This window comes from Streptomyces sp. NPDC003284, from assembly GCF_053589675.1.
On record NZ_JBSFSI010000026.1, the window covers coordinates 1 to 57671 of the forward strand.

Annotated in this window: 44 protein-coding genes (1 of these 44 running past the window's edge); 17 read left to right on the plus strand and 27 right to left on the minus strand. The window is 72.7% G+C overall.

All coding sequences use genetic code 11. The features are described 5' to 3' along the window. On the minus strand, positions 1–371 hold a 371-nt coding region (locus ACWDYF_RS33590; protein WP_389473498.1), incomplete at its 3' end, for a TetR family transcriptional regulator. Between the two features lie 178 nt (positions 372–549). Then, entirely contained in the window at positions 550–1386 is an 837-nt protein-coding gene (locus ACWDYF_RS33595; RefSeq protein WP_381742030.1) for an alpha/beta fold hydrolase, read from the minus strand. A gap of 251 nt (positions 1387–1637) precedes the next feature. Here ACWDYF_RS33595 and ACWDYF_RS33600 point away from each other — a divergent pair, with 251 nt between their 5' ends. Then, complete coding sequence (locus ACWDYF_RS33600; protein ID WP_389473495.1) at positions 1638–5723, plus strand: RICIN domain-containing protein; 4086 nt, start codon at positions 1638–1640, stop codon at positions 5721–5723. Between the two features lie 220 nt (positions 5724–5943). After that, entirely contained in the window at positions 5944–7194 is a 1251-nt protein-coding gene (locus ACWDYF_RS33605; protein ID WP_389473493.1) for an alpha-L-fucosidase, read from the plus strand. Positions 7195–7221: 27 nt separating this feature from the next. Here the strand turns inward: ACWDYF_RS33605 and ACWDYF_RS33610 are convergent, their stop codons facing one another. From ACWDYF_RS33610 to ACWDYF_RS33625, 4 genes are all read right to left on the minus strand, one after another. Further along, positions 7222–7677, minus strand: coding sequence for a peptidase inhibitor family I36 protein (locus tag ACWDYF_RS33610; protein WP_389473491.1), 456 nt, complete (start codon positions 7675–7677; stop codon positions 7222–7224). Positions 7678–7747: 70 nt separating this feature from the next. Beyond that, entirely contained in the window at positions 7748–8593 is an 846-nt protein-coding gene (locus tag ACWDYF_RS33615; RefSeq protein ID WP_389473489.1) for an SDR family NAD(P)-dependent oxidoreductase, read from the minus strand. Further along, the gene (locus tag ACWDYF_RS33620; protein ID WP_389473486.1) at positions 8590–10581 is read right to left on the minus strand and encodes an FHA domain-containing protein; all 1992 of its coding nucleotides are present in this window, start codon (positions 10579–10581) and stop codon (positions 8590–8592) included. The genes ACWDYF_RS33615 and ACWDYF_RS33620 overlap by 4 nt, the downstream gene beginning before the upstream one ends. A 98-nt stretch (positions 10582–10679) precedes the next feature. Next, a complete protein-coding gene (locus ACWDYF_RS33625) occupies positions 10680–12398 on the minus strand; it encodes a serine/threonine-protein kinase (RefSeq protein ID WP_389473483.1) in 1719 nt (572 codons plus the stop codon). A 225-nt stretch (positions 12399–12623) separates the two neighbouring features. On the opposite strand from ACWDYF_RS33625, the gene ACWDYF_RS33630 reads away from it, so the two are divergent. Then, positions 12624–13406, plus strand: a complete 783-nt coding sequence (locus tag ACWDYF_RS33630; RefSeq protein WP_389473481.1) for a GNAT family N-acetyltransferase — start codon at positions 12624–12626, stop codon at positions 13404–13406. Positions 13407–13493: 87 nt separating this feature from the next. Here the strand turns inward: ACWDYF_RS33630 and ACWDYF_RS33635 are convergent, their stop codons facing one another. The 6 genes from ACWDYF_RS33635 to ACWDYF_RS33660 form a co-directional block, all read right to left on the minus strand. After that, positions 13494–14534: a hypothetical protein gene (locus tag ACWDYF_RS33635; RefSeq protein WP_389473479.1), complete on the minus strand. Its 1041-nt coding sequence runs from the start codon at positions 14532–14534 to the stop codon at positions 13494–13496. 124 nt (positions 14535–14658) lie between these two features. Further along, complete coding sequence (locus tag ACWDYF_RS33640) at positions 14659–15498, minus strand: carbohydrate ABC transporter permease (protein ID WP_381742021.1); 840 nt, start codon at positions 15496–15498, stop codon at positions 14659–14661. Continuing rightward, positions 15495–16865 carry an ABC transporter permease subunit gene (locus ACWDYF_RS33645; protein WP_389473476.1) on the minus strand — a complete coding sequence of 457 codons (1371 nt, stop codon included), beginning with the start codon at positions 16863–16865 and terminating at the stop codon, positions 15495–15497. The genes ACWDYF_RS33640 and ACWDYF_RS33645 overlap by 4 nt, the downstream gene beginning before the upstream one ends. 6 nt (positions 16866–16871) lie before the next feature. After that, a complete protein-coding gene (locus ACWDYF_RS33650) occupies positions 16872–18212 on the minus strand; it encodes an ABC transporter substrate-binding protein (RefSeq protein WP_381742017.1) in 1341 nt (446 codons plus the stop codon). 38 nt (positions 18213–18250) lie between these two features. Further along, positions 18251–19882, minus strand: coding sequence for a glycoside hydrolase family 13 protein (locus tag ACWDYF_RS33655; RefSeq protein ID WP_381742015.1), 1632 nt, complete (start codon positions 19880–19882; stop codon positions 18251–18253). A gap of 203 nt (positions 19883–20085) precedes the next feature. Then, a complete protein-coding gene (locus tag ACWDYF_RS33660; protein ID WP_381742013.1) occupies positions 20086–21357 on the minus strand; it encodes an ABC transporter substrate-binding protein in 1272 nt (423 codons plus the stop codon). A 128-nt stretch (positions 21358–21485) separates the two neighbouring features. Between ACWDYF_RS33660 and ACWDYF_RS33665 the strand changes: the two genes are divergently transcribed. From ACWDYF_RS33665 to ACWDYF_RS33680, 4 genes are all read left to right on the plus strand, one after another. Next, a complete protein-coding gene (locus ACWDYF_RS33665; protein WP_018565460.1) occupies positions 21486–22001 on the plus strand; it encodes a PadR family transcriptional regulator in 516 nt (171 codons plus the stop codon). A 9-nt stretch (positions 22002–22010) separates the two neighbouring features. After that, positions 22011–22793, plus strand: a complete 783-nt coding sequence (locus tag ACWDYF_RS33670; RefSeq protein ID WP_381742012.1) for an ABC transporter ATP-binding protein — start codon at positions 22011–22013, stop codon at positions 22791–22793. Between the two features lie 42 nt (positions 22794–22835). Continuing rightward, the gene (locus tag ACWDYF_RS33675; protein WP_381742011.1) at positions 22836–25118 is read left to right on the plus strand and encodes an ABC transporter permease; all 2283 of its coding nucleotides are present in this window, start codon (positions 22836–22838) and stop codon (positions 25116–25118) included. 92 nt (positions 25119–25210) lie between these two features. Further along, positions 25211–26251: a M28 family peptidase gene (locus tag ACWDYF_RS33680; RefSeq protein ID WP_389473471.1), complete on the plus strand. Its 1041-nt coding sequence runs from the start codon at positions 25211–25213 to the stop codon at positions 26249–26251. Between the two features lie 44 nt (positions 26252–26295). On the opposite strand, the gene ACWDYF_RS33685 is transcribed toward ACWDYF_RS33680, so the two are convergent. Beyond that, complete coding sequence (locus ACWDYF_RS33685; protein WP_389473469.1) at positions 26296–27213, minus strand: Bax inhibitor-1/YccA family membrane protein; 918 nt, start codon at positions 27211–27213, stop codon at positions 26296–26298. A gap of 278 nt (positions 27214–27491) precedes the next feature. On the opposite strand from ACWDYF_RS33685, the gene ACWDYF_RS33690 reads away from it, so the two are divergent. Further along, positions 27492–28298 (plus strand): S1 family peptidase, encoded by an 807-nt coding sequence (locus ACWDYF_RS33690; protein ID WP_389473467.1) that lies wholly within the window; start codon positions 27492–27494, stop codon positions 28296–28298. A 50-nt stretch (positions 28299–28348) separates the two neighbouring features. Here the strand turns inward: ACWDYF_RS33690 and ACWDYF_RS33695 are convergent, their stop codons facing one another. The 4 genes from ACWDYF_RS33695 to ACWDYF_RS33710 form a co-directional block, all read right to left on the minus strand. Then, a complete protein-coding gene (locus tag ACWDYF_RS33695; RefSeq protein ID WP_389473465.1) occupies positions 28349–29578 on the minus strand; it encodes an epoxide hydrolase family protein in 1230 nt (409 codons plus the stop codon). Between the two features lie 36 nt (positions 29579–29614). Further along, positions 29615–30073 carry a nuclear transport factor 2 family protein gene (locus ACWDYF_RS33700; protein WP_381742003.1) on the minus strand — a complete coding sequence of 153 codons (459 nt, stop codon included), beginning with the start codon at positions 30071–30073 and terminating at the stop codon, positions 29615–29617. Between the two features lie 170 nt (positions 30074–30243). After that, a complete protein-coding gene (locus ACWDYF_RS33705) occupies positions 30244–33456 on the minus strand; it encodes a DUF5010 domain-containing protein (RefSeq protein ID WP_389473462.1) in 3213 nt (1070 codons plus the stop codon). A gap of 41 nt (positions 33457–33497) precedes the next feature. Next, the gene (locus ACWDYF_RS33710) at positions 33498–38357 is read right to left on the minus strand and encodes a ricin-type beta-trefoil lectin domain protein (RefSeq protein WP_389473460.1); all 4860 of its coding nucleotides are present in this window, start codon (positions 38355–38357) and stop codon (positions 33498–33500) included. Between the two features lie 260 nt (positions 38358–38617). On the opposite strand from ACWDYF_RS33710, the gene ACWDYF_RS33715 reads away from it, so the two are divergent. From ACWDYF_RS33715 to ACWDYF_RS33735, 5 genes are all read left to right on the plus strand, one after another. After that, on the plus strand, positions 38618–40111 hold the full coding sequence (locus tag ACWDYF_RS33715) for a S53 family peptidase (RefSeq protein WP_389473458.1): 1494 nt from the start codon (positions 38618–38620) through the stop codon (positions 40109–40111). Between the two features lie 320 nt (positions 40112–40431). Beyond that, positions 40432–41178: a two-component system response regulator CseB gene (gene cseB, locus ACWDYF_RS33720; protein WP_381741997.1), complete on the plus strand. Its 747-nt coding sequence runs from the start codon at positions 40432–40434 to the stop codon at positions 41176–41178. Position 41179: 1 nt separating this feature from the next. Continuing rightward, complete coding sequence (locus ACWDYF_RS33725) at positions 41180–42427, plus strand: ATP-binding protein (RefSeq protein ID WP_389473455.1); 1248 nt, start codon at positions 41180–41182, stop codon at positions 42425–42427. Between the two features lie 167 nt (positions 42428–42594). After that, positions 42595–43617 carry a D-alanyl-D-alanine carboxypeptidase family protein gene (locus ACWDYF_RS33730; protein WP_389473453.1) on the plus strand — a complete coding sequence of 341 codons (1023 nt, stop codon included), beginning with the start codon at positions 42595–42597 and terminating at the stop codon, positions 43615–43617. Between the two features lie 197 nt (positions 43618–43814). Next, positions 43815–44681, plus strand: coding sequence for an endonuclease/exonuclease/phosphatase family protein (locus ACWDYF_RS33735; protein WP_389473500.1), 867 nt, complete (start codon positions 43815–43817; stop codon positions 44679–44681). Here ACWDYF_RS33735 and ACWDYF_RS33740 read toward each other — a convergent pair. The 4 genes from ACWDYF_RS33740 to ACWDYF_RS33755 all read right to left on the minus strand — a co-directional run bounded on the left by ACWDYF_RS33740 (position 44667) and on the right by ACWDYF_RS33755 (position 48697). After that, the gene (locus ACWDYF_RS33740; RefSeq protein WP_389473451.1) at positions 44667–45704 is read right to left on the minus strand and encodes a hypothetical protein; all 1038 of its coding nucleotides are present in this window, start codon (positions 45702–45704) and stop codon (positions 44667–44669) included. The genes ACWDYF_RS33735 and ACWDYF_RS33740 overlap by 15 nt on opposite strands. Positions 45705–45784: 80 nt before the next feature. After that, positions 45785–47227: a dihydrolipoyl dehydrogenase family protein gene (locus ACWDYF_RS33745; RefSeq protein WP_381741992.1), complete on the minus strand. Its 1443-nt coding sequence runs from the start codon at positions 47225–47227 to the stop codon at positions 45785–45787. A 110-nt stretch (positions 47228–47337) separates the two neighbouring features. Then, on the minus strand, positions 47338–47784 hold the full coding sequence (locus ACWDYF_RS33750) for a VOC family protein (RefSeq protein ID WP_018565476.1): 447 nt from the start codon (positions 47782–47784) through the stop codon (positions 47338–47340). 61 nt (positions 47785–47845) lie between these two features. Then, positions 47846–48697, minus strand: coding sequence for an alpha/beta fold hydrolase (locus tag ACWDYF_RS33755; protein WP_389473448.1), 852 nt, complete (start codon positions 48695–48697; stop codon positions 47846–47848). A gap of 354 nt (positions 48698–49051) precedes the next feature. On the opposite strand from ACWDYF_RS33755, the gene ACWDYF_RS33760 reads away from it, so the two are divergent. Beyond that, positions 49052–49969 carry an SGNH/GDSL hydrolase family protein gene (locus ACWDYF_RS33760; RefSeq protein WP_389473446.1) on the plus strand — a complete coding sequence of 306 codons (918 nt, stop codon included), beginning with the start codon at positions 49052–49054 and terminating at the stop codon, positions 49967–49969. Between the two features lie 269 nt (positions 49970–50238). On the opposite strand, the gene ACWDYF_RS33765 is transcribed toward ACWDYF_RS33760, so the two are convergent. The 5 genes from ACWDYF_RS33765 to ACWDYF_RS33785 form a co-directional block, all read right to left on the minus strand. After that, positions 50239–50664 carry an organic hydroperoxide resistance protein gene (locus ACWDYF_RS33765; protein WP_389473442.1) on the minus strand — a complete coding sequence of 142 codons (426 nt, stop codon included), beginning with the start codon at positions 50662–50664 and terminating at the stop codon, positions 50239–50241. A gap of 260 nt (positions 50665–50924) precedes the next feature. Next, positions 50925–51317 (minus strand): hypothetical protein, encoded by a 393-nt coding sequence (locus ACWDYF_RS33770; protein WP_381741984.1) that lies wholly within the window; start codon positions 51315–51317, stop codon positions 50925–50927. A 93-nt stretch (positions 51318–51410) separates the two neighbouring features. Next, positions 51411–52415: an NADP-dependent oxidoreductase gene (locus ACWDYF_RS33775; RefSeq protein ID WP_381741982.1), complete on the minus strand. Its 1005-nt coding sequence runs from the start codon at positions 52413–52415 to the stop codon at positions 51411–51413. A 46-nt stretch (positions 52416–52461) separates the two neighbouring features. Further along, positions 52462–53649 carry an acyl-CoA dehydrogenase family protein gene (locus tag ACWDYF_RS33780; RefSeq protein WP_389473438.1) on the minus strand — a complete coding sequence of 396 codons (1188 nt, stop codon included), beginning with the start codon at positions 53647–53649 and terminating at the stop codon, positions 52462–52464. Between the two features lie 153 nt (positions 53650–53802). Further along, positions 53803–54495 carry a hemerythrin domain-containing protein gene (locus ACWDYF_RS33785; RefSeq protein WP_389473436.1) on the minus strand — a complete coding sequence of 231 codons (693 nt, stop codon included), beginning with the start codon at positions 54493–54495 and terminating at the stop codon, positions 53803–53805. 66 nt (positions 54496–54561) lie between these two features. Between ACWDYF_RS33785 and ACWDYF_RS33790 the strand changes: the two genes are divergently transcribed. The 3 genes from ACWDYF_RS33790 to ACWDYF_RS33800 all read left to right on the plus strand — a co-directional run bounded on the left by ACWDYF_RS33790 (position 54562) and on the right by ACWDYF_RS33800 (position 57003). Next, positions 54562–55167, plus strand: a complete 606-nt coding sequence (locus ACWDYF_RS33790; RefSeq protein ID WP_389473434.1) for a TetR/AcrR family transcriptional regulator — start codon at positions 54562–54564, stop codon at positions 55165–55167. 283 nt (positions 55168–55450) lie between these two features. After that, a complete protein-coding gene (locus ACWDYF_RS33795) occupies positions 55451–56395 on the plus strand; it encodes an NADP-dependent oxidoreductase (protein ID WP_381741977.1) in 945 nt (314 codons plus the stop codon). A 38-nt stretch (positions 56396–56433) separates the two neighbouring features. Continuing rightward, entirely contained in the window at positions 56434–57003 is a 570-nt protein-coding gene (locus tag ACWDYF_RS33800; protein ID WP_389473432.1) for a hypothetical protein, read from the plus strand. A gap of 36 nt (positions 57004–57039) precedes the next feature. On the opposite strand, the gene ACWDYF_RS33805 is transcribed toward ACWDYF_RS33800, so the two are convergent. Next, positions 57040–57671: the 3' portion of a hypothetical protein gene (locus ACWDYF_RS33805; RefSeq protein WP_389473430.1), read on the minus strand. The gene runs 427 nt beyond the window's last position; 632 of the gene's 1059 nt are visible here — the last part of the coding sequence; its start codon lies beyond the right edge, outside the window — the gene reads right to left on this strand; the stop codon is at positions 57040–57042.

Consider the following 57671-nt stretch of genomic DNA (forward strand, 5'->3'; position numbering starts at 1 on the left):
GTGCCCAGGGAGCTGAGGAGTTCGCACAGCAGGCGGCGGCGGGCGAGGGAGCGGGCCAGGGCGTCGGTCACGGACGCGGGCGACGCCGGTCCGGATGGGGCGGCCGCGGCGAGGTCGGCGGGCAGTTCGTCCAGCCACTGGTCGAAGGACTGGTTGAGCAGGGCGAAGAAGACGGCCTCGCGGGTCTCGAAGTACCGTACGACGTTGGTCTTGGACAGGCCCACACGGCGGGCCAGTTCCCGCAGGCTGACGTCCCCGACCGGCATCTCCTCCAGCGACTCCGCTGCGGCCGCCAGGATCGTCCGCCTGCGCGCCTCACGCTGCTCCGCACTGCGCGCCCGCTGGAATCCCGCCGCTCCGCCGTCTGTCACTTCCGCATCCCCACGCACTTCCGCGCGGCCCGGCCGTGCCCGGCACCGCTCGGGCCACTTTACGCCTCGGCCGGCGCGGTCCCGGAGGACGGCGCCGGCGGGGGTCACCTGGCGGAACCTGCGCGCGGGCGGCCCAGCGCCGCGCGGGCGCCGGGCCGCCCGCGGGGCGCCGTCGCGGCTACTTGGCGAGGAAGGCGAGCAGCGCCTCGTTGACCTCCGCCGCGTGCGTCCACAGCAGGCCGTGCGGGCCGCCCTCGACCTCGACGTAGTCGGCGGCGGGCAGCGCCTTGTGGAACGGCCGCGCGGTGGCCTCGACCGGCAGGATCCGGTCGGCGGTGCCGTGCAGGATCAAAGCGGGGACGTCGACCTTCGGGATGTCGGCGCGGAAGTCCGTGCCCCAGGTCAGCGGGGCGGCGGCGGCAGCGTACGCGCCGCCGCCCGCGGCCACGTCCCAGCTGTTGCGCACGGCCTCCTCGCTGATGCGACTGCCGAGGGTGACGTCCAGGTTGTAGAAGTCCTTGTAGAACTCGGTGTAGTAGGCGTACCGGTCGGCCTTCACCGTCCGGGAGACCTCCTCGAAGAACTCGGCGGGCGCCGCGCCCTCCGGGTTCTCGTCGTTCTTGGTCAGCCAGGGCTCCAGCGAGGCCAGGAAGGCGACCTTGGCGAGCCGCGCGGTGCCGTAGGTGCCGACGTAGCGGGCGACCTCGCCGGTGCCCATGGAGAAGCCGACGAGGACGGCGTCGGTCAGGTCCAGGGTCTCCAGGACGGTGTTCAGGTCGGCGGCGAAGGTGTCGTAGTCGTAGCCGGTGGTGGGCTGGCTCGACTGGCCGAAGCCGCGGCGGTCGTAGGTGATGACGCGGTAGCCGGCGTCGAGCAGCGCCGCGGACTGCTTCTCCCAGGAGTGGCCGCTCAGCGGGAATCCGTGGATCAGGACGACCGGCTGGCCGGTGCCGTGGTCCTCGTAGTACAGGTCGATGTCGGTGGTGTTCTCCTGGCCGACCGTGATGAACGGCATGGTGTTCCCTTCGCAGGTGGAGCGCCGCGGTGGCGCCGTCCCGGTTCCGTCCACGCGGTGCCGGGCCGCGCTCCCAGGATGGCTGCGCCCGGTTCCGGCGGTATCCGTCTGATGACTCACGTTCTTCCGGCCGGTTCCGCGCCGTCCGGCGTCCGGCGCGACATGTCCGCAGTCAAATGACGTATCGCGGGCACGTGTGCCCGCGCGTGAACCCCCCGCTGTGGGCACACGTTGCACGAGGTGTGAGAGAAATGACATGTGCCGCCCGTGGGCGGCCCCGTGGAGCGCGCTCGACGGCATGGCTGCCGGGCGCGCTGGGCGCGCTGGTGCTCGCGCTGCTGCCCGCGCCCTTCGCCGCCGCCGCCGCTCCGGTCACGGCCCCGGCCACCGCCGGTCAGGGGGCCGCGGGACGGGCCGCCGCCGCGGCCACGACGGCCTGGCACGACGGCGCCTTCCAGGTGGACCGCGCCAACGCGGTCCGCCGCTCGGACGTGGTGCTGGGCCGGCCCGGTACCGAACCGGCCGAGTCGATGCCGCTGGGCAACGGCGTGCTGGGCGCCGCCGTCTGGGCCGCGGACGGCTTCACGGCCCAGCTCAACCGCGCCGACACCTTCCCGGACCGCAGGTCTCCCGGCCAGGTGACGATCCCCGGTCTGAAGAAGCTCACCGGCGCCGACGACTTCTCCGCGCGGCTCGACCTGTACGACGGTGTGCTGCGGGAGAGCGGCGGCGGGATGACCGCGACCGTCTACACCCGCGCGGACCGCGACGAGCTCGTGGTGGACGTCACCGGCGCCGACCCGGACAGCACCCAGACGGTCGGCGGCGACCTGTGGGAGGGCCGCTCGCCCTCGGCCGCCGCCTCGGGGCCGGTGGGCACGCTCGCCGAGACCTGGCAGGACTCCGGCACCGGCGGCACCGGCGACACGTACGGCACGCTGCTCGCGGTCACCGCGGGCGGCCGCGACGTGACGTCCTCCGTGCGCGACGGCGACTCCGTACAGGTGTCGTTCAAGCCCGCCGCCGACGGCAGTTTCCGGGTCGTCGTCGCCGCGCCGCACTGGAGCGGCGGCGACGCCCCCGCGACGGCCGCCTCCTCTCTGGGCACCGACGCCACCGCGTCCGCTTCCTCCCTGCTCACCCCGCACCTCGCCTGGTGGCACGACTTCTGGTCGCGGGCCGGGACGATGAAGATCGAGTCGGCGGACGGCACCGGCCCGTACCTGGAGAACCTGCGCACGGTCCACCTCTACCAGGCGGCGGCGAGCAGCCGGGCGGCCCTGCCGGGCACCCAGGCGGGCGTGGCCGACCTGTTCTCCTTCTCCCGCGACCAGCACGACTGGTCCCCGGAGAGCTACTGGTGGTGGAACCTGCGCATGCAGGCCGCCGCCAACCTCACCTCGGGTGTGTCCCAGCTCAACACGCCGTACTACCGGCTGTACACCTCGAACCTGGCCGCGATCGAGGCATGGACGAAGGACCACATGTCCGGCCGCCCGGGTGCGTGTGTCCCGGAGACGATGCGGTTCAACGGCAACGGCTACTTCGACGGCGGCACCGCCAACGCCTCCTGCGAGGCGAGCGTCACCTCGTACAACGCGCAGACGGTCAGCACCGGCGCCGAGGTGTCCCTCGCGCTGTGGCAGCAGTACCGCACCACCGGTGACCAGGCGTTCCTCAAGGACGCCTATCCGCTGATGCGCGACAGCGCCCGCTTCCTGCTGTCGTACGCCACCACCGGCGCCGACGGGCTGCTGCACACCCGGGCCAACGCCCACGAGACGCAGTGGGACGTCCAGGACCCGGTCACCGATGTCGCCGCGATGCAGGCGCTGTTCCCGGTGGTGGTCTCGGCGGCGAAGGCACTGGGCACCGACGCGGACCTCGTCACCCAGCTCACCGCCGCGCAGCAGAAACTGCCGCCGCTGCCGCGCACCGACGCGGCCACCCACACCAAGGTCCTCACCCCGGACGCGGACGCCGCCGGGGACGACGTGATCGCCGTCTCCGCCCAGCCGGCCGCCCCGACGCACAACTCCGAGAACCTCGACCTGGAAGCGGTCTGGCCCTACGGACTGATCGGCGACACCGGCCCCCTGCACACCCTGGCCGGCCGGACCTTCGAGCACCGCCAGTACCCGAACGACGCCAACTGGAGCTTCGACGCGCTCCAGGCGGCCCGCCTCGGCACGGCGGACGCGGTCAAGGACGGGCTCCTCTTCAACGCCACCAACCAGCTGTACCCGTCGGGGCTGGCCAGCAACAACAACGTGCAGGTGGGCCACGAGCCGTACAGCGAGAGCGGCGGGGTGATCGCCGCCGCTCTCAACGAGGCCCTGGTGCAGGACTACGACGACGTGCTGCGCATCGCGCCCGCCGTTCCCGCCGACTGGGACGTGGACGGCACGGTGACCGTGCACGACGGCGCGAAGGTGGACGTGCAGACGCGCGGCGGCACACCGGTGACCGTGGTGCTCGAAGCCGGACGGGACGCCTCGTTCGTCACCCGCAACCCGTGGGCCGGCCAGTCGACCGGGGTCGTGGACGCCGCCGACGGCAGCACGGTCGTGCCGTTCTCCACCGCCGGTACGTTCACCCTGCCCGCGCGCGCCGGACACGCCTACCTGATCGAGCGCGGTTCGGCCCCCGTCACCTCGCTCCCCTTCCAGCAGGTCGGCGGCGCACCGGCGGTGCTGCCCCGGCACCTGGGCAGGACGTCGATCGGCCTGGACTTCCCGGTCTCCCCGGCGCCCGCCGGGCCCGTCGGCACCCTCGGCGCGGTCGGCGGCACATGTGTCCGCCACGCGGGCGGCCTGGCCAACGGCACACCCGTGCAGACCGGCGCCTGCGACGGCGGCGCCGACGAGCAGTGGATCGCCGGACGCGACGGCTCCCTGTGGGTGCAGGGCAAGTGCGCGATGCCCGCGGGCCGCAGCGGCGCGGCCGGCACCGCCCTGGTGCTGGCGGCCTGCGACGGCTCCGCCGTCCAGCAGTGGCGGGCGGGTTCCGGACGCACCCTGGTCAACCAGGCGTCCGGGCTGTGCGCCGAGGTGAAGGGCTCGGCGACCGCCGAGGGCACACCGCTGCTCACCCGCGCCTGCGACACCTCGGTGGCCGGGCAGCGCTTCGACCCGCCCGCCGTCCCGGCCGGGCCGCACGGCCACCTCACCGGCATCGGCGGCATGTGCGCCGACTCGGACGGCGGCAGCGCCGCGCCGGGCACCCGGCTCCTGCTGAACACCTGCGGCGGCGCCGAGTCCCAGCAGTGGACGGTGGCCCAGGACGGCACGCTGCGCGTGTTCGACTCGCGGTGCATGACGCCCGAGGGCGGCGGCACGGCGGGCAACGGCACCCCGGTGGTGCTCGCGGTCTGCGACGGCTCGGCCGCGCAGAAGTGGCACGCGGGCCCGGACGGCGGCGTGGTGAACGACCTGTCCGGGCGCTGCCTGGACGTCAAGGACACCTCGTCGGCCGTCGGCGCGGTCCTGTGGCTGTGGAACTGCGGTCCGGTCACCGACGCCAAGGTGTGGCAGCTCCCGGCCGCGCAGGGGCCGACCGGCCGCATCGCCGGGTACGGCGGCAAGTGCGCCGACCTCGCGGGCTCCGGCTCCACCACCGCGCCCGGCACCCAGGTGCAGCTGAACACCTGCGGCACGGGCGCCTCGCAGCAGTGGACGCCCGCCCCGGACGGCACCGTGCGCGTCCTCGGGACGTGCATGGCGCTCAGCGGCGGCGGCACGGCGAACGGCACCCGCGTGGTGCTGGCCGCCTGCGACGGCTCCCCCGCCCAGCAGTGGCAGCAGGCCGTGAACCACGGTCTGGTGTCGAAGAAGTCGGGTACGTGTCTGGACGCCACCGGGCCCAGCTCCGCCAACGGCACCCCGTTGCAGATCTGGGCCTGCGCGGGCTCCGACAACCAGCGCTGGCAGGTGCCCGTCCAGGGCCCGACCGGGCGGGTGACCGGCATCGGCGGCAAGTGCGCCGACCTCGCGGGCTCCGGCTCCACCAACGCGGCCGGAACCCAGGTGCAGTTGAACACCTGCGGCACGGGCGTCTCCCAGCAGTGGACCGCCGCCCAGGACGGCACCGTGCAGACCCTCGGCGACTGCATGGGCGTCTCGGGCAACGGCACCGCCAGCGGTACCGCGGTCGTCCTCCAGGTCTGCGATGCCTCGGCCGGGCAGAAGTGGACGCCGCAGGCGAACGGCACCCTGGTCAACGCGCTGTCCGGGCGGTGCCTGGACGCGACCGGGGCCAGCTCCGCGAACGGCACCAGGCTCCAGATCTGGACGTGCGCGGCCTCCGAGCAGCAGAAGTGGCAGCTCCCGGCGGGCTGAGCGGCCCCGTACGACGACAGGCGCCCGGCGGAACGCTTCCGCCGGGCGCCTGTCCCGTACCGCCCGAGGCCCGCTCGGGCTCCGGTGGCATCATCGGCTGTCGGGGACAGAAGACAGACGCAAGACGCAAGAAGACAGACGCCAGAAGACAGAAGACAGACGACAGACGACAGACGACACCGGACCGGTGAAAGCCGCCGTCCGCGCCAGGAGAGTTGCCGTGCCCACAGCGTCCACCGGATGGTTCGAGACCGCCCGCTTCGGAATGTTCGTCCACTTCGGGCTGTACAGCCTGGCCGCGCGGCACGAGTGGGTGCGCAGCCGGGAGACCATGTCGCAGGAGGCGTACGACCGTTATCTGGACCGGTTCGAACCGGATCTGTTCGACGCGCGCGAGCTGGCCCGCGCGGCACGCGCGGCGGGGATGCGCTACGTGGTGCTGACCGCCAAGCACCACGACGGGTTCTGCCTCTACGACTCGGCGCTGACCTCGTACACCTCCCAGCGGGCGGTCGGACGCGACCTGGTGCGGGAGTTCGTGGAGGCGATGCGCGCCGAGGGACTGCGGGTGGGGCTGTACTACTCGCTGCTGGACTGGCAGCACCCGGACTTCACCGTCGACGAGCACCATCCGCTGCGCGGCACCCCGGCCGCGGACGAGCCGCGCGACATGGCCCGCTACCGCGCCTATCTGCACGGCCAGGTGCGGGAGTTGCTGACCGGGTACGGCCCGATCGACCTGCTCTTCTTCGACTTCACCTACCCCGGAAAGGGGCCCGAGGAGTGGGGTGCGGCCGAACTGCTGTCCATGGTGCGTGCGTTGCAGCCGGACATCCTGGTCAACGACCGGCTGGGCATCCCCGGCGACTACGTGACCCCGGAGCAGTACCAGCCCGACCGGCCGCTGGAGCGGGACGGCGCCCCGGTGACCTGGGAGGCCTGCCACACCCTGAACGGCTCATGGGGCTACGACCGGGACAACCACGCGTACAAGGACCCGGCGCTGCTGGTGCGGATGCTGGTGGAGTCCGTGGCGTGCGGGGGCAACCTGCTGCTCAACGTGGGCCCCACCGGCCGGGGCGCCCTCGACCCCCGGGCGCGCGGGACGCTGGAGGCCATCGGCGCGTGGCTGGCCCTGCACGAGCGGTCGGTGCGCGGCGCCGGTCCGAGCGGCCTGCCGGCCCCGCCGAACACCCTATGCACGCGGGTGGGCCGCCGCCTCTACCTGCATCTGCTCGCCTGGCCGCTCAGCCACCTCCATCTGCCGGGGCTCGCGGGCCGGGTCCGCTACGCCCAACTCCTGCACGACGGCTCGGAGATCCGCTTCCACGAGCTGGACGGCGCCGAGCACGAGCACGTGAACATGGCGCCGCCCGGCCAGCCCGCGGGCACTCTCACCCTCACGCTGCCCATCGCGCGGCCCGATGTCCTGCTTCCTGTCATCGAGCTGGAGCTGGCAGAGGAGGGGTGAGCGGCCCGCGGGCCGGAGGCCGCCGGGTCAGGAACCGGACCCGGCCTCCTTCCAGATGCCGAGGCCACCGGCCTTGTTGTCGTAGCCGAAGTCGGCCAGGTTCGGCAGCTTGTGGAAGGAGGACACCCTGAGGCCGACCTGCGAGTCCCGCGGGTCGGCCGTCAGGGCCCAGACGTAGTTGGTGTTGTTCTTCACCGAGGAGATGCTGCGGTACATCGACGCCCCGATGTCCACCTTGAGGTCGATCCAGGTGTCCCGCTCGCCCCACCGGATGCCGACCGACTTGCCCTGGTAGTTGGCGTCGGTGTAGATGCAGAACTCGTACTTGGCGGCGTCGCAGCCCGAGCCGACGTTCCAGACACCGATCTGGCCGGGGTTGTTCGCCGCCGAGGCGGACGCCGCCGTGGTGGTGCCCAGCGCGGTCACGCCCGCGGCGAGCACGGCCAGGCCGATCCCGGCGAGGCGCTTGTTGCGCAGCTTCACACTGTTCCCCTTGTTCGGTACATCGTTGATCGTTCTCCAAAGGATCAACGGATGCCGTGGGGTCCGGGGTTCACTCGGAGCCGAGGTTCGTCCCCGTGGGGAGGGGTTCCCCGGTCAGTGACTCGGCCAGCGCCCGCAGCCGGGCCCGGGGCGTCGCCTCGTACGCCTGCTCGTGCGCGCGGGCGGGCCGGTCGCCGTCGTAGTAGCGGCCGGTGGCCACGGCCAGCTCCGGGTCGTCGACGAGCCGCAGCGTATGGCGGGCGCCCTCCTCCAGCGTGCTCCGGTGCGGGAAGCCGGGCGGCACCATCTTGGTCGGCATGAGCGAGGCCGGGTGCACGGCGTTGACGGTCACCCCGGTCCCGCGCAGCCGTTCGGCGAGGTCGAAGGTGAAGGCGATCAGCGCCAGTTTCGCGCGCGCGTAGGCGAGCATGCCGTCCCACTCGCCGTGTTCCAGCATCACGTCGTCGAAGTCGACCGGCGCCTGTCCCCGGGAGGCGACGTTGACGACGCGGGCCGGGGCCGACCGCGCCAGCAGGGGCGCGAGCCGGCAGGCGAGCAGGTACGGGGCCAGGTAGTCGACCTGGAGGATCAGTTCGGCACCGTCCCGGCTCTCCTCGCGCACCGGCGGGGAGCCGATCCCGGCGTTGTTCACCAGGACATCGAGCCGCCCGTGCCCGGCCGTGACCCGGTCGGCGAGGTCGCGCACCTGGGCCAGCGAGGAGAAGTCGGCGCGTTCGTAGTGCAGACGGGGGTTGCCGGTGGCCGCGCGCAGCTCCGCCAGCAGGGCGGCGCCCTTCTCCGCGCTGCGGCCGTGCGCGATCAGTGTGTCGCCGCGCGCGGCGAAGGTGTGCGCGAGGACGCGGCCGAGGCCGTCCGTCGCGCCGGTCAACAGGACGGTCCTGCGGGTGGTGTTCACGGGGTGAGCGCCTCCTCGGGGGCGAAGGAGGGACCGGCCACCCGGGGGTCCGCCCGGGGGTCGGCGGGGCGGGCCACGTAGAGGGGCGGGTTCTCCTGGTAGAAGAGGTTGATGTCGGCCTCCTCGCCGCCGACGATCAGGGTGTCCCAGGCGCCGCTGGCCAGGAGGGTGCGCAGGGTCGACGGCCGGAGCCCGCCGAGGTGGTCGCGGAGTTCCTCGTCGGTGGGCATGCCGGGGAGGCGGGGCGCCAGGCGTGCGCGGATGGCGGTCAGCCGGGTGAGCAGCGCGTCCAGGTCCGACGTCTCCCCCGCCCGGTCCGGGTCCGGGCCCCGGGCGGCGCCGGGGGCCGGGTCGGGGGACGGGGCCGGGTCCGGGGACGGCTCCTGGCTGGCCGCGACGATGTCCTTGATGGCCCGGGTGACGCCCTGGTCGTCGGTGGTGACCATGGCGTTCCACGCGCGGCTCTTGTGCCGGTACTGGAGCATCGACATCGCCGCCTCGTGCCGGATGAAGTCCGCGTCGCGCAGCGGCTTGCCCCGCCAGGCGCGGCTGAGCGAGAGGGCGAGCGAAGTGGCGGAGGCCAGGCCGCTGTTGAGGCCGCGGCCGGGCCAGAAGTGGATGGCGTTGGCGGCGTCGCCCAGCAGGAATCCGTAGGTTCCCGGGTCCGTCGCCGTGGCCCGGCCGATCTGCGCGGTGAACCGGGGCCGCTGGACCATGTCCAGCCGGAACGAGGTGACGGCGCTCAGGTCGTCCTCGGCCACCCCGAACAGCCGCAGCCCCTCCTGGATCCGCCGCCACAGCGGCGAACCGCGCAGCAGGGCGGGCAGGAAGAGGGTGCCGTGGGTGGGGCAGACGAACTCGTTGTCGCCGTGGCGGCTCATCACACAGGGGCGCGCGGCGACACACTCCTCGAAGACCTGGCGCACGGGATCGATACCGATCACGTTCCGGGCCTCCTCGCGGGTGAGCCGCATGTTCAGGAAGCCCTCGCCGCGCAGCGAGTTGAGCAGGAACCTGTTCTGCGCGACGGTCAGCAGCACACTCATCCGGTCGGTGAGCGAGGACTTGACCCGCAGTCCCAGGACGACGTCCTGGAGGTGTTCGCCGTCCAGGGAGTAGATGGAGGCGTCGGCCGCGCCGAACCGGTCGGCGTAGTGCTCGCGGGTGCGGGAGCGGCCGCCCTCGCAGATCGCCAGGACATGGTCCCGGACGGGCCGCTTCTCGTACTCGGCGGCGTCGAAGCGCCGGGGCACGAGCCGGATCGCCGGTTTGCGGGCGGCGAGTTCCAGCAGCCGGTCCTCGACGTACGCGATCCGGATGTTGCGGGGCGGGCGGCCCTCGACGGAGTCGGGTCCGACGGGCCACATCTCGGAGAAGTGCTCCGCGTCGCCGAACAGCGCCGTGCGCATCTCCTCGGTCAGCGCCAGGTACTGCCTGCTCTGGACGGTGACGACCTGCTGTCGGCGTACGTTGCCGTGGGTCTCGTCCTTCCAGACCACGGTGGAGCCGTGCTCGGTCCACCGTCCGTCGTGGACGGTGACGGACACCCGTCCCGGCAGCGCGTCCTCCAGCAGCAGGGCGAAGGCGAGTCCGACCGGGCCGCCGCCCGCGACGGTGACCCGGAGTTCCCCGGGGCCGGCGGCCGGTCCGGGGCGGGGCGGGTCCGGCGGGGCCAGGGCCATGACCGTCTCCATGGCCTCCTCCGTGTCGAACAGGAAGGTCTCATCGCCGATGCGGATGATGTCGCCCGCGGTCAACGCGTGCCGTACGACGGGCTGTTCGTTGATGTACGTGCCGTTCTTGCTGGCGCGGTCGTGGAGGACGTGGGTGTCGCCCTCCAGGACGATCTCGGCGTGCAGCCGGGACGCGCTGGCCCTGACGATGACCACGTCGTTGTCGCTCTTGCGCCCGAAGCGCAGCGGAGCGGCGCCCAGCACCAGGCTCTGACCGGTGAAGGGACCGGTGCGTCCCACGATGACCGACGACACTCGTACTCCTGGAGGACACGGGAGAGGTACCGGGCCGGTCCGCCGACGGAACCGGCCCATCACAGGAACGGAATCCGGGACCCGCCGGGTTCATCTCCTCAGGAGGCGCCGTCCGCGGACGGCTCGCAGGTCAGCGTGAACGGGACCGCGCCGGACACCGTCTGCGGCGAGGTGCGGATCTCCACCGCCATCGCGCTCGACAGCCTGCCCTCCTTCGCGTACGCCGTCAGCCGCACGGTCTCCTGGTGGGTGCGGGGGCCGCCCGCCGGGAACGACAGGGTCCGCCAGCTCGGGTCGACCACGGCCCCGCCCACCGACACCCAGCGGTAGGCGAACCGCACGGGCGGCTCCGTCACGGTGAAGGTGGCCGTGAAGGCGGGCGCCTGCTCCGGCGGCGGCGGGCAGGCTCCGGCGTACGTCGTGTGCGTACCGCTGACCGTGACGGCCACGGGCTGCTCGGCCGCGGCGCCGGTGCCGGAGCCGTCCGCGCCGGTACCGGCCGCGCGCCCGGACTGTTCCGTGGCGGTGGTGCCCGCGTCGGCCCGGTGGTCGCCGCCGGTGCTCCGGGTGGCGGCGTAGCCCAGTCCGGCGGCGAGCAGGACGCACAGGGCCGCGGCGACGGTCAGCGCCTGCCGGGTGCGCCGCCGGTTCGTGGGCCGGGCGGGAGGCGTGGCCGGTGGTGCGGGGTGCGGTGCGGCGGCGGCATGGGTGGCCGCGGGGTCCAGCGGGGGCGGCGCGAGGGGTGCAGCGGAGGTGCTCGTCACCGTGTCGTCCGGTGCCGGAGGACGGGGCGCTGTGGGCTCCTGCCCGGGGTGTGCGTCGGATCTCGGCACCGCTGCGGCGCCCGTGACAGTGGCCGCGTTCGGGACAGTGGCCGCGTCCGTGGCGGTGACCGCGAGGTGCGGGACGGTGTCCGGCCCGTCGGCCGGGGTGAGCGCGGGGGCCGTGGGCGCGGTGTCCGTTCCCGGCGCGCTTCCGGCGGCGATGAGCCGCAGGTCCCGTGCGGTCTGTTCGGCCGTGGCCCGTTCGGCGGGGTCCTTGCGCAGGAGGGTCCCGATGACGGGGGTGAGCGGCCCGGCGAGGTGCGGTGGCGGCGGTTCCTCGTCAAGCACGGCGCGCAGGGTCGCCAGGGCGTCGTCCCTGCGGAAGGGCGAGCGGCCCTGGACGGCGGTGTGCAGGAGGACCCCGAGCGACCACAGGTCCGCCTCGGCGCCCAGGGCGCGGCCCAGCGCCTGTTCCGGTGCGATGTACTCGGGGGAGCCGACGACCTCCCCGGCCATGGTGAGCCCCGCGGTCCCCTCCATCCGGGCGATGCCGAAGTCGCTGAGGACCACCCGGCCGTCGTCGGCGAGCAGGACGTTGGCGGGTTTCACGTCGCGGTGCAGCACCCCGGCGCCGTGCACGGCGCGCAGCGCGGCCAGCACCTCGGCGCCGATCCGCGCGGCCTCCCGGGGCTCCAGTCTGCCCCGGGAGCGCAGCAGGTCGGCGAGGGAGCGGCCGCGGACGAATTCCATCACGATCCAGGGGCGGCCGCCGTCGGAGACGACGTCGTGGACGGTGACCACGTTGCCGGCCGGGACCCGGGCGGCGGCCCACGCCTCGCGCTCCAGCCGGGCGTACAGCCGCTCGGCCCGCGCGACGGGCAGTCCGGCGGGCGCGCGCACCTCCTTGACGGCGACCTCGCGGTGCAGCGCCTCGTCGTGGGCGCGCCAGACGACACCCATGCCGCCCTCGCCGAGGACGGACAGCAGCCGGTAGCGGCCGTCGACCAGTCGCTCGGGGCTCCCGCCCGGGGACGTCTCGTCCTGCTGGTGCATCGGAGCGGTTCTCCCTCGCCTTCGGCCTTGCCGTGCCACGGGGACGTTCGCCCATGGCCATCTGGGACACGTGGTGCGGGGGCTCTTCGGTTCATTCTCCTGCGGGTGCGGTACCGAAATCGGTCGCCTCCGGTGCCGCACCCGGGTGCGGCCGGGAGCGGCCGGGAGCGGCCGCGCACCGCGGCACACCCGAGAACACCTGACCGTGCGACTACACTCACACGTATGACTGAGAATCCTATCGCGCTCCGGGCCGCCGAGACTTTCCAGGCGGCGGTCGAGACGCTGGCCGGTATCGTGCCGGGCGGCTTCCACGAGCGCGGCCCCGGCGGCTCCCTGCTGGCGTTCACCGGTTCGCAGATCGCCGCGCTCAACGGCGTCCTGAGCGTGGCTCCCGCATCGGCCGCTCCGGCGGAGATCGAGCTGCTCAGCGCGAGGGCCGAGAAGCGCGGTGGAGGGCTCCCCTGGAGCATCCGGCTGAGGGGCGAGCCGGAGAAGAAGATCGTCCGTATCGCCGCCGACCACGGGCTGACCACCATCACGCGACAGCCTTTCATGCTGCTGCCGCTGGCGGACGGCGGCCTGCCCGTACCGGAAGCGGTCCCGGACTCCGTGCGTGTCCGCCCACTCGGGGGAGACGAGCACGAGACCTTCGCCACGGTCCTGGGCGGCGCTTTCGGAGCGCCTCCCGCGATCATCTCCGGGCTCTACACGCCTGCCGTCCTCGACCAGACGTTCCTCACCGCCTATGTCGCCGAGGTGGAGGGCGTGCCGGCCGCCGCGGGGCTGTCGATCGTCACGGACCAGCACGTCGGGCTGGTCAATATCGGTACGCTGCCCGCATACCGGCGGCGTGGCATCGGCCGGGCGGTCACCGGGACGATCCTGCGCGAAGCGTCTGCTGCCGGAGCACACACCGCATACCTGCACTCCAGTGACGAGGCAGTACCGCTCTTCGCGCACCTGGGCTTCCGTACCGAGGAAACCTGGACCGCCTTCACCGCCTGACGGTGCACTGGCGCCCGTGCACACGCGGTCCCTCACACACACGTGTGGAGCCGACGGGCCGGGCGACCCGTGCGGACCGGAGGTCCCTCAGGTGAGCAGTCCTCTCATCCGGCCGACCGCTGTCTCGGCCTGGCTCCGGTCCCGGCGCCCCAGGCCGCACGCGGTGGCGATGTCCACCTGTGTCCCGGCCGCTCGCTCCACCATGTCCCGGACTTCCCGTTGTGTCCTCACACTCTGGTTCTCGTGCGCGATCCCCGCGACGAGAGGCGTGCCGGGAGGGAGTCCGAGGTGTCGGAGCGGTCTGTAGAAGGCCGGTTCGGTGGAGGGCGGCTGTTCACCGGCGCACAGAGGCAGATGGACGTACTCCAGCGTCCGTCCCTCGGGCCACTTGCTCACGAGGACATTGGCGAGCGTGACGAGGGGGGCGGCGGACCTGAGGCCGACCCGGGCCTTGTGGCCCATGTCACCGAGGCACAGGTGCAGACCGATTCGGGTCCCGCGGGGTGCCCGCCGCACCTGGCGCAGCAACAGCCTGCCGACCGCCTCGGCCACCGGCCGCCGCAGCGGCGGCGGAGCGGAAGCGACGGCGATGGCCGCGGCAGGTGTCTCCAGTTGCAGGACGACTCTCTCGCCGCCGAGGGCGATCACCTGCTCCGCCTGAGCGGTGACGGCGTCCAGGAAGGCCCTTCCCTGGCGTACGGGGCCCGTGGGACCGAAGATGAAGAGGCACAGGTCCAGGAAGGCGGGCAAGCCGACCTGCAACGGGCGTTGCCGCGTGGCCGGTGTGCCGAGGGCTTCCAGCACGGCGAGTTCTTCTTCCGCCCATCGGGCCCACCGCAAAGGGATGTCCTCGGCCGTCAGCGCCTGCCCGCGCCGGACCGCGAGCCGGTCCACGTCGTCGTAGCCGGTCCAGTCGCCCGTCCGCCGAGCACGGACCTTCGGGTTGCGCATGAGTTCCTTCACCAGGGGGACGAACCAGGCGAGCCGCGCACCGGTCTCCCCGCCGCTCAGCCGCTCCACCGCATCGCCCAGTTGCCCGGTCTGCCAGGTGAACGCTTCGGCCGCCGTCGCGAACTGGGGCATGGTGCCGACGAAGTGCATCCGCCGGCCGCGGACTCGTTGCTCCATCGCTCTTCCTGGGGCAGAGGGCTGGGCGACACCGTGGTGACGCAGGACGGAGGCCCGGTACGGTGAGCCCACGGGCCGGGCACGGCAAGGCCGGGCGGTGCACTGTCCGGCCTTCTCCTTGCTCCTACTTGACCGACCCGGCCATCACGCCCTGCACGAAGTGCCGCTGGAAGGCGAAGAAGACCACCAGCGGTACGACTAGCGAGATGAAGGCACCCGGTGCGAGGACGTCGATGTTGCTGCCGAACTGCCGCACCTGCGACTGGAGTTCCACGGTGAGCGGCTGGGAGGAGCTGTCGGCGAACAGCAGGGCGACCAGCAGGTCGTTCCACACCCACAGGAACTGGAAGATGGCAAGGCTGGCGATGGCGGGGCGGCCGACCGGCAGGACCAGCTGTACGAAGATGCGCCACTCGCCGCCGCCGTCCATCCGGGCGGCCTCCAGCATCTCCTTGGGGATCTCGGCGAAGTAGTTGCGCAGCAGGAACACCGCGAACGGCAGGCCGTAGGCCACATGGAAGAGGACGACGCCGGGGATCGTGCCGAACAGGCCGAGCTGTCCGAAGAGTTTGGCGACCGGCAGCAGACCGATCTGCACGGGCACCACCAGCAGGGCCACCACCAGCAGGAACAGCGGCTCGCGGCCGGGGAAGTCCAGCCAGGCGAAGGCGTATCCGGCGAGCGCGGCGAGGAGCACGACGAGCGCGGTCGCCGGCACCGAGATCAGCACGGTGTTCCAGAAGGCCCGGGTGATCCCGGCGTTCTGGAGCAGGGACGAGTAGTTGTCGAAGGACAGCTGTCCCGGGCTGCTCAGGGCCGTCCACCAGCCGCCCTCGGCGGTGTCCTCGGAGGACCGCATCGAGGAGACGAAGAGCCCTGCCAGCGGGGTCAGCCAGATCAGGCCGATCACCACGAGGAAGGCCTGCACCAGGCTGTTGCCCAGGCCCCTCCTGACCGCGTTCATCGCTGACTCTCCTTGAAACGGCGGACGTTGAAGATCATGGCGGGGATGACCAGGACGAGCAGCAGGACGCCGAGGGCGCTGCCGAGGCCCTGGTTGTTGCCGCCGCCGAAGGACACCAGCCACATCTGGGTGGCCAGTACGGTGGCGTCCTCCTGGACCGGTCCCGGCGCGATGATGTAGACGAGGTCGAAGACCTTCAGGACGTTGATGACCAGGGTCACGAAGACCACGGTGAGGACGGGTGCGAGCAGCGGCACGGTGATGCGCCGGAAGACCTGCCACTCGCTGGCGCCGTCCATGCGCGCCGCCTCCAGGGTGTCCCGGGGCAGGGTGGACAGGCCCGCGCCGATCAGGACCATCGCGAAGCCGGTCCAGATCCACAGATAGGCACCGATGATCGCGGGGGTGACGAGCGTCGGGCCGAGCCAGGAGATGCCCTGGTAGGGCGGGGCGAAGTTGGATTTCGGCAGTCGCAGCGTGTACGAGCCGTCGTCCAGGCCGGAGAAGCGGAAGGAGCCGTCGGCGGCGGTCGTGGTGTGTGCGACGGTCCGGCCGCCGCTGACCGCTTCGACCTTCATGCCGGGCAGCCCGTTCTCCTGCCGGTCGACCTTGCCGGTGGTGCCCGCGCCGCCGGGGGTGAAGTCCAGGTAGACCACGCCGCGCAGTTCACCGGCGGCGGCCTTGTGCCCGCTCGCCGGGTAGGCGGGCGCGGCGTTCTTCGGCAGGTCCTTGGGCAGGACCCCGACCATGGGGACGGTGACGGCGGCGCCCGGCCGGACGGCGGCCGTGCTGTACGAGCCGTCGCCGCCCTGGACCAGTCCTTGCGGGCCGGTGCGGGCGCGCGCCGTCGGGTAGGTCGAGGTGCCGCTGAAGGCGTCGTGGACGGAGACGGCGGCGGCGTTCAGCACGCCCTTGTCCGGGTCCTGGTCGTAGGCGAGCCGGAAGATGATCCCGGCGGCGAGGAAGGAGACGGCCATGGGCATGAACAGCAGCAGCTTGAACGCGGTGGCCCAGCGGACCTTCTCCACCAGGACGGCGAGGATCAGTCCGAGGGCGGTCAGCAGGGCCGGGGCGACGACCACCCAGATGACGGTGTTCCGGATCGCCTTGAGCGTCGCCGGGTCACGGAACATCTCGGTGTAGTTGTCGGCGCCGACGAAGCGGTCGCCGGAGGCGTCGAAGAGGCTGCGGCCGACGGAGAACAGGACGGGGTAGACGACGAGCGCGCCGAGCAGGAGCAGCGCGGGGAAGGCGAACAGCACGGCGATGATCCGGCCCCGCCGCCGCAGCCGCCGGGCGTTGCCGGAGGGTGCGGCGGACGGGGGCGGGCCCGCCGCCGCCTTCTCGGTGAGTGTGGTGGCGGCCATGTCAGATCAGCCCTGGCCCTGATACGCCTTGGCCGCGGCGCTCTCCAGCTTGGCCGCGGTGCCCTTGGCGTCGGACGGGTCGCGCAGGAAGTCCTGGAGGAGCTTCCACTCGCCGACGCCCTTGGTGCCGCCGAACGACGCGGGTGCCTGGTCCGACATGTCGAAGCGGACCGAGTCCCCGGCCCCGACGAGGGACTTGGCGGTGGCCCGGGTCACGTCGTCGCCGTAGGCGGCGAGGTCGAGGGCCTTGTTCGGGGACAGGAAGCCGCCCGCCTTGGCCCAGACGCCCGCGGCCTCGGGGGTGGCCAGGTACTCCACGAGCTGCATCCCGGCCTTGCTGTTCTTGCCGTCCTTGAGGACGACGGCCGCGTCACCGCCGCTGACCACCGGCGCCTTGCCGCCGTCGACGGGCGGGAACGGGAAGAAGTTCGCGTCCTTGCCGACGGTCCTGCCGAACTGGTCGTGGGCGACACCGGCGACGAAGTCGCCCTCGTAGACCATGCCGGCCTCGGGCTTGGGACCGAAGACCTTCTCCACCGAGCCGGGGAAGTCGGTGTTCAGGGCCTCCTTCTGGCCGCCCGCGAGGAGCTGCTTGTCCTGGAACAGCTTGCCGAGGGTGTCGAGCGCCTTGACCACGCTGGCGTCGGTCCACTTCAGCTGGTGGGCGGCGAGCGCGTCGTACTTCTCGGGTCCGGCCTGGGAGAGGTAGATGTTCTCGAACCAGTCGGTGAGGGTCCAGCCGTCCTCTCCGGCGACCGAGAAGGCCGCGAGCCCGGAGTCGGAGACGGTGTGTCCGGCCGTGAGCATCTCGGCGTAGGTGGCGGGCGGCTTGACCCCGGCCTGGTCGAGCGCGGCGGGGCTGTACCAGACGGTCGACTTGTGGGCGGCCTTGAAGTACAGGCCGTACAGGGTGTTGCCGACGCTGCCGTACTTCTTCCACACGGGCGCGTAGTTGCTTCCGACGGACTGCTGGGTGGCGGCGGACAGCGGCTTGAGCCAGCCCTTCTTGGCGAACTGCTGGAGCACGCCGACCTGCGGGACCATCACGACGTCGGGGGCGTTGCCGCCCTCGATCTTGCTGCCGATCACGGTGGAGACGTTGTCGCCGGTGGAGACGAACTGGGTCTTGGCGCCGGTCTTCGCGCTGAAGGCGTCCAGCACCTTCTGGAAGTTCTTCTGCTCGCTGCCGGTCCAGACACCGGCCACGGTGACCGTCTGGCCGCTCAGGGTCTTGGCGCCGTCGCCGCCGCCCGCCGAGACGGGGTCGTCGCTGCCGCAGGCGGTGGCACCGAGGGCGAGCACGAGGGCGGTGCAGCCGGTGAGGAGCGCGGTACGTCGTCGCATCATCGTTGATGTCCCTTCACGGGTGGATAACTGACGGAAACTCAGAGGGCGGCGGGGTCGGTGATCCACCAGGCGGCGGTGGACCCGGCGAGCACGCCGGGCGGGCACGGTCCGCTGGTCAGCAGCGGTGTGCCGGGAACCGGGGCGGGGGTGGGCGCCGTGCCGAAGTTGACGGCGCAGACCAGGCCGTCGCCGCGGGCGAAGGCGAGGACGCCGGGCGGGGTGTCGAGCCAGCGCAGCGTTCCTTCGCCCAACTGCGGCAGAGCGGAGCGCAGTTGCAGGCCCTCGCGGTAGAGGTGCCAGAAGGAGCGGGTGTCGGCGAGCGCGCGGTCGGTGGCGTACTCGGCGAAGTAGTCGGGCTGCGGCAGCCAGGGCCGGGCGCTCTCGGCGCCGGAGGTGAAGCCGAACGGCGACGCCTGTCCGGACCAGGGCAGCGGGACCCGGCAGCCGTCGCGGATCCGGGCCCGGCTGCCGGTGCGGTGGAAGATCGGGTCGGTGAGGACGTCGTCGGGCAGGTCGACGACCTCGGGCAGGCCCAGTTCCTCGCCCTGGTAGATGTACGCGGCGCCGGGCAGCGCCAGCATCAGCAGCGCGGCGGCGCGGGCGCGGGCGGTGCCCAGGCCGCTGCCCTCGGGGGTGGGCTCGCCGTAGCGGGTGACGGTGCGCACCTGGTCGTGGTTGTTGAGGACCCAGGTGACGGTGGAGCCGGTGCCCGCGATGTCCTGCATGGCCTCGGAGACCACCTTGCGGAAGGCGTCGGGGTCCCAGGGGGCGCTGAGCAGGTCGAAGAAGAACGCCTGGTGCAGTTCGTCGGGGCGGACGTAGCGCGCGTGCTCGCGTGCGGTGGGGACGGACACCTCGCCGACGAGCAGCCGCTCCCGGCCGTCCTCGGCGGTGTACTCCTCGCACAGGGCGCGCCAGCGGCGCCACACGTCGTGCACCTCGGGCTGGTTCCAGGCGAGCGGGTTGACCGAGTCGCGGGTGCGGGCGTCGGCCTCCGGGTCGGGCGAGTCGGGCAGGTCCGGGTGTTTGAAGAGCCCGGCGGCGACGTCGATGCGGAAGCCGTCCACGCCCCGGTCGAGCCAGAACCGCAGCACCCGGTCGAACTCGGCGGCCACCTCGGGGGTGCGCCAGTTCCAGTCGGGCTGCTCGGGGGTGAACATGTGCAGGTACCACTGGCCGGGCCGGCCGTCGGCCTCGGTGATCCGGGTCCAGGCGGGGCCGCCGAACATGGCGTGCCAGTTGTTGGGCGGTTCGGCGCCGTCGGGGCCGCGGCCGTCGGCGAAGTGGAAGCGGGCGCGGGCGGGGCTGCCGGGCGGGGAGCCGAGCGCCTTCCGGAACCAGGGGTGCTCGCTGGAGCAGTGGTTGGGGACGATGTCGAGGAGCACCTTGACGCCGAGCTGGCGGGCGGCGGTCATCAGCCGGTCGAACTCGCCGAGGTCACCGAAGAGCGGGTCGACGTCGCAGTAGTCGGCCACGTCGTAGCCGTGGTCGTGCTGCGGGGAGCGGTAGAAGGGGCTCAGCCAGATCCCGTCGACCCCGAGTTTGCGCAGGTAGGGCAGTCCCGCACGGACCCCGGCCAGATCGCCGACGCCGTCACCGGTGCTGTCCAGGAAGCTGCGGACGTACACCTGGTAGATCACGGCGTCACGCCACCAACGATGCCTGTTCACACGATCGACCCGTCTCTGAAAGCCACGTGAGCCACGGAAGCAGCCCCGTCGTTATGCATGCATGTTATGTAGGTGTTTCAGGAAGGTGTCAACGAAGTCGGCGAAACTACCGAGCGGTTACTCATGCGGATGCATGACAAAAGGGATGTATCCTGGCGCAGTGTTATGGCCGCGTTACCTAACAAGTAAGTATCTAGGTGTGCCTAGCGGCGGGTGATGTCGTCCAGTTCCCGGGCCAGCCGGCGTACGGCCTGCTCAGGTGTCTGCTGCCCGGTCAGCGCGTCGTGGACGACGGCCTGCACCACCAGGCTGACCTGGTCGTAGTGCGGGCTCTTGGGGCGCGGCGCGGCGGCGAGCACGGCCGCGCGCAGGGTCGGCAGATACGGGAACCGCCGCACCAGCTCCGGGTCCTGGTACAGGTCGGCCCGGACGGGGGGCAGCGCGCCCCGGGTGAGCACCTGCCGCTGGACCTGCTCACCGGTGAGGTACTGGATCAGGCGCTCGGCGGACTCGGGGTGCCGGGCATGGGTGTTGACGGCCAGGTCGGAGCCGCCGAGCACACTCGTGCCCGGTCCGTCCGGGCCGGGCAGCGGCACCGCGCCGATCTTCCCGGCGACCGCGGAGCCCTCGGCGGCGGCGACGGCGTAGGCGTAGGGCCAGTTGCGCAGGAAGAGCAGGTGGCCGTCCTGGAAGGCCTGCTTGGACTCCTCCTCCTTGTAGGACAGCGCCGCCCGGGGGATCCAGCCCTCGCGGAAGCCGCGCGCCAGGAAGCCGATGCCCTCGCGGGCCGCGGCCGAGTCGACGGTGACGCGCCGGCCCTCCTCGCCGAGGATGGTGCCGCCGGCGGAGTACACGGCCTCGGCCGCGTTGACGGTGAGCCCTTCGTAGGACAGGAACTGTCCCGCGTAGCCGTCCAGCCCGTACCGGGGGGCTATGGCCTTGGCGTCCTGCTCCAGCTCGGCCCAGGTGCGCGGCGGCGGCACGCCCGCCGCGGCGAGCACGTCCTTGCGGTACAGCAGGAGCCCGGCGTTGGTGACGTAGGGGACGGCGTACAGCCGGCCGTCGTAGGTCGCCGTGTCGACGACCGGCGGCAGGAACGACTTCAGCGGGAAGCGCTCGGCCGGCAGCGGGCGGATCCAGCCGGCCGCCGCGAACTCCGAGGTCCAGTTGACGTCGATGTTGAGCACGTCGAAGCGGCTGCGGTCGCCGCCGCGCAGGTCGGTGGTCATCTGCGCGTGCGTCTCGTCGGCCGAGTCGGGCAGTTCGACGAGCGTCACCCGCTCCGCCGGATGGGTCCGGTTCCAGCCTTCGAGCAGCGGGCCCAGATAGCCGGTGAGGTCCCCGGCGGTGGCCAGGGTGAGCGGTCCGCGCGTACTGCCGCCGCCCTCGTCGGCCCGCGCCCCCGAGGCGACACATCCGGTCATGACCACGACCAGTGCGAGAAGCCCCCTACCGGTGGCTCGTATCCACCGCATAGGTTCCTCCTTGCACACCCGCCACCGGCACCTTCGCCGAGCGTCAGCCCATGTATACCCGTTAGGTATGGGCGATACTAGGGTCCGGAGCACAACAGGCAGATGACAAGGTCAGGAGGACAGCACGCGTGCGCCTGCACCTCCTGGCCCTGCTCGCCCGAGGCCCCGCACACGGCTACGAGCTGAAGCAGGACCTTGAGCAACTGCTCGGCTCCGCGTACCCTCAGCCGAACGTCGGCCAGATCTATGTGACCCTGGGCCGCCTGGAGAAGACCGGCCTGATCCAGGGGGAACAGGTCGAGCAGTCCAGCCGGCCCAACAAGAAGATCTACCATCTCACCGACGCCGGACGGGACGAGCTGCGCACCTGGTTCGCGGAGCCCGAGGACGAACCGCGGGTGCGGGACGAGTTCTTCATGAAGCTCGCCCTCGCCCCGCGGACCGGCCTCGCCGACCAGATCACGCTCATCAACCAGCAGCGGCGGCAGTACCTCAACACCATGCGCCAGCTGTCCAGGCTGGCCGCGGCCGAGGACCGGGACAACCGGATCGCCCAGCTGCTCATCGAGGGCGCCATGCTGCACCTCCAGGCCGATCTGGACTGGCTGGAGCGGTGTCAGGAGGAACTGGAGGAGCTGGAGTGAACGACCGCCATGGGTGACGGGCGCTCTGTCCGGGATCAGGCCGCCGAACCCCCCGTGCTGCGGGCCGAGCGACTGGTGAAGACCCACCACGGCGAGGGCGCGCCCGCGCATGCCGTGCGCGGGGTCGATCTGTCGGTCCGGCGGGGCGAGTTCGTGGCGGTCACCGGACCCTCCGGGGCCGGCAAGTCGACGCTGCTCCATCTGCTCGGCGGGCTGCAACGCCCCGACGCGGGCAGCATCTGGCTGGACGGCCGGTGCACCGACTCCTACAGCGAGGCCCGTTGGGCACAGGAGCGCAGACGGACCGTCGGGATCGTCTTCCAGTTCTTCAACCTGGTCTCCAACCTGTCCGTCGCCGACAACGTCGAACTGCCCGCCCTGCTGGCCGGCCGCACCCCGCGCCAGGCCCGCGCCGAGCGGGAGGAACTCCTCGCCGGACTGGGCCTGGACGGCAAGGGACGCAGCATGCCCGGCGAGTTGTCCGGCGGCGAGCAGCAGCGGGTGGCCCTCGCCCGCGCCCTGGTCAACCACCCCCCGCTGCTGCTGGCCGACGAACCGGCCGGCAGCCTCGACAGCAAGGGCACCCGCGAGGTGATGCGGCTGCTGTCCCGCTTCCACGCGCGCGGCCAGGCCATCGTGCTCGTCACCCATGACGCCCGGCTGGCCAGCGCCGCCGACCGGGTGATCAGCTTCTTCGACGGCCGGATAGCCGACGACGCCGAACTGGACGGGGCGCCCGTGCCGGGCCGGGGCATCTCCCGGGTGCTGGAGCTGAAGGACCGCACCCGGTGAGCGGCGGTCGGCGCCACCCGGACCGGCCGGGGGGCTGACACCGTGCGAGCCGCGTTGCGCTGGGCGCACTCCGATCTGCGCACCCATCGCGGGGAGGCGCTGTTCCTGGTGCTGGCCACGGCCGGCATCGTCGTCTCGCTGCTGCTGGCCACCGCCCTGTTCGGCTACGCCACCAACCCCTGGCAGCGGGTGTTCACCCAGTCCCGCGGCGCCCACGTGTGGATCCACACCGTGAAGAACGCCGACACCGCGCGCCTTTCGGCCCTGGACGGTGTGGAGTCCGTGGCCGGCCCCTACGCCGACGAGTTCGCCACCGTGTCCTCGCGCGGGGTGCGCGCCTCCGTGGAACTGCGCGCCACACCGGGCGAACCGGCGGTGGACCGGCCGCTGCTGGTCTCGGGCCACTGGCTCGACGCGCGGCAGCCGGACGGCGTGGTCCTGGACAGCCGCCTCGCCCGCGCCCTGCTCGCCGAGCCCGGCGACACCCTCACCCTGCCCGACACCGCGCGCACCCTGACCGTGGTCGGCGTCGCCGAGAGCGCCGAACCCCGCTACCGGCCGGGCGAGCAGCCCGGACTGGTGTGGGCGCCGCCCGCCGCGGTGCACGACAGCGGCGGCCAGGTCGTCGGTCTGCGCCTGGCCGACCCCGACGACACGGACTACGCCGTCCAGCGGGCCGTCACCGTCCTGGGCGCCGGTGTGGTCGGCGAGGTCTCCACCTGGCGGCAGGCGCGGGCCGAGGCACAGGGCGACGACCGGCTGCTCGGCCAGGTGCTCGGGCTGTTCGGCCTGGCCGCGCTGCTGGCGGCGGGCCTCGCCGTGCACGGGGCGATCGGCGCCCGGATCCGCGGACATCTGCGGGACATCTCCGTGCTGAAGGCGATCGGCTTCACCCCCGGCCAGGTGGTCCGGATCTTCCTGCTCCAGCATGTGGCGTACGCCGTGCTCGGCTCCGTGGTGGCCGCGGCCCTGGTCAGGGCGCTGGGCCCGCGGCTGCCCGGCCGGCTCGGGGACGCGGTCGGGGTGTGGCAGGGGCTGCCGGGCCACAGCGCGGCCCTGCTCGCGGTGCCGGTCTGCACGGTGCTGTTCATCGGTGCCGTCACCGGGCTCGCGGCCTGGCGGGCGGGCCGGGTGCCGCCCGTCCCGGTGGCCCGCCGGAGCCAGGTGTCCGGCGGGCGGCTGCCGGGCGCCGCCCGGCGCGCCCTCGGACTGCGGCTGCCGCCCGGGGTGCTGCTGGGCTGGCACCGGACCGTCACCAGCCGCCGCCGCACCGTCGCCACGGTCGGCCGGTTCGCCCTGCCACTGCTGCTCATCGTGGTCGCGACCAGCGCCTGGACCACCATCGACCGCTTCCACGACCGGCCCGAGCGCCTCGGTCTGCCGGCCGCGCTCACCGTCCGCACGGACGGCACCCTGGACGACCGGGAGACCCGGGGCCTGCTCGGGCGCGAGCCGCGGGTCGCCGCCGTCTACCCGGGGGTGCAACTGGCCGCGCTCGTACCGGGGCAGACCTCCACCATCGCCCTGCGCGGCCTGGGCACCCGCCAGGCCCCCTACCCGTACCGCGTCGCCGAGGGCCGCGCGGCGCACGGGCCGGACGAGGCGGTCGCCGGGCAGGGGCTGTTCGACCTGCTGGACGCGCGGGTGGGCGACTGGGTGCGGATGACGGTGGCCGGACAGCCGCAGGTGCTGCACCTGGTGGGCCGCAGCATCGAACCGGAGAACGCCGGACGGGTCGTCTCCACCTCCCTGGACACCCTGCGCGAGAACGACCCCGGACTGAGCGCCACCCTCTACCAGGTGCGGCTGCGCCCGGACACCGATCCGCGGCGGGTCGCCGCCGCGCTGCTCACCGCCGGGCACGGCCACCTCGATGTGCACGCGGTGCCCAACCCCGCCGACGGGCTCTCCGCGCTGCGCGGTCTCGTCGCCGGTCTGGTCTGCGTGCTCGCGCTGATCGGGCTGATCGAACTGCTGGCCGCGATCGGCAGCACGGTCCGCGAGGGCGAACGCGACCTGCCCGCCCTCAGGGCGATCGGCCTGACACCTCGTCAGGTCACCGCCGTCACGGTGACGGCTACCGCCTGCACGGCCCTGGCCGCCGTCGTGCTCGCCACGGCCGTCGGACTGCCCCTCGCCCGCTGGCTGATCGACGCCCAGGGACGCTCCAGCGGCATCGGCGCCGGGATCGCCGCCGGTCCCTCCTGGCTGTTCCTGGTGCTGCTCGCCGTCGCCGCCGTCGGCGGTGCCGCCGTCCTGGCCGCGGTACCGGCCGCGCGTGCCGTCCGGCGGCGGCCCGCCGACACCCTGAACACCGTCGCCTGAGCACCGGCCGTACGCGGGTGTGCGGGGGGGTGTGTCCCGGGGGGTGTTAGGTTTCTCGGCGGACCACACATCCCGCCGAGCCCGGAGTGGCGATGACCGATGACACGTGGGCACCGTTCCCGGACGCCGACGCCGCCCGGCTGCGCCGGGACGTGGAGTTCCTCGCCGCCGGACCGCGCGGGCGGCGCCGCGCGCCCGGCGCGATGGAGCGGGCCGAGGAGTACGTACGCGCCCGGCTGGCCGGTGCGGGCTGGCAGGTGGAGCGGCAGCCGTTCGACCTGCGCTGGCGGATCGGCGCGACCGACCGGCACGGCCACCGCGCGCTCGTGTGGAAGCCGAGGCTGCACCGCCGGCTGCGCGGCGCCAATCTGATCGCCGTCCTGCCCGGCGCGCCCGTGGGGCCCACGGTGCTGGTCGGCGCGCATCTGGACACGGTCGACGGCAGTCCGGGCGCGGACGACAACGCCTCCGGGGTCGCGGTGCTGCTGGAGACCGCACGGCTGCTGGCCGCTCTGCCCGCTCCGCCGCCGGTCGCACTCGCTGTGTTCGACATGGAGGAACTGGGCCTCATCGGCGCCCGGCACGCCGCCCGCGTGCTGAGCCGGGACGGCCTCGGGGGCACGGGCGGGCGCCGGGACATCGCGGGGATGATCTGCCTGGAGTCGGTCGGCTACTTCGACGACGCGCCGGGCAGCCAGCGGCTCCCGGCCGGATTCGCCACGGCGTTCCCCGGGACGGCGGCGGCCACCCGCGCCGACGGCCACCGGGGCGACTTCACGCTTGTGGTGCACCGGCGCTCCTCGGCCGCGGCCGCCGCGTACTGGCAGCGGGCCGCCGCCGCCACACCGGCCGGTCTGCGCGGCCTGCTGCTGCGGGACCCGCGGCCGGACGGCCCCGCGGGCCTGCTCATCGGGCTGGCGGTGCCGCCCGCCAACCACCTGGGCCGCAGCGACCACGCGCCCTTCTGGAACCGGCGGATCCCGGCGCTGATGCTCACCGACACGGCCAACTTCCGCAATCCGCACTACCACCGGCCCACCGATGTGCCCGCCACCCTGGACTACGCGCGGCTGGCCGCCGTCACCGCGGCGACCGCGGCCACCGCCACCGCCTGGCCGCAGAACCGCTTCTGACGGTACGTCAGGACACTGGGCGTGCCCGCCCGGCACCCGTGCCGTCAGTAGAGGACGTCCTCCTGCGGTGCGAGCGTGAGCAGCCGCACGGTCTCCACGTACAGCCACACCAGGGTCAGGGTGAGGCCGAAGGCGGCCAGCCAGCGCTCCTCGCGCGGGAGCCCCCGGGTGAGGGCGCTCTGGACGCGGCGCAGATGCAGGGTCAGGAAGGAGGTGCCGAGGGCGACGCCGACGGCACCGGTGAGGATGCCGAGGCCACCGCCGCGCAGACCGAGGCCGTCGGTCTGCGGGAGGGCGGACAGGAGGAGGTCGGCGGCGGCGAGCAGGAGCAGACCGAGGCCCGTGGCCCCGGCGAGCCCGCGGGCCCGGCGTGCGATGCGGGTCCAGCGCAGCCGGTGGGCCGCCAGCACGGCGGCGGACGAGGTCATCGTGCCCAGCACCAGATGGACGAAGACCCCGGGGGCGACCTGTGCGGAGGCGGTGTTCGACAGCACACCGAGAAAGGCGCCCAGGAACACCGCGTGGGCGAGGGCGAGGACCGCCGAGGGCCGGGTGCGGACGTACTGGAGCACGACCAGGGCGAGGGCGGCCAGCCCGGCGGCGCCCGCGACGCCGTAGGACCAGCCGGTGCGGGCCGGGGGCAGCGGTGGCACCGCCCACACCAGGACGGCGGCGACGGTCGCCGCGCCCAGGGCGAGGGCGGCGCGGGACACCACGGCGTCCATGGTCAGCAGGTCACCGACGAGGGCCGGGGACGGTCCGGGGCCGGGCGCGGGGGCCGGTTCCGGTCCCGTGTCCTCGCCGGTGCCGGTCCGGTCCCGCGCGACGACGAGCCGGATCTCCCGCTCGACCCGCGGATCCCGGTCCGCTGCCGCGGTCTTGCGCCCGCCCCGGCGTTCGAACCGACGCCGGGACAACAGGGGGTTGCTGCTCTTCAGGGAACGCTGCTCGACACCTGCCACGGCAGACACCTTCCTCCGACCTGCTCACACTTTCGCACACATTTCTCCCAGACCCTATCCCTAGAGTCACACATATCTTCGCCGCCGACCTCACCGGTCGAAACAGTGACTGATACCGGGCCGAGCGGTGTCCGCGCCCCGGCCGACATCCGGCGGCGGCCGGGCGGATGCCGGGGCGGACCAGGCTCCGGCTCAGGCGGCGGCCGGAGCCTGGTCCGCCGTGCCGGACTCGCCGGGCAGTGCACCGGCGAGCGGACCGAAGCGAAGTGAGGTCATCCATGGGCAGGTTGATGAAGCGGCGGGCGATCGTGTCCCTGGCCGGTGCCGGAGCGGTGGGCGCCGTGCTGACCGGGGCGCCGACCGCCTCGGCGGTCGTCGGCGGGGTGCCGGTCGCGGACGGCGAGCGGCCCTTCGTCGCACAGATCGAGCAGCGGGACGAGGACGGCACCTGGTCGCACTACTGCGGCGCGGCGCTCGTCGACCGCCGGGTCGTCGCCACGGCGGCGCACTGCGCCAGGTTCGCCGTGTCGGGACAGGTGACGATCCGGCTGGTGCTGGGCCGGGCCGACTCCGCCTCCTCCGGCGGAACGGTGGTGACCGGCGACCACTTCACCGTCTACAGCCACCCGCAGTTCAACATCGCGACCAACACCGATCTGGGGCTCATCGTGCTCGACGCCCCGGTCACGCAGACACCCGCCGCGCTGCCCCGGGCGGCGACCGAGCTGCGGCCGGGCCGGATCCTGCGCGCCGCCGGCTGGGGACGCACCGACCTGGAGAGCCCGGACAAGCCGTCGCGCCTGCGGGAGGCGAGCCTGCCCGTCAATGTCTTCGACACCGAAGGAGGCATCTGGGACAAGGAGTTCATCTGCGCGGGCACCGCCGAGCGGCGGGTCGCCCCCGGTGACAGCGGCGGACCGCTGTTCGACGCGAAGGGCCCCGGCAAGACGGTCGTCTACGGGCTGGTGACCGGCGAGACCAACACCTGCACCGGCCTCTTCACCAACCTCGCCGACCCCACGCTCTGGGAGCCGTTCCGCGCACCGCTCGCGGCGCACGGGCTCGGACACGTCATCCCGGACTGATCCCCGGCGGTCGTCCCGCACTGATCCCCGGCGGGGGGCCGCCGCCCCGGTCAGCGCAGCTTGCGGTAGGTGGCGCGCAGGTCGTCGATCCACGCCTCGGGGTTCTCGTAGGGACCGAAGTGACCGCCCTTCTCATGGACGTGCACGTCCCGGATGTCCGCGTAGAACTGTCCGCCGCCCGCCTTGAAGATCGCGACGCGCTCCTCGGCGGTCTCCGCGCCCGGGGAGGAGTCGCCGAGCAGGAAGGTGAAGCTCGCCGGGGCCTGGACGTACGGCGTACGGTCGTGGGCCGGCACCGGCGGGTACAGGCTGGCGTTCTTGTAGGCCCGGATCGAGGAGCCGATGGCCTGGTTGACCCAGTAGACGGTCGCGAAGGTCAGCAGGTCGTCGGCGGGCCACTCCGCCGCGAAGTCGGCGTTGCGGTCGCTCCACGTCTTGTACCGCTTGATGATCCAGGCCAGCATGCCGGCCGGCGAGTCGTTCAGACCGTGGGTGACCGTCTGCCCGTCCAGCAGGTGTGCGGCCACGTGCGACACATAGATGTTGTTGCGCCGCACCAGCCGGGCCCGCTCCCGCTCGGGCAGGTCCTCGGTGCGCTGTCCGCCGGTCAGGTCCCAGAAGCGGTCGCCCTGGAACATCGCGGGCGGCATCTCGTTGCCGAGGTGGATGCCGTAGAGGGAGTCGGCGTACTTGTGGCCGAGCCGGGCGCCCACGAGCGCGCCGTAGTCGGCGGCGCCGACCCCGTACCGCTCGTAGCCGAGGATGCCGGTCATCAGGGTGTGGAAGCGGTCCGCCATGCTCGCGTAGTTCTCCCGGGGCGCGGTCAGCGGCGTGGAGAAGCCGAAGCCGGGCAGGGAGGGGACGACGACGTCGAAGGCGTCGGCGGGGTCGCCGCCGTGGGCGCCCGGGTCGGTCAGCGGGCCGATGACCTTGTGCCAGTGGTGGTGGGTCCACGGCCAGCCGTGCATCAGCAGCAGCGGGATCGGCGCCGGGCCCTTGCCCCGCTCGTGGACGAAGTGCACCGGCGTGCCGTCGACGTCCAGCCGGTGCTGGTTGACGGCGTTGAGCTTCGCCTCGGCGGCGCGCCAGTCGAAGCCGTCGGCCCAGTACTCCACCAGTGGCTTGAGATAGGCGGTGCTCAGGCCGTAGGTCTCGTTCTCGTTCTCCGGGTCGGGCGCGAACCGGGTGGCCTTCAGACGGGCCCGCAGATCGTCCAGGACCTCCTGTTCGACCTGAACGGTGAACGGCTCGAGGGTGCGGGTCTCTCCGGTGGTGTCCATGGTTTCCTCTTCCTGGGGGGGGTGGGGCGGGGCGCGTCAGTGGGCGAAGTCGACGCGTACGCGGGTCAGGACCAGTTCGGCGATCTTCCAGGTACCGTCCACCTTCGTGAAACGCGGCCGGTAGTGGCCGTACCCGTGCATCTCGGTGAACTCCGGGCGGCCGTCTGCGTCCGTGCGGGCGGGGCGCTTGATCAGGTCCTCCATCGCCCACACACCGCGCGCGGAGGTGTCCGACTCGACGTCGATCTCGTCCGAGAAGAGATGGTGGACGAGGACGGCGCCGGGGCCGACGCTCACCGGGATCGTCGCGGCGATCTCGGCCGGTGAGCCCATGGTCCGCAGGACGGTCCCGTCCACGTTGTGCGGGGTGAAGGTGCCGTCCTCGGTGAAGAGCGACGCCAGTTCCGACCAGTTCTGGTGGTCCGCCGCGTAGACGTAGCGCGCCATCACCCGGCGCAGTTCCTCGATGGTGCTCAGCCGCTCTGTGGCGTTCATGACGGTGCCCGTTCCTCGCTTTGGACTGTTCGGTCCACCCATCATGCGCCCACAAGAATGGACCGTCAAGTTCAGACTTCGCTGGGACCGGAAAAACACGTGTGAAGTAACGCACGGCGCCCCCGGGAACACCTGGATGTTCCCGGGGGCGCCACGAGCGGACAGGTTTCTCAGACGGGGAGCTTCCAGAGCTGGTTGTCGGAGGCCGCACAGGTCCAGATCTGGAGCTTGGTGCCATTGGCCGAGCTGGGACCGGTCGCGTCCAGGCACTTGCCCGACTGCGTACCGGCCAGCGTGCCGTTCGCCTGCGCCTGCCACTTCTGCGAGGCGGCACCCGAACAGGTCGCGAGCTGCACCGCCGTACCGTTGGCCGTGCCGGAACCCGCCACCGTCATGCACTTGCCCAGCGCCCGCAGCGTCCCGTCGGCGGCCGCCGTCCAGGACTGCGCACTGTCGGAACCACAGGTGTTCAGCTGCACCGCCGTACCGTTCGCCGTGGTGCCACCGGTCACCTCGGCACACTTGCCGCCGTACCCGCTGACCACACCGGCCGGACGCGACGACGGCACACCCCAGATCTGATTGTCGGAGGCCGCACACGCCCAGATCTGGAGCTTCGTGCCATTGGCCGAACTCGGACCGGTCGCGTCCAGGCACTTAGCGGACTGCGTGGCGACCAGCGTCCCGTTCGCCTGCGCCTGCCACTTCTGCGACGCCGCACCCGAACACGACGACGACTGCACCGCCGTGCCGTTCGCCGTGGCGCCACCGGCCACGGTCATGCACTTGCCCTGAGCCCGCAGCGTCCCGTCAGCGGCCACCGTCCAGGACTGCGACGCCGCCGAACCGCACGTGTTGAGCTGCACAGCGGCGCCCTCCGCCCCGGCCTCCACGCACTTGCCGTTGTACCCGGCGATGCGGCCGGACGGTCCCGCCGCCGAAGTACCCGCCGGAACCTTCCACTTCTGGCCCACGTCACCGGGGTTGCACTCCCAGATGATCAGCGGATTGCCGTCCGCCGTGCTCCCGTCCGCGTCCTCCAGGCAGTAGCCGGACTTGGCGTTGACGAGGTAGCCGTTGGCCGCATCCACCGACCACTGCTGCTCCTTGGAGCCGTCGCACGAGGCGATCTGGACCCGCGTCCCGTTGGCCGTTCCGCCGTTCTCCGTGGTGAGGCACTTGCCGAGGACCCGCACGGAGGAGTCGGGAGCGACCGTCCAGGTCTGGGTGCCGGTGGTGGCACAGGTGTTCAGGACCGCCCGGGTGCCGTCGGCCACGCTGCCCCCGGCGAGGTCCACACACTTGCCGCCGATCCCGGTGACCGGACCGGTCGGGCCCACGGGCGCGGGGGCCACGGGCGCGGCGATCGTGGTCGCTGTCCAGTAGTTCGCGTTCAGCGAGCCGGCCGGGAACTCCAGGCGCACCGTGTGGTGCGTACCGGCCGGGAGCTGGAAGGTGCCCGCGTCGACGGTGGTGTACTTCTGCCAGTCACCCGTGCCGGGGACGTCGACGGTGGGTCCCGCCGTGCCGTCCACCACGAAGCGGACCTGGGCGCCGGTGTTCGGCGTGGCCACCCGGGCGGAGAGCTTCACCGTGCCCTGGAGGGGCCGGCTGTTCCAGGTCAGGGACTCGCCGGGGGCGATGTCGCCGACGTTCCAGCCGCCGCCGGTGTCGCCGGTGGGCTGGACGTCGATGTCACCGCTGCGGTAGGTGTCCCAGGTGCTGCCCGGGGTGGCCCCGGCGAACGCGTCCGCCGTCTCCGCCTCGGTCCGGTACTCCTTGGGGAAGGGGTCCGTGGAGTAGCTGCGCAGGGTGTCGATCATCTGGTTGGGGTAGTCGGTCAGCCGCTCCGCGTACGTGCCGTCGGCCGTACGCGCCAGCATCGCGTTCTCCTCCCAGTCCGTGAAGCCCTCGACCAGGGTGAGATCGGCCCCGGCGTTGACCGTGGCGTCCAGGGTGCCGCTCAGCTTCCTGCCGTGGTCCGGGTCCATGATCATGCTCACGTCGCTGTTGACGACGCGGAAACCGGGCGTCGCGACGCCGTACGCGCGGCCGTTCAGCGCGGCGGACCGGCCGGTGAGCACCCGGAAGCCGTCCACGGTGACCGGCGCGGTGGACTTGTTCACCACCTTGATGGTGTGGGTGCCGTCCGTCAGTCCGGACTTCTCGAAGACGGCCTGCTGCGTCTTCGGCGCGCTCCCGGTGTTCAGCTTCACCGTCACGGGCGCCTGCCCGTCGACGGACACATCGACGCTGCCCTGGTCCGGTGCGGTACGGGCGAGGTACTGGACGCCGGTCCCGATGAAGGAGTACGTGACGGACGCGCCCGCCACCGTGGAGGACTGGTAGGTGTTCTTGTAGTCGCCCGCCCCGTCGGAGGTCCGGTAGTCCCAGCCGTCGCCGAACGCCAACTGGCCGTTGTCGATGATCGGTTGGTACGTGGCGTTGGAGGAACCCCTGGGCAGCTCGAACCAGTTGTTGATGCCGTCGATCTGCGAGACGACACTCGGGTCGCGGTCCGGCCAGCTGCTGTCGACCACGTAGTACGGGTCGACGCCGAACTCCGCCCTGGCACGCGAGCGGGCGTACTGGAGCAGCTTGGACAGGTTGCCGTTGCCCTGGTTGCTGAACGCGAAGTCGTTGACCGACCACTCGTAGACCAGCGGGCGGCCGTCGACCTTGTAGAGCATGTCGTCCGGGATGCGGGAGAAGAACTCACGCTGGTTGTTGTCCCAGAAGTACTGGTAGCCGCCTTCTCCGGTGCCGTTCGCGTCACCGATGTCGAAGGGCGGTGAGTAGCCGCCGGTGTGGTGCACGGCCCGGTTCTTCTTGTCGGTGAGGGTGGCGGGCGTGTCGTCCAGCGCCGCGATCTTCAGCCGGTCCGCGACACCGCGCCGCTTGATGGCGTCGACCAGCGGGGTGAGCGCCCTCGGGTCGCCCGCGCCGTCCGGGACGGCGTTGCCGGGCCCGAAGCCGCGCAGGTCGACGGCGACGAAGTCGACGCCCGCCGTGGTGAGTTCCTCGACGTAGTTGTCCCAGAAGGAGTCCGGGTCGGACGCCTTCGGCTGGTACATCGGCCGGTTGTAGTTGTGGTTGACCGGCTGCTCGTAGGGGCCGCCCGCCATGGTGATGTCGGAGAACCCGAACGTCACCCCCAGCGCGCCGTTCTTGCCGGGGACCCGGCCGGGCAGGACCGTCCCGCCGTCCACGACGACCGGGGTGTCGGCGGCGGCGCGGCCCGCCCCGGCGGGTGCGGCCTGGGCCGTCACCGGGCCCAGGGCGGCCGAGGCGAGCGCGGTCAGTGCGGTCAGGCCGAGCGCGAACGCCGTGCGGCCCTGGTGTCCGGGCACGGATCTGTGCCGTGAGAACACGTGGTTCCTCATCTCATACGGTGTGGGAAGTCTGTCGATGCGCTACGGGTGTGTCAGGCGGGGAGCTTCCAGAGCTGGTTGTCGGAGGCCGCGCAGGTCCAGATCTGGAGCTTGGTGCCATTGGCCGAGCTGGGACCGGTCGCGTCCAGGCACTTGCCCGACTGCGTACCGGCCAGCGTCCCGTTCGCCTGCGCCTGCCACTTCTGCCCGGCGGCACCCGAACAGGTCGCGAGCTGCACCGCCGTACCGTTGGCCGTGCCGGAACCCGCCACGGTCATGCACTTGCCCAGCGCCCGCAGCGTCCCGTCGGCGGCCACCGTCCAGGACTGCGCACTGCCCGTCCCGCACACGTTGAGCTGCACGGCGGTACCGTTCGCCGAGGCCGAACCCGCCACCTCGGCGCACTTGCCGCCGTACCCGCTGACCACACCGGACGGACGCGACGACGGCACACCCCAGATCTGGTTGTCCGAAGCCGCACACGCCCAGATCTGGAGCTTCGTGCCATTGGCCGAACTCGGACCGGTCGCGTCCAGGCACTTGCCCGACTGCGTACCGACCAGCGTGCCGTTCGCCTGCGCCTGCCACTTCTGCGACGCCGCACCCGAACAGGCCGACGACTGCACCGCCGTACCGTCCCCGGTACCGCCGCCCGCCACCGTCATGCACTTACCCAGCGCCCGGAGCGTCCCGTCAGCGGCCACCGTCCAGGACTGCGACGCCGCCGAACCGCACGTGTTGAGCTGCACAGCGGCGCCCTCCGCCCCGGCCTCCACGCACTTGCCGTTGTATCCCGCCACGCGCCCCGAGGGACCCGAGGCCGAAGTGCCGGTCGGCACCTGCCACTTCTGGCCCACGTCACCGGGGTTGCACGCCCAGATGATCAGCGGATTGCCGTCCGCCGTGCTGCCGTCCGCGTCCTCCAGGCAGTAGCCGGACTTGGCGTTGACGAGGTAGCCGGTGGCCGAATCCACCGACCATTGCTGCTCCTTGGAGCCGTCGCAGTAGTCCAGGACGACGCGGGTGCCGTTGCCGGTGCCGCCGTTCTCGGTGGTCATGCACTTGCCCTGGTTCCACAGGGACTTGTCGGCGCCGAGTGCCCACTGCTGGGAGGCGTTCTGGTTGCAGGAGCGCAGGACGACCTGCACTCCGGCGGCGGGCCCGGCGGCCAGGTCGACGCACTTGGAGCCGATGCCGGTGATGTGGCCGACGGGTCCGTCCGGCTGCGGGGCCGGGGTGTGGACGGTGCCGCCGATGGCCATCGCGAAGACATGGCCCTGGGGCGCGCCGGTGCTCGGGTCCTCCGAGGCGGGCAGCACGACGGCCTGGACGGTCTTGCCCGCGGCCAGGGGCACCTTGGTGGTGAAGAGGCTGACCTTCTGGTTCTGCCTGCCCTCGCTGTTGTTGATGTACGGGAAGGAGGACAGCAGGTCGCTGCCCTGGGCCACGTTGGTGCCGTCCCACCAGTCGGAGAAGCTGAGGCCGTACTGCTGGGTCGTGCCGTCGGTGTAGACGATGGTGCCGACGCCCTGGTGGGGGCCGCTGGTGCCGCTGCCGACGAAGCCGAGTTCGCTGCCCGAGCCGGACAGGGCGACCGCCTGGCCCCGGGTGTCGATGGCGTCGGGGCTGCCCGCCGGGACGTCGGGCCACTGGTAGGCCAGTCCGGCGTGGGTGAAGGACGTGCCGGGGGCGAGGCCCTCGGCGGCCAGGGCCTGGGCGGAGAAGCTGAAGCCGCCGCCGTCGTACTTGCCGGGCCTGGTGTTGCCGTCGTCGGTGACACCGACGTTGCTGTACGCGGCCTTCTGGCTGGCGAAGGGCACCCGGAGGGTGGCGGCGGCCGTGTAGGAACCGGCGGTGTGGACGGCGGTCGCGGTCAGCGGGGTGTTGCCGGGCGCCGCGCCCGAGGGAGCGGTGACGCGCCAGGTCGTCGTCACGGTGGTTCCGGCGGCGACGCTGCTGAAGGTGGCCGGGGTGGTGGCCTGCACGGTCCAGCCCGAGGGGGCGGGCACGGACACGGTGACGCCGGTGAGCGCCGCGCCGGTGCCGTTGGTGAGCGTGGTGGTCGCCTCGGCCGTCCGGCCGGGCTGGATCACCGGAGCGGTCTTCAGGGCGAGGACGTCCTTGACGACCATCACCATGGAGCCGGTGACGCCGCCCACGGTGACCTTGATGGTGGTGACGCCGTCGGACGCCGCGCTGACCACGCCCGAGGAGCTGACCGTGGCCACGGTCGGGTCGCTGCTGGCGTACTGGACGGTGGTCTTGGACAGGTCCGTGAAGGTCTGGTCGTTGTTGACCGCCTCGACGATGTCGTCAGCCGTGATCGAGGTGTCCCGCTGTTCCTTGGCGGGGTCGGTGTCATCCTTGATCCACGGGTTCTTCTTCGTCAGGTCGAGGGTCTCGCCCGCGTGGAAGACGACCCGTCCGGGCTGAACGGTGACGGTGCGCACCTTGGGGGTGAGGGTGCCGGTGATGTTCACCGTGGCGGTGCTCCGCACGGTCGCGGAGTCGGAGGCCACGCGCAGCGCCCAGGCGCCGGGGAACACGGTCTGCCGGGACGTCGCCGGGTTCCAGACGCTCAGGTCCGCGGCGGCCACCGGCAGGGTGACGTGGATCTTCTCGCCGGGGGCGAGGACTCCGGTGTTCTTGAAGCCGACGAGGCGCTGCCTGGGCAGTGTCACACCGGAGACGGTGAAGGTGTTGGCGGCGTAGAGCTGGGCGACGGTGGCGCCGGGGGTGTCGCCGGTGTTGGTGACGTCGAAGGAGACGTTCACCGTGCCGTCGGCGGTGATGGCCGACTTGTCCACCTGTGCGGCGGAGTAGGTGAAGCCGGTGTAGCTGAGCCCGTAGCCGAACGGGTAGGTGGGGGTGCCGGTGAAGTACTGGTAGGTCTGGCCCTTGCCGTCGCTCTGCGCGGGTGTGAGGCCGTAGTTGTTCTTGCCGGTGAGCTGGGTGTCGTCCTTGTACCAGGTGAAGGTGAGGTGGCCCTGCGGGTTCTGCTTGCCGAACAGGACGTCGGCGAGCGCGGTGCCCTGGCTCTGGCCGTTGTAGCTGCTGAAGAGGATGGCGGCGGCCTTGGACTGCCGGGCGGCGATGTCCACGGCGCCCACGGCCTGGAGGTCGAGGACGGTGTTCGGGTTGCCGAGCGCGGCGACCTGGTCGATCAGGGCGTTCTGGTTGCCGGGCAGGGCGAGGCTCTTGCGGTCCTTGCCCTCGGAGGCGGTGTCCTGGTCGGTGCCGGCCACGACGACGACCAGGTCGGCGGCCTTGACGGCGGCCTGGGTGGCGGCGCTGAGCGTGATCGCGCCGGTGCCGGTGGTGCTGCTGCCGGCCGCGTCGTAGAGGACGGACGCGCCCGGGTTGGCGGCCTTCAGCGCGTCGGTGATGCCCTGCCGCATGGAGACCTGCTGCGCGGGGGCGTTGCCGTAGCTGCCGAGGCTGACCGTGTCGGCGAGCGTGCCGAGGACGACGACCTTGCTGACGGAGGCGGCCTTCAGCGGCAGCAGGGGGCGGCCGGTCGCGGCCAGGGTGCCGTTCTTCAGCAGCACCATGGAGGCGTCGGCGGCCTTGGCGGCGAGGGCCTTGTGGTCGGCGCTTTGGATGACGGACTTGTCGATGGAGGTGTAGGGCACACTGCCGGCCGGGTCGAACTCGCCGGTCCTCATGCGGACGGTGAACACCTTCACCAGCGCGGTGTCGATGACACCCTCGTCGAGCAGGCCCGCGCGTACGGCCTCCAGGACGTTGGCGGTGGTCATCTCCTCGCCGCTGCAATTGAGGTCGTTGCCCGACCTGAGGGCCATGGCCTGGCCGCCGGCCGGGGCGCGGACCTCGTCGCCCGTCCTGCCGTTGATCCACAGCGGGTTGCCGTGCGAGCCGTTGGTGGTGAAGGGCGCGGGCGCCCAGTCGTGGCCCTCGTCGGGCAGTTTGTAGGTGGTGCCGACGCCGCCGCAGTCGGAGGTGGTGAAACCGCCGAACCCGTAGGTGCGCTGGGCGAGTTCGTTGTTGGTGTAGGTGTTGGCGACGGCCGGGGTGCCGTTGATCGCGTTGTACGAGGTCATCAGACCGGCGACATGTGCCTCGCCGATCAGGCTCGCGAACTGCTTGGTGTAGTAGTCGCGCAGCTGGCTGTCGTCGACGTCGGAGCTGATGCCGGTGCGGCCGTCCTCGACGTTGTTGAGGGCGTAGTGCTTGGCGGTGGCGGCGGCCTTGAGGTAGCCGTTGAGGGAGGTGCCGTCGGGCTTCTGGCCCTGGAAGCCGTCGACGAACTGGCCGCCCAGCTCGGCCTGGAGATAGGGGTCCTCGCCGTACGACTCGTCGTGCCGTCCCCACAGCGGGTCGCGGTCGTTGTTGACGGTCGGGGCGAAGTAGGTGAGGGCGCCGTAGTTGTCCGCCGAGGAGCCGAGGTTGTTCTGGCCGGTGCCGAACAGCGACTTGTCCAGGAAGCCGCGTGCCTCGTCGGAGATCGCCGAGCCTTCCTGGTACTGGAGTTCGGGGTCCCAGGCCATGGAGGTGGCGAGGCTGGTCGGGAAGCCGGTGGCCTTGATGGGCCAGGAGCCGCCGTCGCCGACGTTCTTGCCGTTGCCGAGGGCCTGGATGCCGTGCAGGGCCTCGTTCCAGTACGTGTAACCCTGGACGCCCAGGGCCGGGATGGCGGGCGCGTCGTTGGTGATGAGCTGGCGGATCTTCTGGTCCAGCGTCATCCGGGCGACGAGGTCGGCCGCGCGTTCCTCGAAGGAGTACCGGGTGTCCTGGTAGACCGGGGTGGCGCGGGCGGCCTGGTCGGTGACGGTCGGGCGGGCGAGGGGAGCCGCCGTGGCGTCGGAGGCGGCCAGGGTGAGGGCGACAACAGCCGTGGCGAGGACCGCGGTCCGTCTGCCGCGGCGGTGCGGATGGCGTCTGGGACGGTGCATGTGTGTCTCTCTCCGGAGGTGCGGTGGCCGATCGGCCACCGTGCACCTTGTCACATGTGGTCCACCCCGGGCGCATGTTTCCGGGTCACATGTCGACAAGCGTTCCGCTGGGGATGTGTGTGGTCTCGAACCGGTGTCGGAAAGGCGTGCGTTCGGCTGAACCCTGCGACGGGGCCGGTCCGTTGTGACGAGTGGAGGAGCTGTCGTCGCCCGCGGCCTGTTCCGTACGAGTCGTTCAACCGTAGTCCGAGGAGGACGGCATGAGCCCGTCGTCGCAGTCCCGTCCCGTCGAACTGGTGTTGACGGTCCGTCGCCGCCGACAGCTCCCGGACCATCTCGTGGCGGGGCCCGCGACGCTGTCCCGGGACGAGCTGGCCGCCGGGTACGGCGCCGACCCGGCGGACATCGCGCTGGCCCGCTCGGTGCTGGAGCGCGCGGGCCTCCGGGTCACCGAGTCCGACGCGGCCTCCCGCCGGGTGGTCGTGCGGGGTGAACCGGCTCTCGTGGACGAGGTCTTCGGCACCGGGACGGGCCGCCACGACGACGGCCGGACGCACCCGCGGCCGCCGGCCGAACTGGGTGAGGTGGTCCGCGCGGTCGTCGGTCCGGGCACCCGGCCGCTCGCCACCCCGCTGTTCCGCTCCACGCCCGGACAGCCCCAGCTCTCCTACACCCCGCCCGAGCTGGGCAGCCTCTACGGCTTCCCGGAAGGCACCGACGGCTCCGGTCAGGTGCTCGCCGTGGTCACCGTCGACGGCGGCTGGCGCCGGACCGACCTGGACGCCTACTTCGCCGGGCTGGGGCTGCGCACACCGGACATCCGCGCGGTCGGGGTCGGCGGTGCGGCGAACTCCCCGGGCCCGGCCGACGCACCGCCCTCCCCCGCGGACATCGAGGCGGCCCTCGACATCCAGGTCGCCGGTGCCCTCGCCCCCGGGGCCCGCCTGGTCCACTACTTCGCGCCCAACACCGGCAGCGGCATCCTCGACACCCTGCGGGCCGCCGTGCACGCCACGCCGACGCCCACCGTCATAAGCCTCAGCTGGGGCTCCTCGGAGCAGGTCAACCCGCCGGACTTCGTGACGGCGGTGGAGGACCTGTTCCAGGAGGCCGCCGCCCTGGGCATCACCGTGTGCGCGGCGGCCGGCGACGCGGGCAGCGGCAACGGGGAGGGGGACGGCGGCGCGCACGTGAACTACCCGGCCTCCAGTCCGCATGTGCTGGCGGTGGGCGGCACCACACTCGTCGCCGACCCGGCCGACGGCGCCGTCCGGGCCGAGACGACCTGGAACGCGGGCGCGGCCCGCGCCACCGGCGGCGGGGTCAGCGCGCTGTTCCCGCGGCCCGGCTGGCAGGAGCACGCCGGGGTGCCGGACCGGTTCGGGGAGGGCGGTACCGGCCGCGGGGTCCCGGACGTCGCGGCCGACGCGGACGGCGGCACCGGCTACCAGGTGCTGATCAACGGCAGGTCCGTCGTCGTCGGCGGCACCAGCCCGGCCGCCCCGCTGTGGGCGGCCCTGGTCTGCCGCCTCGCCCAGGCACTGGGCCGGCCGCTCGGCCTGCTCCAGCCGCACCTCTACCGCGACCTCGTCCCCGGCAAGGTCCCGGCCGGATTCCGGGACGTGGTGAGCGGCGACAACGGCGCCTACGCGGCGGCACCCGGCTGGGACCCGAACACCGGGCTCGGCTCCCCCGACGGCACCGCCCTGCTCGACGTGCTGAGGTCACGCACCGCAGCGGGCCCCACGGCCTGACGCACCACCGGACGCCCGCCGTCCACCGCCCCGGCCCCGGCCCCGGCCCCGGCCCCGGCCCCGGCCCCGGCCGTGGTGTACCAGGGTGGCGGCGCGCCGGGACCATACCGGGTGGGCGGCAGCGAGCAGGACCGGTTCCCGGTGCCCGGTGCCCGTGGCGTCCGTACTGCTGCGCGCGGACGGTCCGTACGGGGTGGCACCGGTGCCGGTGTCACTGCGCGTGACGGGCCCCCGGTCCGCCGAGGGCCGGAGGAACGGCATGATGGAACGGCCCGCACCCCCGCCGGGTGCGGGCCGCACCTACGTCCGGATGGAAGAACATGTCTGTTGCACCGGCCGCCGGGAGCGGCGAAACCCCGGTCACCCTGCTGCTCGTCGAGGACGACGAGGTGATCCGGCGGTCCGTCACCCTCGCCCTGGAGCGCTACGGGTACCGGGTCCACGCGGCCGCGGACGGCCTGAGCGGTCTCGAACTGTTCCGGGAGGGCGGCCACGACCTGCTGCTGCTCGATGTGATGCTGCCCGGCCTCGACGGCATCGGGCTGTGCCGCCGGGTGCGGGAGAGCAGTACGGTGCCGATCCTGATGATGTCCGCGCGCGGGGACGCGCTGGACGTCGTCTCCGGTCTGGAGGCGGGTGCCGACGACTACGTCGTCAAACCCGTGGACACCGCCGTCCTGGTGGCGCGCATCCGCTCGCTGCTGCGGCGTGCCGCCTTCGCCGCGCCCGTCGGGGCGGCGGCGCCGGACCCGGCGGACGCGGCCGGGTCCGGAGACGGTGCCCGGCTGCTCTTCGGGGACCTGACCGTCGACACCGCGGGCCTGGAGGTGCGGCGCGGCGGCGAACCGGTCGCCCTGGCGCCGACCGAGCTGCGCCTGCTGCTGGAGTTCGCCGCACACCCCGGTGTGGTGCTCGACCGGCAGACACTGCTGCGCAATGTGTGGGACTACGGCTGGGACGGGGACAGCCGGGTCGTCGATCTGTGTGTGCAGCGGCTGCGCAAGAAGATCGGCGCCGACCGGATCGAGACGGTGCGCGGTTTCGGCTACAAGCTCCTGCGGCGCTGACATGGACACCTTGCGCTCGCTGCTCAACTGGCGTTCGCTGCGCTGGCGGATCGCCCTGCTGGTCTGCGTGGCCTGCTGCGCGGTTGCCCTGACCATCGGGCTGCTGGTGCACGCAAGCACCCGGGACCGCTCGCTGAACGAGGGCGCGGTCAAGGCGCGCAACGCGCTGTCCCTCGCCCTGGAGCGGTACGGACGCGACGGCACGGACAGGGATCTGTCGGCGGGCAGTGCCCTGCCCGACGAGCTGCTGAGCCGGCTGCGGGACCAGCGGTCGGACGACCCCGTGGCGACCTGGTACGACCCCACCCCGGTCAGGCCCAGGATGTGGGCGGGGCAGCTCTACCACGGGCAGCCGTACGCGGTGAACGTCGACATGACCCTCGACCTGCTGTCCCGCAACGCGCTGGACCGGCACATGTGGAAGTACTCGGCGCTCGCGCTGGCCGTGGTCGTCCCGCTGTCGGCGCTCGCCGCCGAGCTGCCCAACCGCAGGCTGCGCCGGGTGGCGCGGACCGCGCGCCGGATCTCGGCCGGTGACCTGGACGCGCGCACCGCGGCCGGGGGCGGCGGCCGGGGCGACGAGGTCACCGAGATCTCGGCCACCGTGGACGCCATGGCGGACAGTCTGCGCGACCGGCTGGAGACCGAGCAGCGCTTCACCGCCGATGTCGCCCATGAGCTGCGTACGCCGTTGATGGGCCTGGTCACCGCGAGCGGGCTGCTGCCCGAGGGCGAGGCGACCGACCTGGTGCGCGACCGGGTGGGGGTGCTGCGGACGCTGGTCGAGGAGCTGCTGGAGATCTCCCGGCTGGACGCGGGCGCCGAGCGGGCCGAGCTGCGGCCGGTGCCGCTGGCCGAGGTGGTCGCGGACTCACTGGCCCGGACCGGGCTCGCGGCGCGGTTCACGGCGGGCGCGGTGGCGCCGGTCGAGACGGATCCGCGGCGCCTGGACCGGATCGTCGCCAACCTGGTCGTCAACGCGCACCGGCACGGCCGGGCACCGGTCGAGGTCGAGGTGGCGGGCGCCACGGTGACGGTGCGCGACCACGGTGACGGCTTCCCCCGGGACCTGCTGGCGCACGGGCCGCAGCGGTTCCGCACCGGGGCCGCCGAACGCGGCCGGGGGCACGGGCTCGGGCTGACCATCGCGCTGGGCCAGGCCCGGGTTCTCGGCGCCTCGCTGGAGTTCGCGAACGCGCCCGGCGGCGGGGCGCTGGCCACGCTGCGGCTGCCCCCGGCCGGGGCCTGACCTGGCCCACCGGGTCAGGCCGCCGCCCTCGCCCGTGCCGGTCGATACAGAGCGGATACAAGGACGAGCGGCGGCGGAGACGGTATCTCGCTCTGCCGGAAAAACCGGCACCGCAAGGTGGTTGACGTGCGTGAACGTCGCGCGCTGCCCCTTGGAGGTGCGTTCCCATGTGCCCGGTCACCGTTCCCGGCGAGCCCGACCTGCGACCGGTGGGACCGCCGCCCGCCACCGGCCGGCGACGCTTCGGGGCCGCCTGCGCCGCGGGGGCGACGGCACTGGCCGCGCTCGTCGTGCTCGCCGTCGTCACCCGCGGCGGCGACGGGATCCAGGACGCCGGATCGGCCGGTCCCGCCGACAAGGCGTCCACGACGGCGTCGCTGCCCTGGCCCGGGGACGGGCAGACGAGCGTGTCCGTCGAGGGGGTCGGCGCGCTGGGCGACCTGGGTACGCGCGGCGCGCAGAAGCCGGTGCCGATCGCCAGTGTCACCAAGGTGATGACGGCGTACGTCGTGCTGCGCGGCCACCCGCTGGACGAGCACGGCACCGGTCCGGGGATCACCGTGGACCAACAGGCCGCGGACGAGTCGGTGTCCGGGATCGAGTCGACCACGCGGGTCGACGAGGGGCGTCGGCTGGACGAACGCAGGCTGCTGGAGCTGATGCTGATCCCCTCCGGGAACAACATCGCGCGGCTGCTGGCCCGTTGGGACGCGGGTTCCGAGGAGGCGTTCGTCGCCAAGATGAACAGGGCCGCCCGCGACCTGGGCATGCGCGACACCACGTACACCGACGCCAGCGGCATCGGTCCGGCCAACACCAGTACGTCCCAGGACCAGTTGAAGCTGGCCCGCGCGGCGATGCGGCAGGCGGCGATCCGCTCGGTGGTGGCCATGCGCTCCACGAGCGTGCCCGGCGTCCCCGGGGAGATCAAGAACACCAACACGCTGCTCGGCGAGAGCGGCGTGATCGGGCTGAAGACCGGGTCGAGCACCCCCGCGGGCGGCAACCTGATGTGGGCGGCGACCGCGCCCGACCGGGACGGTCACGAACGGCTGGTGCTGGGTGTCGTGCTGCACCAGCGGGCCGGCTCCAGCCCGCAGCAGGGCCTGGAGGCCGCGGTCAGCGCCAGCGGTTCGCTGGTCGCGGGCGTACGCGCCTGGGTGTCGGCCAACGTGCCGGGGAAGCGGTGAGAAGCGCCATGACGGTCTCGGTGAGCGCGTCCGAGACACCTTGCGCGTCGGACATCTCGGACACGGCGGATGCCGCAGATACCACGGACGCCACGGACGCCGCGGACGCCGCGGGCACTTCCGGCGCCGCGGAAGTCTCCCGCAGATGGCGGCGGGGCCGGATCGCCTCCGCCGCCGCCCTGCCGGTCGTCCTGGTGATGGTGGGTCACCGGCTCGTCCCCGACGGACCCGGGCACCTCGGCTCGCTGGTCGAGAGCTTCCTGCCGTGGACCGCGCTGGTCGTCCCGGTGCTGCTGCTGTGCGCGCTGCTGCGCCGGTCCGCGACCGCGGTGGTGGCCGCCGCGGTGGCCGCGGCCGTGTGGGGCTCGGTGTTCGGCGGCACACTCGTCGACAAGAGCGCCGAGCGGGCCGGCGGAGGCGACCTGACCGTCGTGACGCACAACGTCGACGAGCACAACCCGGACCCGGCAGGAACCGCGCGGGCCCTGGCCGCCTCCGGGGCCGATGTGGTGGCCCTGGAGGAACTGGGCGACGCGACGGACACGTACCGCAAGGTCCTCGCGAGCCGTTACCGGTACGCGGTGGTGCGCGGCACGGTCGGTCTGTGGAGCCGGTACCCGGTGGACGACGGCGGCCCGGTCGACATCGCGCCGTGGCCGCGCGCCCTGAAGGCCACGGTCCACACACCCAGGGGACCGGTCGCCTTCTTCGTCGCCCATCTGTTGTCGGTACGGTTCAGCACGGCCTCGGGCTTCGGAGTCGGTGCCCGTGACGCGGCGGCACTGCGGCTGGCCGACGCGCTGCGCGCCGAGAAGCTGCCGCGACTGGTCGTGGTGGGCGACTTCAACGGCACCACCGACGACCGGGCGCTGGCCCCCGTCACCTCCGGTCTGCGGTCCGCGCAGGCCGAGGCGGGCGCCGGGTTCGGCTTCAGCTGGCCGGCCGCTTTCCCGGTGGCCCGGATCGACCAGATCCTGGTCCGCGGGGTGGACCCGCGCTCGGCCTGGTCGCTGCCCGCCACCGGCAGCGACCATCTTCCGGTGGCGGCGTCACTGCGGCTGTGACTCCAGCCGGTCAAGGGCGGCCGCGATCCGCCGCGGTGTGGTCCCCTGGGTGATGCGTTCCGCCAGGCGCCGCAGCTCCGCGCGGGCTTCCGGTCCGCCGATGCGCTCGAGCGCGTACACGGCGCTGTTGGCGACCTTGGGGTTGCGCGGGCCGTGGCCGGGGACATGGCGCAGGACCGTGTGGGTCAGGGCACCCAGCGCGGCGACCGTCTCCTCGTCCGGGCCGGTGAGCGCGAGCAGCCAGGTGAGCCCGCGCAGGGCATCGGCGTTGAACGGGTCGAGGAGTTCGTTGACGGGGGCCCGGCGGTAGTCCTGGCGCGCGGTGAGGGTGCGCGGCCGGCCGGCCAGGGCGAGCCAGCCCAGCGCGCGGGCCCTGAAGGCGCCGGGGCCGATGTCGTCCAGGAGCGCGCGGCCCGTGCGCTCCCAGGTGGCGGTCGGCCGGACCGCTCGGGCGGTGGCGGCGTGGGCGAGCAGGTCCCGCCAGACCGGCCGGAGTCCGAGGATGTCGGCCATGGCGGTCTCGGCCCACTGCTCGCCGACGTTCAGCACGGGCTCGGTCATCCGGCCGGCCAGTCCGTTCAGGCCGGGGGGCACGTCCTGCGGGCGGCGCCGTATCGCGGCCACGACGGCGGGCGGCAGCGGGCGTCCGGCGTCGAGTTCCGCCTCGGCGAAGCAGACGGCCTCCGCGGGCGCCTCCCAGTGGTCCGCCGCGCGGCCCAGCTCCTCGCGCCGCTCGGCGACCAGTGTCTCCCCCGGCAGACCGCGGGACAGGGTCAGGGAGAGGTACAGCAGCGAGCTGCGCAGCCCGCCCCGGGCCGGGGCGACGCGCGCGGGCAGGACCGCCAGCAGCCGGGCCCGTGTCCCGGCCGGCTGCTCGGCGAGCTGGCGCAGGACCTCGTCCCACACCATGCCGGGGAAGCCGTGGGTGGTCTCGTACGCGGCCACGGCCAGGTCCAGTACCGCCTCCATGTCCCCGTCCGCCAGCGCCAGCCCGACGCGCTGGACGTATCTGAGTCCGCTCATGTCTCTCTCGCCTCATGTCACATGTGTGTATGGCCGGCCGGGACCGACCATACACACAAGGTGTGAGGCGAGCGAATGTGTCAGCCCCGGTAGGTTTCGAGGAGTCGCAGCCACACCTCGCTGATCGTCGGGAACGGCGGGACCGCGTGCCACAGCCGGTCGACGGTGACCTCGCTGGTGATGGCGACCGTGGCGGAGTGCAGGAGTTCGCCGACGCCGGGCCCGGCGAAGGTGGCGCCGACGACCGTACGGCGCTCGGGGTCGATGAGGACGCGGGCCGTGCCGCGGTAGTCCGGGCGGTGCTGCAACGCACCGGCGAGCAGGCCGATCTCGTAGTCGACGACGTCGACGCGCCGGCCGGTGCGCTCCGCCTCCTCGGTGGTCAGGCCCACCGCGGCGATCTCCGGCTCGGTGAACACCACCTGCGGTACGGCTTCCAGGTCGGCGGTGGCGGTGTGGCGGCCCCAGCGCGCGGTGTCGAGGGGCTCGCCCTGCGCCCGCGCCGCGATGACGGCACCGGCGATCCGGGCCTGGTACTTGCCCTGGTGGGTGAGGAGCGCGCGGCGGTTGACGTCGCCCACGGCGTAGAGCCAGTCGCCGGACACGCCGGTGGCGGTGAACGAGTCGTCGGTGGCGATCCAGCCGCCGGGGGTCAGGCCGACCGTGTCCAGGCCGAGGTCGTCGGTGCGCGGGGCGCGCCCGGTGGCCAGCAGCAGTTCGTCGGCGACGAGCCGGCTGCCGTCGGAGAGGGTGAGGTGCACCTCGCCGTCCGGGCCGCCCTCGCGGGTCGCGGTGCTGATGGTGGTGTTCAGGCGCAGTTCGGCGCCCGCCGCGCGCAGGCTGTCGGCGACCAGTTCACCGGCGAACGGCTCCATGCGGGTCAGCAGGCCCGGCTCGCGCGCGATCAGGGTGACCTGGGAGCCGAGGGCCTGGTAGGCGGTGGCCATCTCGACGGCGACGACCCCGGCACCGAGGATGGCGAGCCGTCCGGGCACCCGCTGCGAGGCGGTGGCCTCGCGGCTGCTCCACGGCCGCAGGGTGTCCAGGCCGGGCAGCGGCGGGAAGGCGGCGCGGGTGCCGGTACAGACGGCGACGGCGTGCACGGCGCGCAGGTGCAGCACCTCCCCGTCGGGGGTGTGCACGGTCACCTGCCGGGGTCCGTCCAGTCGGCCGTGCCCGCGGACCAGGTCGATTCCGGCGCCCTTGAGCCAGTCGACCTGGCCGTCGTCGTTCCAGTCGGCGGACATGCGGTCGCGGTGCGCGAGGACGGCCGCGGTGTCCAGCGGGCCCGCGACGGCCGGGTTCAGGCCGGGGACCTTCGCCGCGTCGGCGCGCAGCAGGGCGGGGCGCAGCAGGGCCTTGCTGGGCTCGCAGGCCCAGTACGAGCATTCGCCGCCGATGAGTTCGCTCTCCACGATGACGGTGCTCAGTCCTGCGGCCACGGTGCGGTCGGCGACGTTCTCGCCGACCGGTCCTGCGCCGATCACGACGACGTCATAGGTGCGGGTGTTCTCGGTCGTCACTGGTACTCCGGTGGGTGTGTGCCGGGGGTGTGCGGGGGCGGGCCGTGCGGGCACGGCCGGGCGCCCCGGGGGCGGCCGTCGGACGGCCGCCCCCGGGGCGGGCGCGGGGGTCAGCGGCCGGGGGCGCGCTCGGTGACCTCCTGGAGGAACCACTGGTTGCCGTCCGGGTCCTCGAACGAGGCGAACGAACCGTAGCTGGCCCGCTCCGGGTGCAGTCCGGGCACCCGGTCGGCGTCGCCGGGGTGGTGGAAGATGCCGGTGACGTCCTGGAACGGCTCGCTGACCTCGACACCGTTCCCGGCCAGTTCCTTACGGGCCTGCTCGATGTCGGTGACGATGAGGTGCAGGCCGTGCAGGGTGCCCGGCCGCGCCTGGCTGACGCCGTCACCGAGGATGACCGAGCAGCCGGAGCCCGGCGGGGTCACCTGGACGACCCGGTAGCCGTCCTGGACGGGGAAGTCCGCGTCGAGCCGGAAGCCCAGCCGCTCGGTGTAGAACTGCTTGGCGCGGTCCACGTCCGACACGGGCAGGACGACGACTTCGAGCTTCATGTCCATGGTGCTGTTCTCTCTTTCGGTGGGGCTGGGTTCAGCCAGGGGTTCCGGGTGCCGGGACGGGTCAGCGCGTGGTGGCGCGGGCCGCCTTCTCGATCACGTTGGCGACGACGCCCGGGTGGGAGACGGCGACGGAGTGGGAGGCGGCGATCTCGGTGGTGTGGGCGTGGGCGCGCTGGGCCATGAAGCGCTGTACGGATGCGGGGATGTTGAGGTCCTGGGTGGTGACGATGTCCCAGCTGGGGATGGTCTTCCAGGCGGCGGTGGTGGCCTTCTCCTCCAGGGCGGCCTGGGCGATGGGGCGTTGTCCGGCGGCGGCGAGGGCGGCCTGGTCGCGGGGGACGTCGGCGGCGAACTGGTGGCGGAACTTGTCCTGCTGGATGTAGAGGTCGGTGCCGGTGGTGCCGTCGGCGTTCTTGAACGGGACGGGGTCGAGGGCGTCGGGGAGGGTGGAGCCGGGGTACTTGTTCGTGAGGCCGAGGGCGGTCTCGCCGGGGGCGGGGAGGAAGGCGGCGACGTAGACGAGGGCCTTGATGTCGTGGTCGCCGGTGGCGGCCTGGCTGATGACGGAGCCGCCGTAGGAGTGGCCGACGAGGATCTTGGGGCCCTTGATGTGGTCGAGGAGGCTGCGCAGGGCGGTGGCGTCGCCGCTGGGGCTGCGCAGGGGGTTGGCGGCGGCGACGACGGGATAGCCGTCGGCGCGCAGTCGTGTGATCACGCCGTTCCAGCTGGAGGCGTCGGCGAACGCGCCGTGTTCCAGAACGATCGTCGGCCTGGCGTGCCGGCCGGCGGTGTCCGTGTGCTGGGGCGTGCTGCTCGCGTTCACGGCGAACGCGGTACCCGCGATGCCCGCCGTGAGCGTGGCCGCGACCGCCGTCACGAACCGCCGGCCCCGCAGATTCTTGATACCGACCATGAGAAATCACCCTCCGGAAAAATCTTGAACTGTGCTGAACAGCGAACTGTGCTAAATCGCGACCTGTGCCGAGGAACCGCACGAGAAGCTCGATGTGTCCACTGTGGGCCACACATGTTGCTCCCGCATCCGTCGCATGACGGTCATACCTGGGTACGTACATCTACTTGGCCGCGCCCCGCCGCGCCGGACACCTAAGCCATTCGACGCTCGGACACACGCCGCCGCCCGCCCGGACGCCCGTCCTCCGCCCCGGCCGGTGGCACAGCGGCCGATTCGTTACCTCGGCCACCGGCACCTTTCGGGCCTCCGCAACGTGTCAGCTAGTGATCGTCGATCACGAGAGGACAGATCTTGAGGAGACTCCTTACCGCTCCCACCGCGCGGCGCTCGCTCACGGCGGGTGCCGCGCTGCTCGCCGGTGTGTCGGCCCTGGCCCTGGCCGGGACCCCGTCGGCGAGTGCCGCCGACGCCCGGCACGACGGGCGCCACCGGGTGGACTATGTCGCCCTCGGCGACTCGTACGCCTCCGCACCGCTCGTCCCCACCCAGGTCGACAGCACCTGTCTGCGCTCCGACCAGAACTACGCCTCCATGGTGGCACGGTCCTCGCGGGCGGCGCTGACGGACGTCACGTGTTCGGGCGCGACCACCGCGAACATGGCGGCCCCGCAGGGCTCGGTTCCGGCCCAGTTCGACGCGCTGAACCGGGGCACCGACCTGGTCACCGTCACCATCGGCGGCAACGACATCGGCTTCTCGACCGTGCTGGGCACGTGCGCGAAGCTGTCGGCCTCCGATCCCGCGGGTGCGCCGTGCCGGTCGTACCTGACCGGCCAGGGCAGTGACCAGGTCTCCGACGCGGTCGCCCGGACCGCGCCGAAGATCGCGGACGTGCTGCGCGGCATCCACCGCCGCGCCCCGCACGCCCGGGTCGTGGTCGTCGGCTATCCCGACCTGTTCCCGGACGACGGTGTCGGCTGCACCAGCGCCAAGGTGCCGCTGGCCGCCGGTGACTTCTCCTACCTGCGGGACAAGGAGAAGGAACTGAACGGGATGCTGGCCCGGCAGGCGCGGCGCGGCGGCGCGGAGTACGTGAACACGTACGCCCCCACCGTCGGCCACGATCTGTGCCAGCCGGTCGAGCGGCGCTGGATCGAGACGTTCGCCCCGGAGACACCGGCCGCTCCGGTGCATCCGAACGCTTCGGGTGAGCGGGCCATGGCCGGTGCCGTCCAGCGGGTGCTGACGCGCCACTGGTGGCACTGGTGATGACCGGGGGGCTTCCGGGCGACGCGCTGTGCGGGTCGCTGTGAACGGAACACCTTGAAAGCAGGGGGCCCGGCTCACACCGGGCCCCCGTTCCCGTCCACCCGCCCCCACGGCTCAGAGCGGACGGGAGATCCGGCGGCAGTCCGCCCGGCCGGGGGGACCGGGGGACCGCCTCGTCCTGCGTCCACGAGCGGAGCGCAGGAGCCTTCATCTGATGAACGCATCCCGGCCCGCCGAGGGTTCACAGAAATGCCACGGTCTTTTCCGTGTCAGGCGGCGGTGGCGTCGAGGGTGACGGGGATGTTGCCGCGGGTGGCCTTGGAGTAGGGGCAGATCTGGTGGGCGGCTTCGGCGAGTTCCTGTGCGGTGGTCTGGTCGACTCCGCCGAGGACGGGGCTGAGCGTGGCGGAGAGGGAGAACTCGCCGTCGTCGCCGTGAGTGAGGGTGATCTCGGCGGTGATGGCGGTGCTGGTGAGGCGGATGTGGCGGGTGGCGGCGGCGCGGCGCAGGGCACCGAGGAAGCAGGCGGCCCAGCCGGCCGCGAAGAGCTGTTCGGGGTTGGTGGCGTCACCGGCGCCGCCCAGCTCCTTCGGGATGGCCAGGGTGTGCTCCAGGAGGCCGTCCTCGGAGCGGGCGGTACCGCCGTTGCGGCCCTCGCCGGTGACGGCGACACGGGCGGTGTAGGTGACGGCCATGACGGTTCTCCCTGTACGTGTTCGTGGATACGTGGGTGTCGGGTGCCTCCTTCCCTGGTGACCGGACTTTCTCGTCACCCGTTCAGGCGGTGACGTCATCATGGCAGGCGTGCGCGCCACCGGTCAAGCCGGTGACGGCGCCGGGAGAGCGTGGCCCGCGACACATCAGGAAAGCGAAACGCGGCATGCCCGTGCCGGAAGCACGGTCATGCCGCGTGGGTGACGGCGGGATCACCGGTGTACCGGCGTCCCGGGGACGATCACTGCCAGCGCACGACGCGGGGGGCCTTGGTGGTGCCCTCGGCGCTGTACTTGCGGCCGGGCGAGGTGGCCTGCCAGCCGCCGCGGGGCGCGCTCACCTTCGCGATGCCGAAGTGCGTCCGGCCGCCGTCGCGGAAGCCGCCGATGGTGTAACCGCCGGTTCCCCAGACGTTGAACGTCTCGCACTTCCCGCGGTGGACAGCCGTGCTGCGCAGACCGTCGGACCAGGTGATGTCGGCGTCGTAGCTGCCCTTGGCGCACAGCTGCACGCGGTGGACGCTGACGGCCGCGGAAGCCGGGGCACCCGCCGCGACGACCGCGGTCCCGGTGGCGAGGACGACGGCGCCCGCCGCCATGAGGGCACGCAGCCGGGGGCTCTGCTTGTCACGCATGAATTCTCCTGCATTCAGGGGGTGGTGGCCTTACACCCCCACAACGGGCGCTGTTGTCACCGGAGTTCACAGGAGTTCACCGGAGTTCACACCTCACAGAGCGAGCACCGTCTTGCCGGTGTTCTCCCCCGCGAACAGCCCCCGCAGCGCCTCCGGGAAGCGCTCGACCCCGCCGCTGATCACATGGGTGCGCTCCTTGAGCCGCCCCTCGCGCAGCCAGTCGGCCAGCCGGGCCCTGGCCTCGTCGAAGCGCGGGGCGTAGTCGAAGATGACGAAGCCCGTCATGGAGGCCCGGTTGACGAGCAGTTGCATGTAGTTCGAGGGGCCCTGCACGCCGTGCTCGGAGTTGTACTGGGACACCGCTCCGCTGATGACCACCCGCGCCCCGCGGGCCAGCCTGGTCAGCACGTCGTCGAGCACATCGCCGCCGACGTTGTCGAAGAACACGTCCACCCCCTGCGGAGCGAGCTCCTTCACCTGGGCCCGCACCGACCCGGACTTGTAGTCCACGGCTCCGTCGAAGCCAAGCTCCTCCACCAGGTGGCGGCACTTGTCGGGACCGCCCGCGATGCCGATGACCCGGCACCCCTCGATCTTGGCGATCTGGCCGACCAGCGCGCCCACGGAGCCCGCCGCGGCGGAGACGACCACCGTCTGGCCGGGCCGGGGACGGCCGATGTCCAGCAGCCCGAAGTACGCCGTGAGTCCGCTGAACCCGAGCACGCCGAGGTGCAGCGGCGCCTCGCCCAGGGACAGGTCGACCGTGCCGACGTCCTTGCCGTCGCTGAGCGCGTACCGCTGGACGCCGAAGGTGCCGCTCACCACCTCGCCGACCGGGTGGTCCGGGTGCCGGGACTCGACGACGTGCCCGGTCCCGGCGGCGCGCATCACCTCGCCCAGGGCGACCGGCGGCACATAGGAGCGGCCCGCGTTCATCCAGGAGCGCATGGCGGGGTCGATGGACAGGAAGTCGACCTCGACGAGGAACTCCCCCTCGCCCGGCTGCGGGGCCTCTTCCTCCGCGTAGCGGAAGTCGGAGGCGGCGGGCAGGCCGACGGGGCGCGCCGCGAGGCGGTACTGCGGGTTGGTGCGGGACACGTGTGCTTCCTCCGGGGTGCGGTGACTCGGTGGGACGGGACGGTGTTCAGAGCCGGGCGGTGTCGATCGGCAGGCCCAGCAGATGGCGGCCCGTCACTTCGTAGGTGGCGGCGTTCACCTGTATGTGGGCCGTGACGGTGTGCGCGTCACGGAATCTGCGCTGGAGGGGCGAGTCCTCGTGGATGGCCGCGCCGCCGCCCAGCTCGTACATGGCCGCTGTCACCTCGGCCGCCGTGCGGGCCGCGTGGGTGGCGGCGAGGCGCAGGTCGACCCGTAGGTCCGTGGTGACCGGGGCCGCGTCCCGTGCGGCCCGCCAGGCTCGGGCCACGGCGTCGTCGTAGAGCAGGCGCGCGGCGCGCAGGGCGGCCTCGGCCCGCGCCACCGCCGCCTGGGTGGCGGTGCGTTCGGCCAGGGTGCGCTCCGAGCCGGACGGGCGGCGGACCGACGCCAGCGCCAGAAGGTCGTCTACGGCACCACGGGCGTTGCCGAGGGCCGCCGCGGCGACCGACAGGGCGAAGAACCCGAGGAGCGGGAAGCGGTAGGGCGCGGTGGCGTCCGCGGGCGGCCCGTCGACGAGCGACGCCAGCCGGTGCGCGGGGACGAACACGTCGTCGGCCACCACGTCGTGGCTGCCCGTGCCGCGCAGGCCGCTGGTGCGCCAGGTGTCGAGGATCTCCAGCTCCGCCGTGGGCATGGCGACGACGCGCAGGACGGGCGCGGCGCCCTCGGCCGCGTCGGGACCGGCCAGCACACACCCGGCGATCAGCCAGTCGGCGTGGGTCACACCGGAGCAGTACGCCCAGCGTCCGGTGACCCGTACCCCGCCGTCCACCGGCAGGGCGCGGGCGGTGGGCGCCCACACACCGGCGGCGACCGAGCGGGGGTCGCCGAAGACCTCGGCGGCGCCCTCGGCGGGCAGATAGGCGCTCAGCAGGCTCGTGGAGGCCGCGATGGCCACGCACCAGCCGGCGGACGCGTCCGCGCGGGCCACCGTCTCGGCCGCCCGCAGGATCCCGGGCGGCGGGATCTCCGGGCCGCCTAGGGATTCCGGGACGCCGGCGCGGAACAGCCCGCCGGCGGTCAGCGCGTCGGCCAGTTCCCCGGGGAGCGATCTGCGCTCCTCGGTGGCGGGGGCCAGGGCGCGGGCGAGGTCCGCGCAGTGCCGTGCCGCCGCGTGGAACTCCGTCCGTCCGGCCCGCTCGTCGTCGGTGGTGGTGTCGCTCAGGTGAGGCATCGTCAGCAGTATCCCGGTGGATCGTGTCGAATGTGAGGTCCGGGGCGGGATCCTGGGAGGATCCCGGGACCGGTCGTCCTCGGTGGGGGCGTCACCATGATCCCCGGGACACGTGTGGGATATGCCGTCAGTGGCGGCGTGTACCGGCCAAAGTCAGCCCGTGGCGGCCGCCTCGGCGGCGCGGACCGTCCGCGCGTAGGTGAGGTAGCGCCGGGCTCCGACCAGCCGCCACAGCACCCGGGCCGGTGCGGGCATCTCGCCGAGGAACCAGGCGCGCTGACGGGGCGTGGCGTCCTCCAGCACCATCCCGGCGAGGTTCAGCTTGCCGGCGAGTGTCTTCGGGCCGTTCTTCATCGCGTGCTTCTGCGGGACCAGCCACTCGGGCACGGTCAGGTGCTCGTGCATGAGCGGCAGCACCCTGCTCTCCTCCAGGTCGAGGTGCACGGTCAGCGCCTCGTCCAGGCGGCGCAGCGCGTCCGCGATGCGGTCGCGTGCCGTGGCGTCCGCCTGCGCGGTCCAGGCCGGGAGGCCGGACCCGATGGCCGCGACGGCGTCGGCGATCGCCTGGTGCTGGGTCTCCATCAGGCCGATCAGATCCTTCTCCAGCGGGACCCGTTCCATGAGGACCGGCCAGAGAAACATGTCTTCCGCCTCATGGTGCTCGTGGAGCATGGCGAGGACCAGCGCGAGGTGGTCGCCGACCACGCGGGCGCGGGCGGTGTCGGCGGGCCGGACGGCCGCGACCAGGGACGGGAGGTTCCGGAACTCACGGCGCAGAGTGCGGTGGATCACCACCATCTGCTCCGTTTCCGGCTTGTCGGTGGGAGCGTCGGGATTGATCGGCATACTTTGAGAGTAACAGGGTTCCTCTGAAAATATGTTTCTCTGGCTCGGCCTGCGATACTGCCGGTCATGGCCAAACGTGTGTATCGATCAGTGGTCCGGGCCGCCTCGGCGCGGGAGACCCGCGCCGAGGTCCTGCGTGCCGCGGAGGAGCTGTTCGCCGGGCAGGGATACACACGCACCACCGTCGCCCAGATCGCCGAGCGCGCGGGTGTCGCCGTGAACACCGTGTACACCAGTGTCGGCGGCAAACCGGCCCTGATCGGGGCCCTGGCGCGGGAGAGCACCGACGACGAGGGGATCACCGATTCGATGGCCGCCGTGCTCGCCGAGACCGACCCGCGGCGCATCCTGCGTCTGACGGCCGAGGGGACCGGCGAGGTCACCCGGCGCCGCTCGGCCTTCCTGCACGTCATGGTGGACAACGCCGCCTCCGACCCCGCCGTGGCGGCGGCGGCCGCGTACGCGGTCGGCAGGTACCGGCAGCGGCTGGCGGCCGTCTCCGGCCGCCTGGTCGCGCTCGGGGCGGTCCGCTCCGACGCGGCGCGGACCGAGCAGATCCTCTGGTTCTACTTCGGCACCGCGAGCTGGTCGACCGCCCGCGAACTGGGCTGGGACTGGGACGAGACGGCGGCCTGGCTCGCCGAGCAGGCCGCCTCGGCGCTGCTCGGCTGAACCGGGCACACCTCCCCTATGGACTTTGAAGTCGAATGGACTTTGAAGTCCAGAAAATTCGGTCTACCGTTCCTGCCATGACCGCGGCGATGGCACACGTGGAAACACGTGTCATGGAGCCCGCCCGACGCATGTGACCCGCGATGCCGGACCGGCCGGTCCCGGATCGGTCCTTCGCGGCATCGACGGTCACATGACTGAAGGCGGCTCCCGGCAGGCCGCGGACAATCGCTGTGAGACACATCCGGAGCCGCGGGACGGCCCCCGTCCCTGGGAGGGAAACATGAAGGCAGTAGGCGTCACCCGGTTCGGGGGCCCCGAGGTCCTGGACGTCTTCGAGCTGCCCGCACCGCACGCGGGCCCGGGACAGGTGCGGGTGCGGGTGCACGCCGCGACCGTCAACCCGGGCGACCGGTTCCTGCGCGGCGGGTTCGCCGATGTCAGCGCGGTCCGGCCGCCGTACGTGCTCGGTGCGGAGGCCGCCGGGGTCGTGGACGAGATCGGCCCGGGGACGGACACCGGACTGCGCCTCGGCGACCGGGTGATGGCGGTGGTGGTGCCCAACACCGCGACGGGCGGCGCCTACGCCGAGTACGTCGTGCTCCCGGCCCGGCAGGTCGCCCTCGCGCCCGCCGGCACCAGCCACGCCGAGGCGGCGACCCTGCCGATGAACGGGCTCACCGCCCGGCTCGCCCTGGACCTGGCCGACCTCGCGCCGGGCCGGACGGTCGCGGTCACCGGCGGCGCCGGGGCGGTCGGCGGCTACGTGGTCCAACTGGCCGCGGCCGACGGGCTCACGGTCGTGGCCGTCGCCTCGCCGCACGACGAGGACCTGGTGCGCGAGCTGGGCGCGGATCTGGTGGTGCCCCGGTCGGGCGACATCGGCCGGAACATCCTGCGGGCGGTGCCGAGCGGTGTGGACGGGCTGGTGGACACCGTCGGCGCCGGTGCCTCCGCCTCGCTGGCCGTGCGCGAGGGCGGAACGATGTCCAGCAGTGTGGGGATCGGCTCCTCCGAGGAACTGCGGCTGCGCGCCGTCCGCAACCGTACGGCGGTGTTCACCTCGTACCTCGGCGACACGGCACGCCTCGACCGGTTGCGCGTCCAGGTCGAGAAGGGCCTGCTCACCCTGCGGGTGGCCCGGACCCTCCCCGCCGAGGACGCCGTCACCGCGCACCGGCTCCTGGAACAGGGCGGGATCCGCGGCCGGCTGGTGCTGGAGTTCTGAGCGCGGGGCACGCCCGCCGTCCCTCCTATGCTGCTCGCATGGGTCTGGACCTCACGCTGTTCATGGCGGACTGGGAACGGCTGCGTGCCCTCCCCGCCGGGCGCCGGGCCGACGCGCTGGAGGACGCGGTGCGGCCCCCGGGGGCCCGGGAGGAGGACGCCTGGTGCGCCGAGTACGTCTTCTCCCACACCACCGGCGCCTACCGGCCGCACCGTCGCGCGGGCGACGGGTGGGACGACATGCGCATGCGCGCGGACGCGTCCGTGCGCGCGGCGATGGACGCCTTCCTCGACGGCCTGATCTGGTACGCGGATCCGGCGACCGGCAGCGGGGAGCGGACCTGTGGAGGGCTCTTCCCGCCCGCCGCCGGCCCCCGGCTCCCCCGCGTGCTGCTCGTCTGCCCGCCAAGTGCCGTGCCCGGCAAGGTCCGTGCCTGGGAGCGGGTGGAGCCGCGGCTGGAGGAGCTGCGCGGACCGTTCGCCGCCGAGTGCGCGGGCTGGGCCGGACGTCCGGACACCTTCGGGGAGTTCACCGCGCTCCTGCGTGAATGGGCCGATGCGACCGGGGCGGCAGCGCGTCGCGGCTGGGGACTCGTCGGGCTCTCCTGACGGGCCGACGAGGACGGCCCGACGAGGACGAGCGGTTCAGGTGGAGGGCGGCTGGTAGACGCGTACCGTGGCGGCGATCTTGCGTGCGGTGGCGTCCGGGACCTCGCCGTCGACCCCCTTGGCGGCGAAGAAGGACCAGGACTGCAAGTCGCCCTGGGCGTTCTTGAAGGCGAACGTCCACGCCTTGCCGTTCGTGACGCACTTCTTGCCGGTGCCGACGCCGGTCGACCAGGCGCTGCCGAGGCTGCCCTTGAGGCCGGAGGCCGAGGTGAACGGTTCCACCGGACCCGAGGTGATCTTGGCCTTGTCGGGCTGGGTGTACTGGCCGTAGACCCAGGTCCTGGGGTCGTCGTGGGCGATGCCCTCGGTGGTCCTGGCACCGTTGTTGCCCCGGGACCCGGCCCCCGCGAGAGGGGTGTAGCCCACACGGCCGTCGCGGTCCTCGTCCGAGGCGCACCACTGCTCCTTGAGGAACGCGGGGGCGCGCATGCCGATCAGCGGCTTGTCGTCGGGGTCCTTGTTGTCGGCGACGAAGGTGACCCACCCGGTGGACTTGAGCCCCCACTCCGGCGGGACGTCGAACTTGATGCCCGCGTCGGGGTTCACGACGACCTTCCAGCCCTTGACCGTGGCCGTGTCGCTGCCCGCGTCACGGGGGTTGGCCGAAC

Coding starts and splice junctions, on each gene's coding strand:
- ACWDYF_RS33595 (WP_381742030.1), bottom strand. CDS start 1,386: ATGCCGTTCATCACGGTCGGCCAGGAGAACACCACCGACATCGACCTG.
- ACWDYF_RS33600 (WP_389473495.1), top strand. CDS start 1,638: ATGACATGTGCCGCCCGTGGGCGGCCCCGTGGAGCGCGCTCGACGGCA.
- ACWDYF_RS33625 (WP_389473483.1), bottom strand. CDS start 12,398: ATGCACCAGCAGGACGAGACGTCCCCGGGCGGGAGCCCCGAGCGACTG.
- ACWDYF_RS33630 (WP_389473481.1), top strand. CDS start 12,624: ATGACTGAGAATCCTATCGCGCTCCGGGCCGCCGAGACTTTCCAGGCG.
- ACWDYF_RS33635 (WP_389473479.1), bottom strand. CDS start 14,534: ATGGAGCAACGAGTCCGCGGCCGGCGGATGCACTTCGTCGGCACCATG.
- ACWDYF_RS33640 (WP_381742021.1), bottom strand. CDS start 15,498: ATGAACGCGGTCAGGAGGGGCCTGGGCAACAGCCTGGTGCAGGCCTTC.
- ACWDYF_RS33645 (WP_389473476.1), bottom strand. CDS start 16,865: ATGGCCGCCACCACACTCACCGAGAAGGCGGCGGCGGGCCCGCCCCCG.
- ACWDYF_RS33650 (WP_381742017.1), bottom strand. CDS start 18,212: ATGATGCGACGACGTACCGCGCTCCTCACCGGCTGCACCGCCCTCGTG.
- ACWDYF_RS33660 (WP_381742013.1), bottom strand. CDS start 21,357: ATGCGGTGGATACGAGCCACCGGTAGGGGGCTTCTCGCACTGGTCGTG.
- ACWDYF_RS33670 (WP_381742012.1), top strand. CDS start 22,011: ATGGGTGACGGGCGCTCTGTCCGGGATCAGGCCGCCGAACCCCCCGTG.
- ACWDYF_RS33680 (WP_389473471.1), top strand. CDS start 25,211: ATGACCGATGACACGTGGGCACCGTTCCCGGACGCCGACGCCGCCCGG.
- ACWDYF_RS33690 (WP_389473467.1), top strand. CDS start 27,492: ATGGGCAGGTTGATGAAGCGGCGGGCGATCGTGTCCCTGGCCGGTGCC.
- ACWDYF_RS33695 (WP_389473465.1), bottom strand. CDS start 29,578: ATGGACACCACCGGAGAGACCCGCACCCTCGAGCCGTTCACCGTTCAG.
- ACWDYF_RS33700 (WP_381742003.1), bottom strand. CDS start 30,073: ATGAACGCCACAGAGCGGCTGAGCACCATCGAGGAACTGCGCCGGGTG.
- ACWDYF_RS33705 (WP_389473462.1), bottom strand. CDS start 33,456: ATGAGGAACCACGTGTTCTCACGGCACAGATCCGTGCCCGGACACCAG.
- ACWDYF_RS33710 (WP_389473460.1), bottom strand. CDS start 38,357: ATGCACCGTCCCAGACGCCATCCGCACCGCCGCGGCAGACGGACCGCG.
- ACWDYF_RS33715 (WP_389473458.1), top strand. CDS start 38,618: ATGAGCCCGTCGTCGCAGTCCCGTCCCGTCGAACTGGTGTTGACGGTC.
- cseB (WP_381741997.1), top strand. CDS start 40,432: ATGTCTGTTGCACCGGCCGCCGGGAGCGGCGAAACCCCGGTCACCCTG.
- ACWDYF_RS33725 (WP_389473455.1), top strand. CDS start 41,180: ATGGACACCTTGCGCTCGCTGCTCAACTGGCGTTCGCTGCGCTGGCGG.
- ACWDYF_RS33730 (WP_389473453.1), top strand. CDS start 42,595: ATGTGCCCGGTCACCGTTCCCGGCGAGCCCGACCTGCGACCGGTGGGA.
- ACWDYF_RS33735 (WP_389473500.1), top strand. CDS start 43,815: ATGGTGGGTCACCGGCTCGTCCCCGACGGACCCGGGCACCTCGGCTCG.
- ACWDYF_RS33740 (WP_389473451.1), bottom strand. CDS start 45,704: ATGAGCGGACTCAGATACGTCCAGCGCGTCGGGCTGGCGCTGGCGGAC.
- ACWDYF_RS33750 (WP_018565476.1), bottom strand. CDS start 47,784: ATGGACATGAAGCTCGAAGTCGTCGTCCTGCCCGTGTCGGACGTGGAC.
- ACWDYF_RS33755 (WP_389473448.1), bottom strand. CDS start 48,697: ATGGTCGGTATCAAGAATCTGCGGGGCCGGCGGTTCGTGACGGCGGTC.
- ACWDYF_RS33765 (WP_389473442.1), bottom strand. CDS start 50,664: ATGGCCGTCACCTACACCGCCCGTGTCGCCGTCACCGGCGAGGGCCGC.
- ACWDYF_RS33770 (WP_381741984.1), bottom strand. CDS start 51,317: ATGCGTGACAAGCAGAGCCCCCGGCTGCGTGCCCTCATGGCGGCGGGC.
- ACWDYF_RS33780 (WP_389473438.1), bottom strand. CDS start 53,649: ATGCCTCACCTGAGCGACACCACCACCGACGACGAGCGGGCCGGACGG.
- ACWDYF_RS33785 (WP_389473436.1), bottom strand. CDS start 54,495: ATGCCGATCAATCCCGACGCTCCCACCGACAAGCCGGAAACGGAGCAG.
- ACWDYF_RS33790 (WP_389473434.1), top strand. CDS start 54,562: ATGGCCAAACGTGTGTATCGATCAGTGGTCCGGGCCGCCTCGGCGCGG.
- ACWDYF_RS33795 (WP_381741977.1), top strand. CDS start 55,451: ATGAAGGCAGTAGGCGTCACCCGGTTCGGGGGCCCCGAGGTCCTGGAC.
- ACWDYF_RS33800 (WP_389473432.1), top strand. CDS start 56,434: ATGGGTCTGGACCTCACGCTGTTCATGGCGGACTGGGAACGGCTGCGT.